This is a genomic window from Fictibacillus sp. 7GRE50 (assembly GCF_015903875.1).
GTDB classification, from domain to species: Bacteria; Bacillota; Bacilli; order Bacillales; family Fictibacillaceae; genus Fictibacillus; species Fictibacillus phosphorivorans.
The window spans coordinates 458,580-516,250 of sequence record NZ_JACZDW010000002.1 but is presented as its reverse complement, the minus strand read 5'-3'; the positions used below and the strand labels follow the sequence as shown (position 1 = coordinate 516,250).

60 protein-coding genes and 1 riboswitch (2 of these 61 cut by a window edge) are annotated in these 57,671 nt (G+C 39.3%); of the genes, 42 read left to right on the top strand and 18 right to left on the bottom strand.

What is annotated here, in order from left to right; translation table 11 throughout:
* On the top strand, positions 1-152 hold the final stretch of the coding sequence (locus IHV12_RS09805; protein ID WP_231620701.1) for a hypothetical protein. 478 nt of this gene lie to the left of the window's left edge; 152 of the gene's 630 nt are visible here — the last part of the coding sequence; its start codon lies beyond the left edge, outside the window; it ends in the stop codon at positions 150-152.
* 374 nt (positions 153-526) lie between these two features.
* Here the strand turns inward: IHV12_RS09805 and IHV12_RS09800 are convergent, their stop codons facing one another.
* On the bottom strand, positions 527-715 hold the full coding sequence (locus IHV12_RS09800; protein WP_197126987.1) for a hypothetical protein: 189 nt from the start codon (positions 713-715) through the stop codon (positions 527-529).
* Positions 716-916: 201 nt separating this feature from the next.
* Between IHV12_RS09800 and IHV12_RS09795 the strand changes: the two genes are divergently transcribed.
* The 3 genes from IHV12_RS09795 (at position 917) to IHV12_RS09785 (ending at position 4,445) form a co-directional block, all read left to right on the top strand.
* The gene (locus IHV12_RS09795) at positions 917-3,319 is read left to right on the top strand and encodes a penicillin acylase family protein (RefSeq protein WP_197190740.1); all 2,403 of its coding nucleotides are present in this window, start codon (positions 917-919) and stop codon (positions 3,317-3,319) included.
* 86 nt (positions 3,320-3,405) lie between these two features.
* Positions 3,406-3,696 (top strand): hypothetical protein, encoded by a 291-nt coding sequence (locus IHV12_RS09790; RefSeq protein ID WP_197128255.1) that lies wholly within the window; start codon positions 3,406-3,408, stop codon positions 3,694-3,696.
* 410 nt (positions 3,697-4,106) lie between these two features.
* Entirely contained in the window at positions 4,107-4,445 is a 339-nt protein-coding gene (locus IHV12_RS09785) for a VOC family protein (RefSeq protein WP_197126989.1), read from the top strand.
* A 71-nt stretch (positions 4,446-4,516) separates the two neighbouring features.
* On the opposite strand, the gene IHV12_RS09780 is transcribed toward IHV12_RS09785, so the two are convergent.
* On the bottom strand, positions 4,517-4,768 hold the full coding sequence (locus tag IHV12_RS09780) for a hypothetical protein (protein WP_197190739.1): 252 nt from the start codon (positions 4,766-4,768) through the stop codon (positions 4,517-4,519).
* Positions 4,769-4,965: 197 nt separating this feature from the next.
* On the opposite strand from IHV12_RS09780, the gene IHV12_RS09775 reads away from it, so the two are divergent.
* Positions 4,966-5,202, top strand: a complete 237-nt coding sequence (locus IHV12_RS09775) for an HPr family phosphocarrier protein (protein WP_197190738.1) — start codon at positions 4,966-4,968, stop codon at positions 5,200-5,202.
* A gap of 45 nt (positions 5,203-5,247) precedes the next feature.
* Here the strand turns inward: IHV12_RS09775 and IHV12_RS09770 are convergent, their stop codons facing one another.
* Positions 5,248-5,406: a hypothetical protein gene (locus IHV12_RS09770; protein WP_197126992.1), complete on the bottom strand. Its 159-nt coding sequence runs from the start codon at positions 5,404-5,406 to the stop codon at positions 5,248-5,250.
* A 171-nt stretch (positions 5,407-5,577) separates the two neighbouring features.
* On the opposite strand from IHV12_RS09770, the gene IHV12_RS09765 reads away from it, so the two are divergent.
* Positions 5,578-6,210, top strand: a complete 633-nt coding sequence (locus tag IHV12_RS09765) for a YitT family protein (RefSeq protein ID WP_231618098.1) — start codon at positions 5,578-5,580, stop codon at positions 6,208-6,210.
* 51 nt (positions 6,211-6,261) lie between these two features.
* On the opposite strand, the gene IHV12_RS09760 is transcribed toward IHV12_RS09765, so the two are convergent.
* Positions 6,262-6,435, bottom strand: coding sequence for a YjcZ family sporulation protein (locus IHV12_RS09760; protein WP_191753127.1), 174 nt, complete (start codon positions 6,433-6,435; stop codon positions 6,262-6,264).
* Positions 6,436-6,615: 180 nt separating this feature from the next.
* On the opposite strand from IHV12_RS09760, the gene IHV12_RS09755 reads away from it, so the two are divergent.
* Entirely contained in the window at positions 6,616-6,915 is a 300-nt protein-coding gene (locus IHV12_RS09755; RefSeq protein WP_231618099.1) for a hypothetical protein, read from the top strand.
* 318 nt (positions 6,916-7,233) lie between these two features.
* Complete coding sequence (locus tag IHV12_RS09750) at positions 7,234-7,404, top strand: aspartyl-phosphate phosphatase Spo0E family protein (protein ID WP_370568694.1); 171 nt, start codon at positions 7,234-7,236, stop codon at positions 7,402-7,404.
* Here the strand turns inward: IHV12_RS09750 and IHV12_RS09745 are convergent, their stop codons facing one another.
* A complete protein-coding gene (locus tag IHV12_RS09745) occupies positions 7,405-7,599 on the bottom strand; it encodes a hypothetical protein (protein ID WP_197126994.1) in 195 nt (64 codons plus the stop codon).
* Positions 7,600-7,755: 156 nt separating this feature from the next.
* Here IHV12_RS09745 and IHV12_RS09740 point away from each other — a divergent pair, with 156 nt between their 5' ends.
* From IHV12_RS09740 to IHV12_RS09710, 7 genes are all read left to right on the top strand, one after another.
* Positions 7,756-8,592, top strand: coding sequence for an aldo/keto reductase (locus IHV12_RS09740; RefSeq protein WP_197190737.1), 837 nt, complete (start codon positions 7,756-7,758; stop codon positions 8,590-8,592).
* Positions 8,593-8,907: 315 nt separating this feature from the next.
* Entirely contained in the window at positions 8,908-9,858 is a 951-nt protein-coding gene (locus IHV12_RS09735) for a ring-cleaving dioxygenase (protein WP_197190736.1), read from the top strand.
* Positions 9,855-10,463 (top strand): alpha/beta hydrolase, encoded by a 609-nt coding sequence (locus IHV12_RS09730; RefSeq protein ID WP_197126997.1) that lies wholly within the window; start codon positions 9,855-9,857, stop codon positions 10,461-10,463. The genes IHV12_RS09735 and IHV12_RS09730 overlap by 4 nt, the downstream gene beginning before the upstream one ends.
* Before the next feature lie 156 nt (positions 10,464-10,619).
* Positions 10,620-11,231, top strand: a complete 612-nt coding sequence (locus IHV12_RS09725) for a flavin reductase family protein (protein WP_197190735.1) — start codon at positions 10,620-10,622, stop codon at positions 11,229-11,231.
* Positions 11,232-11,878: 647 nt separating this feature from the next.
* On the top strand, positions 11,879-16,228 hold the full coding sequence (locus tag IHV12_RS09720) for a S8 family peptidase (RefSeq protein WP_197190734.1): 4,350 nt from the start codon (positions 11,879-11,881) through the stop codon (positions 16,226-16,228).
* A gap of 169 nt (positions 16,229-16,397) precedes the next feature.
* Complete coding sequence (locus IHV12_RS09715; protein WP_197127000.1) at positions 16,398-17,420, top strand: fatty acid desaturase; 1,023 nt, start codon at positions 16,398-16,400, stop codon at positions 17,418-17,420.
* A gap of 250 nt (positions 17,421-17,670) precedes the next feature.
* Entirely contained in the window at positions 17,671-18,150 is a 480-nt protein-coding gene (locus IHV12_RS09710) for a hypothetical protein (RefSeq protein WP_197127001.1), read from the top strand.
* A 42-nt stretch (positions 18,151-18,192) separates the two neighbouring features.
* Here the strand turns inward: IHV12_RS09710 and IHV12_RS09705 are convergent, their stop codons facing one another.
* Positions 18,193-18,426: an XRE family transcriptional regulator gene (locus tag IHV12_RS09705; protein ID WP_197190733.1), complete on the bottom strand. Its 234-nt coding sequence runs from the start codon at positions 18,424-18,426 to the stop codon at positions 18,193-18,195.
* Positions 18,427-18,692: 266 nt separating this feature from the next.
* Here IHV12_RS09705 and IHV12_RS09700 point away from each other — a divergent pair, with 266 nt between their 5' ends.
* Positions 18,693-19,118, top strand: coding sequence for a MarR family winged helix-turn-helix transcriptional regulator (locus tag IHV12_RS09700; protein ID WP_197190732.1), 426 nt, complete (start codon positions 18,693-18,695; stop codon positions 19,116-19,118).
* 71 nt (positions 19,119-19,189) lie between these two features.
* On the opposite strand, the gene IHV12_RS22870 is transcribed toward IHV12_RS09700, so the two are convergent.
* From IHV12_RS22870 to IHV12_RS09690, 3 genes are all read right to left on the bottom strand, one after another.
* On the bottom strand, positions 19,190-19,312 hold the full coding sequence (locus tag IHV12_RS22870; protein ID WP_255520062.1) for a hypothetical protein: 123 nt from the start codon (positions 19,310-19,312) through the stop codon (positions 19,190-19,192).
* 174 nt (positions 19,313-19,486) lie between these two features.
* The gene (locus tag IHV12_RS09695) at positions 19,487-20,275 is read right to left on the bottom strand and encodes a class I SAM-dependent methyltransferase (protein ID WP_197190731.1); all 789 of its coding nucleotides are present in this window, start codon (positions 20,273-20,275) and stop codon (positions 19,487-19,489) included.
* A gap of 109 nt (positions 20,276-20,384) precedes the next feature.
* Complete coding sequence (locus IHV12_RS09690; protein WP_197190730.1) at positions 20,385-21,179, bottom strand: FkbM family methyltransferase; 795 nt, start codon at positions 21,177-21,179, stop codon at positions 20,385-20,387.
* Positions 21,180-21,401: 222 nt separating this feature from the next.
* On the opposite strand from IHV12_RS09690, the gene IHV12_RS09685 reads away from it, so the two are divergent.
* Positions 21,402-22,103, top strand: a complete 702-nt coding sequence (locus tag IHV12_RS09685) for a vanadium-dependent haloperoxidase (protein ID WP_197190729.1) — start codon at positions 21,402-21,404, stop codon at positions 22,101-22,103.
* A 38-nt stretch (positions 22,104-22,141) separates the two neighbouring features.
* Here IHV12_RS09685 and IHV12_RS09680 read toward each other — a convergent pair whose 3' ends face one another.
* Both IHV12_RS09680 and IHV12_RS09675 read right to left on the bottom strand, forming a co-directional pair.
* Complete coding sequence (locus IHV12_RS09680) at positions 22,142-22,996, bottom strand: TIGR03943 family putative permease subunit (RefSeq protein WP_197190728.1); 855 nt, start codon at positions 22,994-22,996, stop codon at positions 22,142-22,144.
* 15 nt (positions 22,997-23,011) lie between these two features.
* Positions 23,012-23,923, bottom strand: a complete 912-nt coding sequence (locus tag IHV12_RS09675; RefSeq protein WP_197190727.1) for a permease — start codon at positions 23,921-23,923, stop codon at positions 23,012-23,014.
* A 206-nt stretch (positions 23,924-24,129) separates the two neighbouring features.
* On the opposite strand from IHV12_RS09675, the gene IHV12_RS09670 reads away from it, so the two are divergent.
* Positions 24,130-24,957 (top strand): VanW family protein, encoded by an 828-nt coding sequence (locus IHV12_RS09670; protein WP_197190726.1) that lies wholly within the window; start codon positions 24,130-24,132, stop codon positions 24,955-24,957.
* A 93-nt stretch (positions 24,958-25,050) separates the two neighbouring features.
* Here IHV12_RS09670 and IHV12_RS09665 read toward each other — a convergent pair whose 3' ends face one another.
* Positions 25,051-25,461 (bottom strand): hypothetical protein, encoded by a 411-nt coding sequence (locus tag IHV12_RS09665; RefSeq protein WP_197190725.1) that lies wholly within the window; start codon positions 25,459-25,461, stop codon positions 25,051-25,053.
* A 184-nt stretch (positions 25,462-25,645) separates the two neighbouring features.
* On the opposite strand from IHV12_RS09665, the gene corA reads away from it, so the two are divergent.
* The 13 genes from corA (at position 25,646) to IHV12_RS09600 (ending at position 39,171) form a co-directional block, all read left to right on the top strand.
* The gene (gene corA / locus IHV12_RS09660; RefSeq protein ID WP_197190724.1) at positions 25,646-26,599 is read left to right on the top strand and encodes a magnesium/cobalt transporter CorA; all 954 of its coding nucleotides are present in this window, start codon (positions 25,646-25,648) and stop codon (positions 26,597-26,599) included.
* 64 nt (positions 26,600-26,663) lie between these two features.
* Positions 26,664-27,095 (top strand): general stress protein, encoded by a 432-nt coding sequence (locus IHV12_RS09655; protein ID WP_197127012.1) that lies wholly within the window; start codon positions 26,664-26,666, stop codon positions 27,093-27,095.
* A 107-nt stretch (positions 27,096-27,202) separates the two neighbouring features.
* On the top strand, positions 27,203-27,724 hold the full coding sequence (locus IHV12_RS09650; RefSeq protein WP_197190723.1) for a hypothetical protein: 522 nt from the start codon (positions 27,203-27,205) through the stop codon (positions 27,722-27,724).
* Positions 27,725-27,809: 85 nt separating this feature from the next.
* A complete protein-coding gene (locus tag IHV12_RS09645) occupies positions 27,810-28,031 on the top strand; it encodes a hypothetical protein (protein ID WP_197127014.1) in 222 nt (73 codons plus the stop codon).
* A gap of 89 nt (positions 28,032-28,120) precedes the next feature.
* On the top strand, positions 28,121-28,768 hold the full coding sequence (locus IHV12_RS09640; protein ID WP_197127015.1) for a nitroreductase family protein: 648 nt from the start codon (positions 28,121-28,123) through the stop codon (positions 28,766-28,768).
* Between the two features lie 239 nt (positions 28,769-29,007).
* A complete protein-coding gene (locus IHV12_RS09635; RefSeq protein ID WP_197190722.1) occupies positions 29,008-30,117 on the top strand; it encodes a hypothetical protein in 1,110 nt (369 codons plus the stop codon).
* Positions 30,118-30,293: 176 nt separating this feature from the next.
* Positions 30,294-30,409, top strand: a riboswitch (SAM riboswitch).
* A gap of 184 nt (positions 30,410-30,593) precedes the next feature.
* Complete coding sequence (locus IHV12_RS09630) at positions 30,594-32,384, top strand: PLP-dependent aspartate aminotransferase family protein (protein WP_197190721.1); 1,791 nt, start codon at positions 30,594-30,596, stop codon at positions 32,382-32,384.
* Positions 32,385-32,542: 158 nt separating this feature from the next.
* Positions 32,543-33,532, top strand: a complete 990-nt coding sequence (locus tag IHV12_RS09625; protein ID WP_197127018.1) for an aliphatic sulfonate ABC transporter substrate-binding protein — start codon at positions 32,543-32,545, stop codon at positions 33,530-33,532.
* Between the two features lie 22 nt (positions 33,533-33,554).
* Positions 33,555-34,400, top strand: coding sequence for an ABC transporter permease (locus tag IHV12_RS09620; RefSeq protein WP_197127019.1), 846 nt, complete (start codon positions 33,555-33,557; stop codon positions 34,398-34,400).
* A gap of 15 nt (positions 34,401-34,415) precedes the next feature.
* A complete protein-coding gene (locus IHV12_RS09615; RefSeq protein WP_197190720.1) occupies positions 34,416-35,147 on the top strand; it encodes an ABC transporter ATP-binding protein in 732 nt (243 codons plus the stop codon).
* Positions 35,144-36,835, top strand: coding sequence for an acetate--CoA ligase (gene acsA, locus IHV12_RS09610; protein WP_197190719.1), 1,692 nt, complete (start codon positions 35,144-35,146; stop codon positions 36,833-36,835). The genes IHV12_RS09615 and acsA overlap by 4 nt, the downstream gene beginning before the upstream one ends.
* A complete protein-coding gene (gene metX / locus IHV12_RS09605) occupies positions 36,828-37,910 on the top strand; it encodes a homoserine O-acetyltransferase MetX (protein ID WP_197190718.1) in 1,083 nt (360 codons plus the stop codon). Before acsA ends, metX begins: the two co-directional genes overlap by 8 nt.
* Positions 37,897-39,171 carry a homoserine dehydrogenase gene (locus tag IHV12_RS09600; RefSeq protein ID WP_197190717.1) on the top strand — a complete coding sequence of 425 codons (1,275 nt, stop codon included), beginning with the start codon at positions 37,897-37,899 and terminating at the stop codon, positions 39,169-39,171. Before metX ends, IHV12_RS09600 begins: the two co-directional genes overlap by 14 nt.
* Positions 39,172-39,420: 249 nt before the next feature.
* On the opposite strand, the gene IHV12_RS09595 is transcribed toward IHV12_RS09600, so the two are convergent.
* Complete coding sequence (locus IHV12_RS09595; RefSeq protein ID WP_197190716.1) at positions 39,421-43,524, bottom strand: phosphodiester glycosidase family protein; 4,104 nt, start codon at positions 43,522-43,524, stop codon at positions 39,421-39,423.
* Between the two features lie 322 nt (positions 43,525-43,846).
* Entirely contained in the window at positions 43,847-43,963 is a 117-nt protein-coding gene (locus IHV12_RS09590) for a YjcZ family sporulation protein (protein ID WP_197127025.1), read from the bottom strand.
* A gap of 177 nt (positions 43,964-44,140) precedes the next feature.
* Here IHV12_RS09590 and IHV12_RS09585 point away from each other — a divergent pair, with 177 nt between their 5' ends.
* From IHV12_RS09585 to IHV12_RS09575, 3 genes are all read left to right on the top strand, one after another.
* Complete coding sequence (locus IHV12_RS09585) at positions 44,141-44,716, top strand: 2'-5' RNA ligase family protein (RefSeq protein WP_197190715.1); 576 nt, start codon at positions 44,141-44,143, stop codon at positions 44,714-44,716.
* A gap of 73 nt (positions 44,717-44,789) precedes the next feature.
* Positions 44,790-45,251 carry a large conductance mechanosensitive channel protein MscL gene (gene mscL / locus IHV12_RS09580; protein ID WP_197190714.1) on the top strand — a complete coding sequence of 154 codons (462 nt, stop codon included), beginning with the start codon at positions 44,790-44,792 and terminating at the stop codon, positions 45,249-45,251.
* Positions 45,252-45,344: 93 nt separating this feature from the next.
* Positions 45,345-47,636 (top strand): helicase C-terminal domain-containing protein, encoded by a 2,292-nt coding sequence (locus IHV12_RS09575; protein WP_197190713.1) that lies wholly within the window; start codon positions 45,345-45,347, stop codon positions 47,634-47,636.
* A 211-nt stretch (positions 47,637-47,847) separates the two neighbouring features.
* Here the strand turns inward: IHV12_RS09575 and IHV12_RS09570 are convergent, their stop codons facing one another.
* Entirely contained in the window at positions 47,848-48,543 is a 696-nt protein-coding gene (locus tag IHV12_RS09570) for a class I SAM-dependent methyltransferase (RefSeq protein ID WP_231620700.1), read from the bottom strand.
* 119 nt (positions 48,544-48,662) lie between these two features.
* On the opposite strand from IHV12_RS09570, the gene IHV12_RS09565 reads away from it, so the two are divergent.
* Entirely contained in the window at positions 48,663-49,184 is a 522-nt protein-coding gene (locus IHV12_RS09565; protein ID WP_231620699.1) for a GNAT family N-acetyltransferase, read from the top strand.
* Between the two features lie 115 nt (positions 49,185-49,299).
* On the opposite strand, the gene IHV12_RS09560 is transcribed toward IHV12_RS09565, so the two are convergent.
* Positions 49,300-49,941, bottom strand: coding sequence for a class I SAM-dependent methyltransferase (locus IHV12_RS09560; protein WP_197190711.1), 642 nt, complete (start codon positions 49,939-49,941; stop codon positions 49,300-49,302).
* 266 nt (positions 49,942-50,207) lie between these two features.
* Between IHV12_RS09560 and IHV12_RS09555 the strand changes: the two genes are divergently transcribed.
* Both IHV12_RS09555 and IHV12_RS09550 read left to right on the top strand, forming a co-directional pair.
* The gene (locus tag IHV12_RS09555) at positions 50,208-51,776 is read left to right on the top strand and encodes an AbgT family transporter (RefSeq protein WP_197190710.1); all 1,569 of its coding nucleotides are present in this window, start codon (positions 50,208-50,210) and stop codon (positions 51,774-51,776) included.
* Between the two features lie 22 nt (positions 51,777-51,798).
* Entirely contained in the window at positions 51,799-52,995 is a 1,197-nt protein-coding gene (locus IHV12_RS09550; RefSeq protein ID WP_197190709.1) for a M20 family metallopeptidase, read from the top strand.
* 57 nt (positions 52,996-53,052) lie between these two features.
* Here IHV12_RS09550 and IHV12_RS09545 read toward each other — a convergent pair whose 3' ends face one another.
* On the bottom strand, positions 53,053-53,334 hold the full coding sequence (locus IHV12_RS09545; protein WP_197127032.1) for a hypothetical protein: 282 nt from the start codon (positions 53,332-53,334) through the stop codon (positions 53,053-53,055).
* 203 nt (positions 53,335-53,537) lie between these two features.
* Here IHV12_RS09545 and IHV12_RS09540 point away from each other — a divergent pair, with 203 nt between their 5' ends.
* Positions 53,538-54,962, top strand: coding sequence for an FAD-binding oxidoreductase (locus tag IHV12_RS09540; protein ID WP_197190708.1), 1,425 nt, complete (start codon positions 53,538-53,540; stop codon positions 54,960-54,962).
* On the top strand, positions 54,959-55,534 hold the full coding sequence (locus IHV12_RS09535; RefSeq protein WP_197190707.1) for an MFS transporter: 576 nt from the start codon (positions 54,959-54,961) through the stop codon (positions 55,532-55,534). Before IHV12_RS09540 ends, IHV12_RS09535 begins: the two co-directional genes overlap by 4 nt.
* 238 nt (positions 55,535-55,772) lie before the next feature.
* Here IHV12_RS09535 and IHV12_RS09530 read toward each other — a convergent pair whose 3' ends face one another.
* Entirely contained in the window at positions 55,773-56,009 is a 237-nt protein-coding gene (locus IHV12_RS09530; protein ID WP_197190706.1) for a transporter suffix domain-containing protein, read from the bottom strand.
* Between the two features lie 205 nt (positions 56,010-56,214).
* On the opposite strand from IHV12_RS09530, the gene IHV12_RS09525 reads away from it, so the two are divergent.
* The 3 genes in view from IHV12_RS09525 to IHV12_RS09515 are tightly spaced (at most 54 nt apart) and all read left to right on the top strand, a layout consistent with a single transcriptional unit that may run on beyond the window.
* The gene (locus tag IHV12_RS09525) at positions 56,215-56,721 is read left to right on the top strand and encodes an NUDIX hydrolase (RefSeq protein ID WP_197127036.1); all 507 of its coding nucleotides are present in this window, start codon (positions 56,215-56,217) and stop codon (positions 56,719-56,721) included.
* Positions 56,722-57,123: an HIT family protein gene (locus IHV12_RS09520; protein WP_197127037.1), complete on the top strand. Its 402-nt coding sequence runs from the start codon at positions 56,722-56,724 to the stop codon at positions 57,121-57,123. It abuts the gene before it with no gap.
* Between the two features lie 54 nt (positions 57,124-57,177).
* Positions 57,178-57,671, top strand: the 5' portion of a protein-coding gene (locus tag IHV12_RS09515) for an aldo/keto reductase (protein WP_197127038.1). The gene runs 343 nt beyond the window's last position; 494 of the gene's 837 nt are visible here — the first part of the coding sequence; its start codon is at positions 57,178-57,180; its stop codon lies beyond the right edge, outside the window.

Sequence of the window (57,671 nt, the reverse complement as noted above, 5' to 3'; positions counted from 1 at the left end):
CGCCAGCAACTTATCTTATTACGATCGCAAAAGGGCTTAGTCAGATAGGTCTATCTTGCGGTGAAGCGGTAAAATATTTTGCTCAAACCCCTGGAATTGCAGGTCGAATGAAGGATGAAGAGATTGAAAATATCATTAAGACGTATTTTTAGCATGACAAAAGCTAGATAACTTGGCCAACCACCGCCTAATTTTCCGATTAAAGGGTTGAACATAGGCCAAGCGGTATACGTCTAATGGAACTTACTAGATTTAAAAATCGATGAGATAATAAAGTCCCCTATACATATAGAGGTGCTTCCTTTAGCGAAGCACCTCTTTTTTTTATGGCTCTTTTCAAAAGGTTGGCCTTTAGTTGTTTTTCGAAGGAGTTCATTTCCGTTCGGGACTGCTCGCTTTCCTTTGGGCAGACAAGCAATTCTGATGTAAAATTCCTTTTTGGATGCCAAGCTTAGAAACGCGCAGGTGGTAGGCGACACTACCACACATTTCAAAGCTTTAAGGCGTTAACACATTTTTTATTAACTTATGCATTCATTTTTATTTGCTTAATAGAGATGATTCCAGCAGGGCAGTTAAATTGTTCTGCGATTAATTTTTTCACTTGTTCGTGGAGATTGGCTTTGCTTGGATAGATATTAACAATCACGATGTTGCCTTCAGTAATTTTTTCCTCACCATGACTAAGTTGGAAATCCACTACAATTTTAGCCATCTTAATTCTCCTTATCTTTTATGTCATAAACTGCTTGTTGAAATATTCGACATTTTTCTGAGAATCCTGTCTTTATTTAGAGAAATTAGGCGAAAAGTATGGAGGTTTTTCAATCCATTTACTTTTATCAATTTTTTACAGGGGAAATCCGTCACATTATAGAATGTAATTAGGAAGATTGTAGTGGCAGGGGGTCTATAGGTGGAGAGTGCGCTTCAGAAAAAAAAGTCTGTTAAACGATTATCTTGGAAAAAAGGTTTACTTATCATCGGAATTGCTATCGTTGTCATATTAGCAGCAGCAGCAGGGACTGCCTATTTTTTGCTTCAAAAAAGTAAACCCATAATTAATGGATCAATTTCTCTAAACGGACTAGATGCAACGGTAGATGTTTACAGAGATAGAGACGGTGTTCCTCATATTGAAGCGACCTCAATGAAGGACCTATTTATGGCTCAGGGCTTTGTAACGGCTCAAGACAGGTTGTTTCAAATGGATTTGAGCAGAAGACAAGCATCGGGAATGCTCAGTGAGGTTATTGGGGAAAAGACACTTACCCGTGATAAGTTTTTTAGAACACTTGGTTTGAGAAGAGCAGCAGAAGCTTCTTATGATAAATACTCTCCAGAAATGAAACGATATCTCTCATGGTATGCAGATGGTGTGAACGCTTATATGAACCAAGCGAAGAAAGATAACACACTACCCATCGAATTTTTGCTCGTTGGATATGAGCCGGAGAGATGGACGCCGGTTGATTCGCTCGTGATCGGTAAATACATGGCTTTTGACCTTGGTGGACATTGGGAAGGTCAAGCCTTTCGATATTATCTAACGGAAACCTTCTCAAAAGAAAAAGCTCTGGACTTATTTCCAGGATATCCAGAAGATGCACCAACGATAATAGAAGATCTACAGACTGAAGGAATTGATTTTGAAAAAAGTTTCGCGGGATCGGTTATTCCAAACCATCATAATGGTAGTAATAACTGGGTAGTTGCGGGCAGTAAAACGAAATCTGGAAAACCGCTTCTTGCCAACGATCCACACCTTTCGCTTGGTACTCCTTCTATTTGGTATCAAGCTCATCTGAAAGCTCCGGATTATGAAGTTTCTGGTGTAATATTTGCGGGAATTCCAGGTATCATTGTGGGCCATAACAAAACGATCGCATGGGGTGTTACGAACGTAGGACCAGATGTTCAGGAACTATACGTAGAAAAGAGAAACCCGAAGAATGCTTATGAATTTCAATACTTAGCAAACTGGGAAAAAGCTGATGTGGTTAAAGAAAGAATTAAAGTTAAGGATAAAATGGATGTGGATCACGAGGTAGTTATCACGAGGCATGGACCTGTAATTTCAGAATTTGCACATCATGATAAACCAGGTACAGCCCTTTCATTAAAATGGACAGCTCTTCAACCTTCAAAGGAGCTCGAAGCTGTAATTATGATGAACCGCTCTAAAAATTGGAATCAGTTCGAAAAAGCACTGGAATCATTTCATACACCGGCGCAGAATTTTGTATTTGCTAGTACAGATGGAACGATTGCTTATAAAGCAAACGGTTTGATACCCATTCGTAAACAAGACTATACGTCAATTCCTGTTCCTGGATGGACCGACCAATATGAATGGGAAGGGTACATCCCGTGGGATGAACTGCCAACAAGCGTTAATCCTGAAAAAGGATATATTGCGACAGCCAACAATAAAGTCACTGCTGATTCGTATCCTTATCATATTTCAGATACATTTGCTCAACCATATAGACAACAACGGATCGTAGAAGTACTTGAAGGGAAAGAAAAACTTACGGCAAAAGACATGCAATCTCTGCAGTTCGATCAAAAAAACAAGCAAGCAGAAGAAATGCTACCTATTTTTTTGCAACAAGTTATGAAAAAGCCGCTGAACGATAAGGAACAAGATGTTTTAGCACTTCTGAAAAATTGGAATAGATCGGACAGCAAGGAAAGTGCAGCTCCATTAATCTTTCATATCTGGATGAGCCATTTTAGTGATGAGTTGTTTAAGGATGAAATCAGTGAAGAGATGCTTAAAATGTTTGACGGTAGAGAACAAGTAGTGGACGAACTGATAAGAAAAGCGAACTCTGGAGAACCCGGACCTTGGATCAATGAGAATGGTGGATTAGAAAAAGTCACCCAACGATCTTTTGAATCGATGATGACCTTTTCAACAGAAAAATTTGGTGAAGATTCATCAAAGTGGGAATGGGGAGATTTCCATACCTTAACATTTGAACACCCTCTTGCTGCAATTAAACCTTTAAATCTGTTATTTAATCCGGATAAACAAAGTATGGGTGGGAGTAGAGTGACAGTGGGTGTAGCCGGATGGGATCGTGAAACTGGAAGCATCACGCATGGTGGAGCTTGGCGCTCAGTGATTGATATGTCTGATACGTCAAGGTCGTATCACGTGGTCGGACCAGGTCAATCCGGTCATGTTCTGAGTCCATGGTACAGTGATCAAGTGGAAGATTGGGCCACTGGCAAGTATCACGAAACAGCATTAATTAAGAAAGAATGGCCAGAAAATCAACATCTCGTTTTGCGACCATTTGGAGAAAAATAAAAACCGATAGACTCTTGTCTCTGTCAAAATAACAGGTTGGACATATGGTGTAGAGAAGGCAAAAACAAGCTGGGAGGTTTACCCCATTGTCATACCAAACGTATCACCTGTGCCGTCGTTATATAGGCAGATCGGTATATATTGATTGTCATTGTGGCACACGATATCATGGTGTTCTTAAACACGTAGATGAGAGTAAAGCGTATATTCTACCGTATAGTTCAGAAGGTCAGGACGAGAGCAGCAACCGCTTCTTCTTTGCACCAGCATTAGTAGGACTAACACTTGGAACTATCGCAGGTCTAGCACTAGCACCTCGACCTTATCCAATCTATCCTGTCTATCCGCCATACCCATATCCGCCGTATCCGTATTAAGTTTTATAAGACTGAATTCATACTACACTTTGCGTGTAGATGGATCAGTCTTTTATTTTGTTAATCAGTGTGTTCTTTTATTAATGGTTGTTTTTTTAGATACATTGGTGCTTTACGAAAGAGTTGAGATCCCTATACATTTGCATGCTCTCTATGTTTCGTAAGAAGAGCTTCCTGCCAGTATATGCGCATTAGGAGTCTCATCATCTTTACCTTCAACCAACTTGCATAGTAGCAAAAGAAAACTTCCAAAAGCGGGAGACCTTTAGTAAAGAGCGTGATAAATAGTGCTTTTTTATAAAAGAGAGCAGGAAATGAAGAATAAGAGAGGGAATTTAACGAATACATAAAATTAAAATCGAATATAAATCTAGCACATGATCACGAATTTTTTACGAGGGGGTATTGGTATGAAGCTCGCGTTTTTGTTTCACCCAGTAAAAGATTTACATGAGTCGCAGCAATATTATGAAGGTCTAGGGATGACTGAAGCCTGGCGAGAAGGAAATCAAGTACTTGGAATGTCGATGAAAGATTGTGAAGTACAGCTGATGATAGAAGAAGATGAGCATGATCTTGGACCAGGCGGTGTGTTTTTAGTAGATAGTGTTGATGACTTTTATCATGAACATGAGGGTAAGCTGAATTTTGTTAAACTACCTTGTACAATTCCTCCGGGAAGGTATGCCATCTATCGAGATGCAACAGGAAATCCAATACGCATTATTGATTCTACGAATAAAGACTAAATAAGGGTGAATAAACACCATTCAACTTTGAATGGTGTTTTTATTTGCTATTTTTTTTTGCGGAATTTAGCCTAGTGATAAAAATCATCGTTTTCATTTAATGCGGGATCATGCAGATCGCCAACGAAATTTAACAAACTGTCACCTTCAAAATAAAAAGGCTCGGTATCTTCTAACCAGCTTCTATATTCCTGGAAATCTTGATCAAAGTCTCCCGAAAAGAAACGGTGAGCTACTTCGTTTGTTAAAGTATCTATGATCACGATCCCTCTGTAACTCTGGCGATCGGGTTCATCATAATCGCATGCTATGTAATAAGCCATAATCTTACTCCTTTTTAAGTCATACTCATAATGTTGCAATTTAGTTCTTTTTTCATACCATTATTTTTCAGTTTCTTCATAAATTAAATGCATAAGCCATAAAACTCTAACATGGGGTTAAAACGTTCTTTACATTTCGCTAGTAAAATAAAAAATGAAGAGGACTGAAAGAGGGTCATACAATGAAAACATATTTTATGGTACAAGAGAAAATCAGACCAACTTGGATTCATGAAATGGTCATTAAAGCGAATGAGTTTGAACAATGCCAGATCTTTTTTGAGTGCAATACGTTAAGAATCAATGCAAAAAGCCACCTTAGTATGAGTCTTTTAAATGGCATGCAAGGGGTGTGTTGTGTTTCTGCAACTGGAGAAGATAGCAGGGGTGCAGTTGATGCCTTACGCAGTCTTGGAACAGGTTCATTATCATAAAAATATATAAGACCATAAAAAAAGCAGTCATCCGACTGCTTTCTTTTATTTGCTCTTTTTTGGTTGAACAGTTGCTCGGTTTTCCTGAAATTTCTTTTGAATATAGACATCTCCAACTACTGATCGTGCTTGTTCAGCTTCTTTGTGCTCTTCGCGCGCTTTTTGCTCAAGCATCTCAATTTCTCTTTTGTTGTGTTGTGTCAATTTTCTTGTCCACCTTTCTGCTGCTTCCACATTTCGTGTTATTCCCGCAAAAGAGATGAACAGGGCCCTATTCCTCTAAAAAGGAGTAATCAATAAAAAGGTATGATTCGTATTTAACTTATATGTGTTTTATTTTTGAAACAGCTTGCATTTTAGGTGAAGAGGACTAATATGAAGGAAGGAATAAACAACGAAAGAGAAAGGGTTTTTGTTTTGCAGCGAATCATGTGGTTAACGTTTGGTGCTTTTTTGCAAGGACTAGCTATGGCAGCTTTTCTTTTTCCTCACCATATACCTTCTGGGGGTGTAGCGGGTATTGCTATATTAAATGATTATTTTTTCGATGTATCACTTGGTTTAACGTTATGGTCGATAAATTTTGGACTATTGCTGTTGGCAATAAAGAAACTCGGAAAGCAAACCGCATTATGGACCATCTATAGTGTGGCTGTCACATCCATCGTTGTGGATTGGCTGACTCCTCAGATCACCAACCCTTTAAACGGAACACTTGTAGATGTTGTGTACGGAGGTATTATCTTCGGAACAGGAGTGGGTATTCTCTTTCGATTCGGTGCATCTTCAGGTGGTATGGATATCGTTGCTTTAATTCTTTCTTATTGGACGGGTAAGAAGCCAGGAACCATTCTTTTTTGTATCAATAGTGTTGTATTGTTAGGTACATCGTTAATGTTAGGCATTGAGATTATAGTATTCGCTTTAATGTGCCAGTGGATCAGCACAAGGCTTATCGATTTTGTAAGAACGGTATCCCTTAAGAGAACAGCAAAACCATATATGTAAACAAAAGAGGTGCGGATACCATATCCGCACCTCTTTTTACTGCATATAAAATTAGCAGTCTTTGCCTTTATATGCCCACGAACAGCCAACAATAATGAGAAGGACAAATAGAACTACTATGATCGCAAAACTCTTGCCATAACCTCCGCCACCACAATAACTATATCCGCCACCATATACTGGTGCGTTTGCAAGTGAAGCATTTACCGGTGAATTTGCATACATTCTAAAAACTCCTCCTTATAAGTGTACTTTCGACTTCGATACAGTATATGTAAACTCCGGAAAGCGTGTATGGACAAATGATTAGATTTTAAGGAAATAGGCATATGTAATAATTGAAAAGAAAATGAGATGTTACGATATTATATAAATGGGGTAAATGTAAGCAAGGAGGCGTTATTCATGCAAACTACAACTCAAACTCAAATGAAAACAACGAGTAAATTATTGAAAACACAATCTTGGGCCCTGATCGGTCTTGGTACAGGAGCATTAGTGTGGCTGTCCTTTAAACCAAACCGTATTAAAACTAAAATGAAATTTAAAGATATGAAACGCAGAGTTCGACCAGATCACATTGATCGTACGCAGCTACCTATTAATAAAGCAGGTCATCCTGATCCAATGGATGTTGATGACAACAAGATGGTAGAAGAAGGAGCAATGTACTCTGTAAACTATTTCAATGACAAAAAAGGTTAAAAGGATGGGAAGTAGCCCATCCTTTTTTTTTGAGCCTGAAATAGTAGCCCTAAGCATCGATTCTATAATAAAACAATAAAAAACATACGATTCTTTATTAGTATTATTACTAGTTTCAAACTCAAGAAAGTCGACGAATGCGGCTGAATCTTGGATCATATTGAAGGATATCTTAGGTATTTCTGACGATATAGCATGAAAAAATTGTCCACTTTTGTAACATTACTTCTTCTTTTGGTGAATCTATTTTCAAGGATAAAAAAAGCGTTCATAATAAGCAAGAGGTATATAAAAATGACACAAGAGGAGCGGATTTTCGTGGAGAAAAAAGAATGGAATAACTCTCTTCTCATGGAATGTATAAAAGAAAAAAAAGAGAAGCTGGTAGAAGTTGCGGATCGCAATGGCTTAACCAGCAATGAAACGGTTAAGTGTAGTCAAGAGTTAGATGTTTTGCTGAATGTGTATCAAAGACAATTTTCTTTTTAATTATCGTTTATTGAAGATGAGTTCATCTGTTAGTTGATCGATACGAAGTAGAATCGCTTTTTTTGTTACTAAAGGATAGTTACAGTGAAACTCTGATAAAAGTTCACGTATCTCCTGAATCAGGGTAAATTCTTGTTCAGGCATAGATTTAGATGATTCGCTTTTGGTCTTAAAATGAATCAGATTGTCCTTCACACCAACACCCCATTTTCATATTGTGTTGGATACTACTTCCATAGAAGGATTTAAATCCCTTCTAAAAGTCGAAATGTTTCCTTTATACAGCAGAATGTGACAATATCTTTTTGAGGGAACAAAATTCAGCTCTAAAAATGGGAGGCTATTAAACAGATGACTACGATTAAATCATTGCAAGATACGACGGTCTTGAACAACGGAGTAGAGATGCCGTGGTTCGGACTTGGTGTATTTAAAGTTGAAGAAGGACAAGAAGTAATTGATTCTGTTAAATGGGCAATCGAAGCGGGCTATAAGAGTATTGATACAGCAGCCATCTACAAAAATGAAGAAGGTGTTGGACAAGCGTTAAAAGAAGCAGGTGTTCCTCGCGAAGAATTGTTCATCACGACTAAAGTATGGAATAAAGATCAGGGTTATGAGTCAACGCTCGCAGCGTTCGAAGAGAGCATGAGCAAACTTGGACTTGAGTATCTTGATCTATATCTCGTTCACTGGCCGGTAAAAGGAAAGTATAAAGAAACATGGCGTGCACTTGAAAAGCTTTACAAGGATGGAAAAGTAAAAGCGATTGGTGTGTCTAACTTCCAAGTGCATCACTTAGAAGACATCTTAGCTGATTGTGAGATCAAACCGATGGTGAACCAGGTAGAATACCATCCACGTTTGGCACAAAAAGAGCTTCTGTTGTTCTGTAAAGATAACAACATTCAACTCGAAGCATGGAGCCCACTCATGCAAGGGGAGCTGCTAGATGAGCCATCATTAGTCGAACTAGCAGAGAAATACGGAAAATCTGTAGCGCAAATCATCCTTCGTTGGGATGTTCAAAACGGCGTTGTAACGATTCCTAAATCTGTTAAACAACACCGCATCGTAGAAAATGCAGATATCTTTGATTTTGAATTATCGCTTGAAGATATGGCGAAGATTGATGCGTTAAATGAAGATCGACGCATCGGCCCAGACCCAGATAACTTCGACTTCTAATAAGGGGTCTGACCCCAAACAAATACAACAATTCACATTTTGTCCACGTGGAATCTACAGATTCCACGTGGATTTTTTTATTTCTGACATGGAAGAGTGGTGGCAATATACGAACTAAATGTTGTTCTTCCCACGTATTAAGGGTATAGGCTTAAATAAACTGTGGTACGTCCATAATGAGTAGGATTAAAAGAAATGATACATATTCTAAGTATCGAAAACAATCGAATATAGTTACTTGACAAAAGTAAGTGTTAAATCATATACTTAACTTACAAAAAATAAGTTACATGAAGTTGAAAGGATGTAAAGGATATGACGATGCGTACAGATGGAATTCACCATATAACTGCGATTGTTGGTAACCCTCAAGAAAATGTAGATTTTTATGCGGGTGTACTAGGGCTTAGACTTGTTAAAAAAACAGTAAACTTTGATGATCCAGGGACGTATCATCTCTATTTTGGAGATGAAGGAGGGAGCCCAGGAACCATCATGACGTTTTTCCCTTGGCCAGATGCTTATAGAGGTAGAGTTGGTTCGGGCCAAGTTGGAACTACATCTTTTGTTGTACCCGAAGGCTCTTTACCTTTTTGGGAAGAAAGACTCGTGAAGTTCGCCGTAGAGTATAAAAAGACAGTCCGTTTTAAAGAAGAATATCTAGAATTTCTCGATCCTCATGGATTGCGTCTAGAAATTGTTGCAAGACAAGAAGGCAAGAATAGCGAATGGTCATTTGGCGAGGTTACTCCTCAACATGCAATAAAAGGATTTGGTGGAGCAGTACTTCTGTCAGCAGCTCCACAGGCAACCGAACAAGTTCTTACAGAAGTGATGGGGTTAGAAAAAATAGGGCAAGACGGTGATTACATCCGGTTTCATGCGAAAAGTGACATTGGGAACGTAATTGATGTTAAACGATCGCCTGAAGCAAGAGGAGTGAGCGGAGTAGGTACAGTTCATCACATCGCCTGGCGAGCTTCTTCCTACGAAGAACATGAACTATGGCAGCAACATGTGAAACAAAAACAGTTTCAAGTAACCGAAATCATTGACCGACAATATTTTAACGCTATTTATTTCCGTGAAGAAGGCGGCATACTCTTTGAAATAGCAACTGATCCACCAGGGTTTACACGTGATGAACCAGAAGAAGAGTTAGGAAAGAAATTATTACTTCCACCATGGCTTGAGCCTCACCGTGAACAGATAGAGAATCACCTACTTCCGGCTGAAGCCAGAATTTTAAAGGAGGATAAACGATGATCCATCTATTTAATAAAGGAACAGATTTAAACAAGCCAGTACTTTTGTTATTACATGGTACAGGAGGAAATGAGAAGGACTTACTATCGTTAGCAGAAATGATCTCACCAGAATCCTCTGTACTGAGCGTAAGAGGAAATGTGTCTGAGAACGGTATGCCGAGATTTTTCCGCCGTCTATCAGAGGGTGTATTTGATGAAGAAGACCTAATCTTTCGTACAAAAGAGCTTTATGAGTTTATTGAAGAAGCAGCAGAAAAGTATGATTTTAATCGTGATCAAGTTGTGGCTGTTGGCTATTCAAACGGGGCTAACATTGCAGGAAGTTTAATTTTTCACTATGAAAAATCATTAAAAGGTGCTATCCTTCATCATCCGATGGTACCTAGACGCGGAATTGAGCTTCCCAACCTTGATGGACTTCCTGTTTTTATCGGGGCAGGAAAAAACGATCCAATCTGTCCGCCTCAAGAAACGGAAGAGTTGCACAAATTGTTGAACAACGCCGGCGCAAAAGTACATCTGAAATGGGATAACATGGGTCATCAGCTATCAAGAGCTGAGGTAGAAGAAGCGGCTGAATGGTTCAGCAAACATCTCTTATAAGTCATTTTTGTTAAAATTAAGTCAAAATATAAGACAAATAGATCATGATCGTTTATTTAGTGCTAAATGTCACAACTGAGTCATTCATAAGAACATATGGAATTCGACAAGTTCATGCTCATCGTATAAAAAACTGATTAAAGTGGGTGAAGATTCATGAAGTCCATCGATCCTCAAAATTTATCAATAAAAGAGAATTATAAGTTTCTAACCGGAAGTATTATTCCAAGACCGATTGCGTTCGTTACAACTCTTTCATCAGAAGGAGTGCTAAACGCTGCACCGTTCAGCTATTTTAATGCGTTAACTTCCGATCCTCCTTTAATCGCAATCTCTATTGGGAGGAAGGATGGTAAACGGAAGGATACGTCCCGAAATGCAGATGAGCTAGGTGAATTCGTGGTTCACATTCCAGACGAAACATATATAGAAGCTGTAAATATAACAGCTGCTAACTTAGAGCCAGATCAAAGCGAAGTTGAACTTGCGAATTTAACAAGGGTAAAATCGGTAAAAGTAGGTGTTCCTGGTATCGCTGAATCGAAAATACGTATGGAATGTGTTGTTGAACAGATCATTCCTCTAGGAGGCACACCCGACAGGCCATCTACTGATCTGTTAATCGGAAGAGTCGTTCATTATCATATTTCAGATGAACTTTATCACGATGGCAGAATTGATGCAGACAAGCTAAGGCCGGTTGGTAGATTAGCAGGAACGAATTACGTAAAGCTTGGAGAGATTTTTTCGTTAGAACGACCACAATAGTATTTAACCTTCCTCATAAAGAGGGAGGTTTTTTGTTTGTTTTCGAATGCTTTTACGAGATGAATATTGCCATAAAACGACATTTTATAAAAATCAAAGTTCAGATATTGTTACAAACTATTAAAATTTAAGTAATAGATTATAACTTTAATAGGTAAATATGCCGTTTTTTCCGACATAAGACCTGCATCCAAGAAAGGAAGAATGCCTCACTCATGAACTCGTAAATCTATCTAACTCAATGCAACTGTAAAAGCATAAAGAAAATATTGGAATTAATATAGTTTCTTTTTAACACAGATAAAGGGACTGAGTCCTCATTTTTCACTTACTTTATTTTATATTACAAAAATAAGTAGTTATGTACCGTGCCATAAGTTTTGCATACCAGAAAAAATAAGCAAAAAGAAAAAAATGACTAATCAAAAGTCACGGATTAGTAGAATAGCAGTCATACAAAGGATTTATTTTCCATTTACTAGTACTTTCTACGACAAAATATTACATAATCTTACATGACTGTTCCGTTAACCTTTATATAACAACAAAGAATTACTATATTTTCATAAAAATAACAGGAGGTGTGACAGAATTCTTGCTTAGGTTAGATCAACCAAAAAACAATAGACCAGGGAGGGAAAAGTTACATGAGTAAAAAACGAAGAAAAGTACGCTGGCTTTCCGTATTTTTAGCTTTTTTAATGATTGTTCCAATGATGTTCCCATCTCAAGCGAATGCTGCTACTACAAAAGGTAAGGCTTCTACTTCAGCGAAAGAGGCAGCATTAGACGGTAAGACGAGTAAGGTTGCAAAGAAACTGAACGAGCAATTCAGCAAGAAGGATAAAGTTACATTCCTCATTAAATTCAAAGAACAAGTAGATACGGCTGCAGTGGCGAAAAAAGCTGCTAAAGAAGCTAAATCTCAAAAACTCTCTTCTAAACAAACTAAACTTATGAAACGTTCAACGATCGTTTCAACACTTCGTGCAAACGCGCTAGAAACTCAACAGCACACGAAAAAATACTTAGAAAAACAAGAAAAAGCAGGTAAAGCTGAAAAAATCCAATCTTTTTATGTTGTTAACGGTATGGCCGTAACGGCGACAAAAGAAGTAATGGAAGAAATCGCAGCTTTCCCAGAAGTTGAAAAAGTGCTTCCAAACGAAACAAGACAGCTTATTCAACCTGTAAGTTCTGTAAAGCTTCCAGAAAAGCAACTTCCAAAATCATCACTACAGGTTCAACCGAAAAACGATACTTCTTCTATTGAATGGAATATCGAACGTGTCGGTGCTCCTGAAGTTTGGGGGATGGGTATCGATGGGGCTGGTACAGTTGTTGCCAATATCGACACAGGTGTTCAATGGAATCACCCTGCACTAAAAGAAAAATATCGCGGATTTGATCCTCAGAACCCTGATGCAGCTGATCATCAATTTAGCTGGTTTGATCCTGTCGGTGGACAAACGGCTCCATATGATGATGATGGGCATGGTACACATACGATGGGAACTATGGTAGGTGCTGAACCGAACGGAGGCAATCAGATCGGTGTTGCACCGGGAGCAAAATGGATCGCTGTTAAAGCGTTTTCCGCTTCAGGTGGAACGGATGCTGATCTACTTGAAGCCGGTGAGTGGATCTTAGCACCAAAAGATGCAGAAGGTAATCCACATCCTGAAAAAGCACCTGATGTTGTAAACAACTCATGGGGTGGCGGAGCAGGACTGGATGAATGGTATAGAGAGATGGTACAAGCTTGGCGTTCAGCTGAGATTTTCCCAGAATTCTCTGCAGGTAACACAACGATCTTTAACCCAGGTGGGCCAGGATCAGTTGCAAATCCTGCAAACTATCCAGAATCCTTTGCAACTGGTGCAACGGATATCAATAACACTTTAGCGAGCTTCTCACTGCAAGGACCTTCTCCATATGACGAAACAAAACCTGAGATCTCAGCTCCAGGAGTAAATATCCGTTCAGCGGTTCCGGGAAGTGCATATGAAGGTGGTTGGAATGGTACATCAATGGCCGGACCGCACGTTTCAGCAGTAGTTGCTTTATTGAAGCAAGCTGATTCGAGTCTGACTGTTGAAGAACTTGAAGAGATTTTATTAAATTCAGCAACTCCTCTTACAGATGCAACGTTCCCTGAGTCTCCTAACAATGGATATGGGCATGGACTTGTGAATGCATTTACAGCCGTATCTTCAGTAGTAACTGGATTAGGAAGAATCGAGGGAACCGTAACGAAAGAAGGAGAAGACAGTGAAGCTCCTTCCATCACACATGAAGGGCCAACTGAATCTTACAAAGAGATGCCATTAAATCTTGAAGCTGAAGTGTCAGATAACATTAGCGTTACTTCAGTTACATTGAGCTATCAGAACGAAGACGGAAGCTGGACAGATGTGGCTGCTGAACGTACAGGTGGAGATTATCAATCAGGTACGTACAGCGCTTCTATTCCAGGATCAGCATTAATGGGTGATTCCATTGTCTATAAATGGACAGCAATTGATTTTGGAGGAAGTTCCGTTTCAACTGATAATTATACAATAGCACTGCTACCTGGAATCTCTTCAGGATACAGTGAGGATTTTGAAGGAAATCCTACAGGCTGGACATCTTTTGGAGCAAATAACAGCTGGGAGCATGGTGTACCAACAAGCGGACCTGGTGCAGCATTCTCTGGTGAAAAGGTATATGCTTCAAGTCTTGCTGGAAACTATGCGAACAGTGCTAACATGACACTTGTTATGCCTCCTGTTGATCTTCCTGAAGGCAACACTTATCTTCAGTTCAAACAGTGGCACGATTTAGAGCGAAACTATGATTATGGACATGTATTCGTTTCAACAGATATGGAAAACTGGACACAAAAGCTTCGTGTAAACTCTACTTCCGGTGGTTGGATTGACGGGGAAGTAGATTTAAGTGAATATGCAGGACAACGCATTTACGTTGCGTTCAATGTAACTGCTGATAGTTCAGTCGTTAAAGCAGGCTGGTACCTAGATGATGTGAAGTTGCATGACCAACCGATCACACCAACGAAGAAAGCAAAACTTGGCGGATCACCAGCGGTTGAAAAAGCACCTATGTCACAAGCAAAACCAAAAGTAGATCCTTCTAAAATCAAGCCGATGAAACCTTCTTCTGAAAAAGAACCTTCAAAAGATGGTAATGGTGCTCCACTAGCTCTACCAATGAGAGCAGAAGTTAGTGTTCTTGAAACAGGACGTTCTGTTTATACGAATCCTCAAGATGGTTCGTACAGCTTAACACATGCGGCAGGAACGTACACGGTACAAGCTGAGGCGTATGGTTTCCGTTCGCAAACTCAATCAGTAACTCTTGAGGCTGACGGAACGGCACGTGCGAACTTTACACTAGAAGAAATTCCAAGAGGAACAGTCTCTGGTACGGTTACGAATGAAGTGACTGGAGAACCGATCTCAGGAGCTACTGTGATGCTCATGGAAGATGCTGCGATTGCACCTGTTCAAACGAATGAAGATGGTACGTATGAAATCTCTGCATACGAAGGCGAATACACGCTAAAAGTACTTGCACCTTCTTATTATGGAGAAGAAGTTTCTGTTACCATTTCTGGTGGCGATACAACGGATCAAGACATCGCGTTAAAACCTTTCATCGGTTACCCAGGTGAGATTGGGTATGACGATGGTACAGCTGAGAATGCTCGTGCATGGAATGCTGCAGGTAACGCTTGGGCAGTTAAGATGTCACTAGCAGATGGTAATGAAAAAGCAGCTGTAACTGGAGGACTATTCCGATTCTGGGATACTGAATGGCCAGTACCAGGTGGAACAGCATTCCAAGTAGCTGTATACGATGCGAGTGGACCAGATGGGACACCAGGTAAAAAGCTCGCTGGACCTTTTGATGCTACAGCATTACGTAATGGCGAGTGGACGCATGTTGACTTAAGTCAACATGGCATCATGGTAGAAGGGGACTTCTATATGGTGTACATCCAAAACTTTGCAAACCCTAACACACCAGGTCTTGCAACGGATGAAGATGGAGAGTGGTCAGGACGAAGCTTCCAAAGCTTGAGTGGGGCATGGTCTCAATCTCCAGAAGAAGAAGGTAACTATATGATCAGAGCGACTGTAAACTATGAAGTAACGGCACCATCCATTACTTCTCCAGTCGATGGATCGTTTACAAACGAAGAGAAAGTAACTGTAACAGGTAACGCTGCTCCAACCACTACAGTGGAAATCTACAGAGACGGAGAAGAAGTAGCTACTGCTGAAACGACAGACGAAGGTACGTTCTCTGCTGAAGTTATGTTAGAAGAGGGCGCTAATACGTTGACTGCCAAAGCAGTAACAGATAGTGGTTCAACAGATGAATCAGCTCCGGTAACTGTGACGCTGGATCAAACAAAGCCAAAAGTGAGTATCACATCACCGGCTGATGGTATGAAGACAAACCGTGAATCTGTAACCGTAAAAGGTACAGTTGATGAAACCAACCTTGATTGGGTTAAAGTTAACGGACAAAAAGCGCAAGTTGACGAAGATGGCAACTACAGTCACCGCATGCTTCTAAATGAAGGAGAAAATGTAATCAAAGTGGTTGCGCTTGATAAAGCTGGAAATCGCCACTCGAAGACTGTAACCGTTTATGCGAAGTTCGAAGCTCCAGTGGTTGAGAACTTGAAACCTGACACAGACAAAGAGCTGAAGAGCGGGGAGTCTGTGAAGATTGAATTTGACAGTGCACCAGGATTGGATGCAGTATTCGTTATCCATATGCCGCTTACAAATGCTGGTGGATTAGCAAATGCTACAGAGCTTCCGATGCGTGAAACGTCTGAAGGTCATTACGAAGGTTACTATACGGCAACTACAAATGTTAAGGCACCAGGTGCTGTAGTTGAAGTAATCGCTTCAGATGATTATGGCAACAAAACAAGTGAACGAGCATCAGGTAAGCTTTACATCAACGCGAAAAAATAAAAAAATAAAACTTTATTTTTCCGGCCTTCTCCCTTGTGAGAGGCCGGTTTTTACGTGGTTTTAGTACCAAGTCATATAATAAGTTCACAATTCGACAAATATAGGTGGGTGCTAAATTCAAAATATGTGATAAGATAGGGAAGATGTGAAGTTAAAGGAGACTGATTTAATGAGCGAACATTCGAAGTACGACATTCGTGAATGGAAGAAAAAATTAGCACCATTTGAGCGCCCGCGTATCTCAGCAAGTGTATGGCAGTTAGTTAATTCAGTAGGACCATTCTTGATTTTATGGGTTTTGGCTTATTTGAGTTTAAATATATCATTTTGGTTAACACTGCTTTGTGCAGTACCGGCAGCCGGCTTTTTAGTTCGAACATTTATCATTTTTCATGATTGCACACACTATTCTTTTTTCAAAAGCAGAAAAGCCAATCAGATCGTGGGTATTTTTACAGGTTTGTTTACGTTTTGTTCGTATGAACAGTGGAAGAATAGCCATGCAACACACCATGCCACGAACGGAAACCTTGAGAAACGTGGAGTTGGTGATGTATGGACAATGACGCTTCAAGAGTACGCAGAAGCTTCTTGGTTTAAACGGTTACAATACAGAACATACCGAAATCCGATCGTGCTCTTTTTGATCGGACCACTGTATATTTTCTTGATCGATTATCGATTTAATGCAAAGAATGCTTCAAAGAAAGAAAAAGTGCATGTTTGGTTAACGAATATCGCACTAGTAACGATCGTATTAGCTGTTGGATTTACGATCGGATGGAAAGCTTTCTTATTGGTTGAACTGCCGATCTTCTACATTGCTACTTTTTCAGGCGTATGGTTGTTTTATGTTCAGCATCAGTTTGAAGATGGTTATTTTGAACATAATGAAAAATGGAACTATGTTGAAGCAGCTCTTAAAGGAAGTTCGTTCTATAAGCTGCCAAAAGTATTACAATGGTTTACAGGGAACATCGGATTTCACCATGTGCACCATTTGAATTCTCGTGTGCCGAACTACCACTTGGAAAAAGCACACAAAAGTGATCCGAGACTACAAGATGTACCAACCCTCACGCTTCTTACTAGCTTAAAATCATTAACGTTTAAGCTATGGTGTGAACAGTCTAAGAAGTTTATCGGAAATCGTGATATTCGTAATTTCATTCGAAAAAATAGAGCAGCATAAAAACACTCAAGAGTCACTCCTCGCTACGTTAAAAAACGTGCGGAGAGTGACTTTTTTTACTTGAGGCTAGGCTGTAATCATAGCTCTCCTAGGGTAGTTGATTGCCATTCTAGGCACATACTCGTAACATTTCAAACAAATCCAGGTAATCTTCAAAAACAAATCAGACAATCATCTATAGGCACCTTTTACACACTTACTTTCATACTATACATACATGATGACTCCATTAGAAAGAAGGAGATATGAGATGAAGTTGAATGTTCAATATATTCATCTAACTAAAATTAAGCCGAATCATGCGATTAACTTAACAGATCATGTGAAGATGCTTAAAAATAGAATGTGGGATTCTATGCATATGCTTGTAGTCAAGAAAGATAAGAAGAATCGATTCAGTATTATTTGCGGAAATGACCGTTTTGAATATTTAACGAAGCACACAAAAAATAAATACGCGCTATGTATCATTGATGAACAACCTAGAAAAACAGAAATAAAGAATTTCTTACAGAGCTTAAGAGGTATGGGTAGGAAGGAACAAGATAAGAAATTATGCAAGAGGGTGAGTCCAGCCGCGCTTTCGATCATAAAGTGTTTCCTAAAAGAGAATCCGGGTTTTCATGAACTGTCATTTAGTCAACGATTAAAAGTACTCTTGCTTGCTTTTCGTTACAAAAGAACAGTAATAGGATCTATGAAGACAAAAGTAGAACATTTATTGGAGTAACATAAAAAAACAAGCACCTCATTTTAGTCTGAGGTGCTTGTATTAGTTCATATCCCATAAATCACTGAGTTTAGTTGTAGGTTCAACCTTTTTTACCGCATATAATATCTTTCGTATACATATCATTCTTGGATTTTTATTTGGATTGTAGGCGAGCTCTTCTATCGTTTGTCTTTCGATACCAGAAGTTCGGGTCAACCAATCAGTATCTTTATTATGCTGTTCGAGCCACATACCTAATTTGCTGCGTTTCTGCTCCACTCTGTACATATTCACTGATACCCCCAAACAATTTATTCACACATTTTATCTCTATAATTATGGGGTACCCGTATAGAATGGTAACTAAACCTAAATACTTGCATATGAATGAGTCTTTTTTACCAAAAACTTTTTTGAATCTACATAATGCGTCAAAAATAACACCATTTTCGGAAATGTAATTAGGTTAAAATACCTATTTAACATAAATGGATATTTCTTTAAAATTATTTAAATTTTCAGAAGTATGCCTTATAGTGAAATCAAGGTGGTGTTTATTTATGGAGGATGTCAGGGATCTACTGCAGAATTTGAGTAGAAAATATGAAACGTTGCAAAAGAACAGCTGTCGTTTAGTAGAAGAAAATCTAACATTAGCACATAGTCATATCCTTTATGAAATTAGCAAACACTCAAAGCCTACCATGCAACAGATTGCAGATAACGTTGGTGTTGATATTACGACATTCAGCAGGCAAGTGCAGTCTTTAGTAAAAATAGGTCTTGTGGAAAAAAGAGTGAATCCTAGTGACAGAAGAATTTTTTTCCTTGTATTAACAGAAAAAGGCGTGCATACGTTATCACATTTGAATATGATTTTAAGCACACGTCTAAATCAAAATATTGAAGGACTCTCTGAATTTGAAAAAAACACGATCATGCAAGCTCTAAAAATATTAACGAAAGCACTAAATTCACATAAATAAGAAAGAGTATCTGCTAAATCAGATACTCTTGTTTAATAAAGGATTATATGATGGCGATATCTTTATCTTTTTTAATGTTTGTCTTTCCTTGCTGAAAGAAGAAAATGGACAAGCAGCTGTTGAAGATGCTGATCTTGTATGTTTTTCTTTGTGAAATGACGTTTCACAAGATGACGGATGATCACTTCACTCATTTTCTTTTCCTCCCTTCTAGGTTTTCTCCATAATTCTCTCTCAATCGATAAATACCCTCTTTATTGTCGAAACAATAGTACAGCTTTCCTAGGAATGAATCGAACAAAGTGAAAACAGGACATTTGAAGGGGGATCTAAATGAATTATTCAATTGATAATACTTTATTATAAAACTATACGTCTTTCTTTTTGGCTAGAAATAATGCAACTGCATGTTTTTTAGAGATGATCCCTGAACCTTCCTCCAAAATTGCTTTCTCTATTTCTTGATAGAGGAGTTCTTTTTGTTCTGGAGGCAACAGTTGGTGACCAGAATGTGTATCTAATAGCCCTACATATTCTTTGGCGGTATAGGTTTGGTTCCACGTATAAGTATGTGTGCTTAAATCTTTAAAAGCACCTGACTGCAGCGTAAGTTCGTTTCGCTTCTCAGTAAATTCTGCTAGTGTAGGAGCACTGCTGTCTTCTAAATGAGGAGCAAATAAATCATAAGCTTTACGTATTGATTGGTAGACAGGTTCAAAAGAAGGAATGTGAACAAACCAAAAGAGCGCTAATACCCCATTAACTTTTAAAAGAGAAGCTGCTTTTCGATACCCAGTCTCTTGAGGAATAAAGTGAAAAGCTGTTCCAGAATAAACTAGGTCAAATTTGGCGTTTTCTGGATGATTCCAGTCTTCAAAACTAGAGTGAATCACGTGAAGAGTTGGAGACGATGAAAACTTTTTTCGAGTCAGCTCAACTAGGTTTTGTCCATGTTCAATACATGTGATTTTTGAGATGCCTTGTTTTACAAAACCTTCTGTAGCTTTTCCCGTTCCACTTCCTACCTCCAAAGAATTATGATCTGCATGAAGGTTTGCATACCGTATAATATCTGCGAAAAGCTTTGTTGGATAAGTCGGCCGGTATTTCTCATATGAATTGGCAACAAAGTTAAACGATTGTTTAAGCGAAGTCATCAAACATCAGCTCCCCATATTTTAAGGAAAATGATACCAAAAGAAACGTCGGCTGAATAGAGGGGATAAATAAAAAAAAGGTGCGCATTAGCCAACACCTAAACAGTTATTAAATTTTAAAGGCAGTAGTTGTGAAAAGTAGTTCTATTGGATCATCATCCATTAAAAGGGCTTGAAGTAATTTTGATTTTTCAATCCTTTCTGAGGATGACGTATAAATATAATCATACATATCTAAGCTTTGAATCAGTTTTTTTACTTTCTTTAGATAGGCTTTTTGTAGTTTCTTTTCTGAAGTGTCAGGACATCTCTTTCTCATCGAGCTTTTTAAAAATTCAGGATGAAGAGATAGGTAAAGGGGTGGCTTGTACCGTTTTAAATATTTCCGCATAGAGGGTATGAGTAGATATTCACCGCCTTCAATATCCATTTTGATGAGTGACAGATTGGTAATCTGATAATCCGACAGCAAGTCTTTTAGGGTACTTACTGAAACAGATTGAAAATCATCTGACAATGATCGAACGAGACTTGAACTAGAATCACCAAATCGTGTTCTTTTATATAAGTTCATCGTTCCTGACTTATAGGATAGGGCTTTGTTGATAGGCGTGATTTTTTGTTTGAGTTCTGGGTTTAACGTAATATTTGTTTTCAATGCTTCATAGGCTACTGAATCTGGTTCAACACCAAATGAATGTTTTGCTTTACTTGATGCATACAGTATAGTTGGTCCGATCCAAGAGCCGATATCTAAATAATTTTGATCAGGATGTAAGAAATGATCCAAGACTTCAAATGTAAAGTCCTCCCAATGATTGGGGAACACAGTGTGCCAAAAGTATGCAAACTGTTTATCGTCAGACACATTAAAGGATACATCTTTTTTTGTAACGTTCTTCAAATCATCCACCAACTTCCATTTAAAAAAGCTGTCACAAGCTGTAAGAGCTTGGCCAACTATACAACATTATATGTTTATACGACACTTAAGGAACTTGATTTACTCTTAATCTCTTTAATTGCAAAAAAATGTTTGTATAACCACTGTTTAAACAATTACCTTGTTCTAAAATTTTTGTCCATTGACATAACATGAGGTAATACATGAAACAGGGGGGATGAAATGAGAAGTTATTTGAGGTGGTCAAAAATACCTTATCCGGGCGAGAGCAATCCCCCGACTCCTGTAACCCCAGAAGCAGGTAATTGGCCGATGTTTTTCATCGCTCGAGAAGGTGATGCGTTTTTGGACCCTTTTCGAAACCAGATCACATGGAAAATCAAAGATCCTAATACAATTAATTGGGCCAATGAACTTCAAATTGTGCAACAGATGATGCAGCAGATAACGCCAGATCAGATACGCATTGCACAAATGTGGGCTGCTGGAGAAGTGAATAAACAGATTATTCCAATCGTATTTCAAATGATGGAAACATATGGGGTGGCTTCAACAAAAGCGGCCAGATTTTTAGCATTTTATCAAGCGGCAATCAATGATGCTTTCGTAATTACGTGGCATTTTAAATATCTTTGGGATGTAGCACGTCCTTGTCAATATGACCCAAACTTAAGAACGGTGTTAATGACTCCAAGGTTTCCGGGTTATCCCTCTGCACATGCTGTAATGGCTGGAGTTTCAGAACCTATACTAAGCTATTATTTTCCACAAGAAAGAAATCGCATCCACCTGCTCATGGAAGAGTGTGCGATGTCTAGATTATATGCAGGCGTTCATTTTAAAGTAGATAATGATGAAGGATTATCACTTGGAAGACAGCTCGGAGATATCGTAGTGAATTTAATACGATCGCAAAATATATAATGAAAGAATAAAAACCGGACGTAGATGTCCGGTTTTTCTCAGTATCCTCGATATACATATTCTTCATTTGGTTTCTCGATTTCCTTCCAGTCCTTCACTTTTACATAAGGGATATCGGCTTTAAATGGTTGATAATATTGGGTTTCTATACTTCCCTCAATCTCGATCCATTTGTCATTAGGAAATGTTGTACCTTTTGGAAATTCCACCATCATGCCAAAAACGCCAGAATCGGCAATACAGTGAATGATTCCAAAACGTAGAAGAAAAAGTTCGTTTGATTTAGCAGCTTCGTCTTCTGCATTGTAAGTAAACCCTTTAAACTGAACATCCTTCCCGAGAAAAATACCAGGTTTATAATAGATACTCTCCATGCCTTTTAGATAGTTCTTATCGTTCAGCACAACCTGATTTCCTTTAGTAAAGGGCTTCAGTTCTTTATCCATGATTGAATTATAGCTTTCTTTTCCATAATAAACACTTGTATCAGGCTTTAGAAACTGATGCTCACCAAAGTCCCCTTCGTTCTCAAGGCCTTTAAAGTGGAACCCTTTTGTTTTTACGGTTTCAGAGTCAAGAGAAGCGATAGGAAAGAATAACCCGGAAATGATCGGGAAAATGAGTATGCTGTTCACAGTTACATTCTTTAGACGGGAAGGTTTCTTATGATGATCATGACCACAATCAGGGGTGCATGAATCATCGTGTGCATGTTCATCATCATCACTTTTCCCATAAATGTAGAACTGAACGAGCGTAAGAAAGCCAAGAATAAATATGGCTGAGAATGAAATATACGAATACTTCATGTTAATGTACTTGCTTATATCACCTGTTGCATGCAGATGCATGAACAAAAAGGTGAATCCGATCAAAATCAAGATTCGAATCATGGATGTGCACCTCCCTTATAGAAATAGAGATCCGAGTAGAACAAGGATCGTAATATATACAACAAGGCTAACCACTAGTTTTTTCTTAAATGCAGCTAGCATCATCAGGACGTTCTTCACATCAAGCATCGGACCATAAACAAGAAACGCAACGATGGAACCGATGGTAAACGTGCTTTGAAATGAAGACGCGATGAAAGCATCAGCCTCTGAACATAGAGAGAGTATAAACGCTAGTCCCATCATCACAAGAGAAGATGATACTTCACCTTGCCCGATTTCAAGAAGTGTCGATGTTTTCACGTACGTTTGCATACTCGCTGCAATCAATGCACCGATCACTAAATACTTTCCGACAGAGAAGAACTCTTCTACAGCATGTACGAACGTACCTTTCAATTTGTTATAAAAAGAACCTTTTGTTGCTGTAACTGTTGCTGCCATTTCGTCGTTAAACGGTAGACGGGAAACAGCACCTATTTCATTCTTTAGTACTTTTACATTTTTAAATTGAACGGCGAGAATAAAACCTAATAAGACAGCAACAATCATGGCCAGTCCACCTCTGTAGATCATGACATCCCATCTGTTGCCGAATGCAACATACGTCGAGAATAATACGATGGGGTTGATGATCGGACCGGTAAGCATAAAAGGTATAGCCGCAAAAACAGGAACACCTTTTTCGATCAGCTTTCTTGTGATTGGAACGATTCCACACTCACATGCGGGAAAAATCGCACCTAGAACAGCTCCAAACAAAACAGCACCTATCTTATTTTTGGGCATGATGCGTGCCACCATCTCCTCAGTGACAAACATCTGTATGACACCTGCAATGAGAACACCAATAAGAACGAATGGAAGTGCTTCGATGAGGATGCTTATAAACACGGTATTCATCTGTAAAAACGATTTGTCGAGCATCCGATAATTCCTCCAAATCAATAAACTACCTATCATCATAAAATATAAACTTTATGAAGTAAATTTTTATTAAGTAATATCCACACTATAACGCAAAATCCACAGGAAAATAAATGGTAAATGAAGAATTAGAAGATAATGGGAAATGGGGTCTGACCCCAAACAATTTATTTCCCATAATGAGATTGAGCAAAAGGAGTAAATAAATGAACCATTTTGACCTGCGCCCGAAGCGGCGTTCGGCTTTTCGAATCTCGCTAGGAAAAAAATATTATATGTTTAAAAGGTATATAGAATGGATTACCGATGAAAAGACTTATGCCAAAACAAGGAAGAGCGAACAGCTACCATTTGTTCATTTTTCGCATCAGACTATTCTTCTTCGCAAATTAAAAGATGTAGACATGTGGTATCAGCATAACAAAGTTAAAAACCTGAGGATTGCTATCAAACAGTTAAACGGAACCGTGATCCAGCCTGGGGAGACTTTTTCTTATTGGAAAAGCATAGGAACGACAACACGCTCGAAAGGGTACGTAGATGGTATGGTTTTGTTTTACGGAAAGTTTAAGAAGGGAACCGGGGGAGGGCTTTGTCAGCTGTCGAACTTAATTTATTGGATGACGTTGCATACTCCGCTCTCTGTAACAGAGCGACATCGTCACAGCTATGATGTGTTTCCAGATTCGAAACGCACCCAGCCGTTTGGAAGCGGAGCGACTTGTGCTTATAACTACCTAGACCTTCAAATTAAGAACACGACTAATCAGCTATACCAGCTTCACTTATATTTAACCGATACTCATCTCGTAGGAGAATGGCGGACAGACCAAGAACCTTTGCTATCGTATCAAGTGTATGAAAAAGAACATTGGATCACACCGGCTTACTGGGGTGGATATTTAAGGCATAACTCCATTCATCGCAAAGTTTTTAACCGTCAAAGAAAAGAGATCGATGATGAATATGTAACAGAGAATCATGCCATCATGATGTATGAACCATTACTAGAAACTAGTCAAAAAGAAGCGTAGTAAAAACCCTTGGCCGTTTTAAGGCTAAGGGATTTTTAAAGCATACAGAAATACTGTTTATTGCTAATAATTTTTTAAATCGATCTATTTCTTCTAATGTTGAACAGGGTTAAGGTCAAAGATAGTTTCTGTTTCGTTAGCATATGGGTTCCAGCCACCATCAATATGTAGTTCTTTATTATTTTTTTCAAATCTCAACATAAACCCTCCCCAGCCTTCTATAGAAGCTTGTTTAAAAACGAGCTTCCAGCCATGACTAGGTAGAGAGTCTCTATAAAATTCATAGATATCATACCAATGGTTACCCTTCATCAAGTAATGATGTTCTTGAAATTCTAATCCTTCATAAAGAGGAAGGTCGTTGCGCTGCTCGGGAACTATTGAAACCGATGAGTAACGATCTTTCTTCACCACATATTGATAAATCGTGACACTTGAAAATACCAACAAAACGAAAACAAAAGATATCACGATCCTCTTTTTCAACACGATCGCTCCTTTCATACATAACTATAATAAGGAAAAATACAGCTTGTTTATTAACCATTTAGTCGACCGTTTTTTTATTGTCAAAATAAAAAGCATAGCTTATTGTATATAAATGCCGCATTCCTATTTAAATGTTTCAAATCACTGATAAAAGTTAAAGAAATTAGGGAAATGATAATAAGAGAAAGAAGGTGTAATCATGGTCCGAACAATCGCTATCATCGATCATAAAGTAATCATTAATCCGCCGTTTAGACAAATCAATGAAATGAAGCCTGATTGGTTCTGGGTGGATTTTGACTGTCCGACATCAGGTGAAACCAATTTATTGCGCACTTTTTTTGACTTCCATCCTCTTGCTGTTGAGGACTGTGTGAATGCCTTGCAACGACCAAAGGTTGAATTTTATGAAGATCACCTGTTTTATGTGGTGCACGCTCTTGACAAAAAGACACTCGAAGCAACTGAGGTTGATATTTTCACAACGAAAAACTGTGTTGTCACTTTTCATAAAACAAACGTACCAGAGATTGATTTTGTGTGGAATTATTTAAGTAGACTAGAGAGTGTTCCGCCTGAACTAGGTAAAAATGAACTCGTTCACAAGCTTATGGATAAACTGGTAGATATGTATTTTCCTATCATGCATGAATTAGAAGAACGAGTAATTTCTATTGAAAGCAATGAAGATGACGAAGCACCTAAAATCATTAACCAGATCTTTGATATAAGAGGAGACCTATTAACATTAAGAAAAACAGTTGTACCTATGCGTGAGTTGCTGTATCGTATGCTCGAGTCAAAACGAGTAGGTTTAGATGCGGATGAAAGATCCTATTTTCATGATATATACGATCATCTATTGCGTTTGACAGATATGATGACATCAGCCAGAGAGATGACATCAGATATACGTGATAATTACATCTCTCTTAACTCTTACCGTATGAATAATATTATGAAAACATTAACTGTAATCACAACTATTTTCATGCCGTTAACATTTATTGCAGGTCTGTATGGAATGAACTTTGTAAACATGCCAGAGCTGCAAACAAAGAATGGCTACTTCTATGTACTAGGTTTCATGGTCTTATTAGGGGGAATTATGTCCATTTGGTTTAAGAAAAAAGGTTGGTTCGAGCAGGATTGAGTTTCGTTTAAAAAATGCTTAACAGGGGAACCTACTTGTAAAGAACCGTTTGGAGGGAAACCAAATGAAAAAAGATATTATCGGTACATATTTAAAAGAAGAAGAAGCGGTTGGCGCAATCAAAGCTCTCGTCGAAAAAGGATATCATCCATCTGATATTTCAATCGTTGCGAAAGATGATGAGATGGTTGATCATGTTGCCGACGAAACACATGTAAACGAAAGAAAAATTACTGAAGATGATGCAGATAGTGCAACATATGGTACGATTGCTGGTTTTCTAACCGGTATTGGCGGAGGGATTGCAGTCCCTGGCCTCGGAGTACCAGGTATCGGACCACTTCTTGCAGCTGGACCTTTTGCTTCCATGTTTGATCATGATGAAGCGGATATGAAGGAAATTCTTCAAAACATGGACGTTGCTGAAAGTGATGCGGAAAGTTATATGCAAGATTTACAAGATGGTAAGATCTTAGTTATGGTTGAACGAAAATAAAACCACGATTTAAAGGGCACCTTCAGAAGGTGTCTTTTTTATTGTTTTGAAACTTTTTCCAGTACTTAATCGTATTTATATATATAAGATATGTGGGGTGTTAAAACATGGAGCTCTTCTTAAATGTGTTTTTTGGAATCTTAATCGTGATAGGAATCATTGCAGCCGTTTATTACCTTTTGAAAAATGTGAAAGACAAAAAAAGAGCTGTTCCGGTCTATGGACTTTCTTATAGTGGAGAGTATACACAGAAAAACTTTTGGACGCATGAGATTATGATTGTGGTCATCATCACACAAGGATTCGGTCTGTTGAAACTTTCGATGCCTGTTAATGTTTTAATGATTTGTTTACTGGTGTTCCTAACACTGCTTTATTTTACTCAAATATGGCGCGGTGCAATCGGCAAGAAAGGCGTTGTATCGGCAACAAAATTTTATGATTGGAATCAGATTGATTCAGTGGATTGGATCACGGGACTTCAAGCTGAAAACCCAGGGTATCCAAGCTGGGGTTTAGTTCGCTTTCATACGGGTGAAAGATATGTAGAATTTGTAATCAAGAAAAAAGCTGAGGATGAAGTGCGTTCGTTTGTTGAAGAGCGTATGAATCTTGCAAAAGCTAATTAGTTATGCAAATTTGTTTTAAAGAATAAAGGTATTCTATCTTTTCCTAAGAATATGTTAAATGTAAAAGGGAAAAGGTGGTTTTACCATGAAGCCATATGTGAAAGCAGGTTTAATTACCGCCGGGTTAATCGTTCTGATCAGTACCTATCTGCTAGGAATGTATGTTGAGAAGTTAAATGTTCAAAAAGAGTCACTTAATATGGATCCTATCCATATTGTAAGTGTATTATTAGGAGCTTCACTCATTTTAATCGGATTAAGAATAAAAACTAAAAAAGAAATTGAACCAGAGAACAGTGCAAAATAGGCACTGTTTTTTTACGTATTTTGTAGAGAGTTCCAATCTTTTGTATAATACATTTAGAATATCTAATACATGTGCCAGAGGAGACAATCATGAAATACGAAGATTTTAAAGAAATCGTGCACGGCAGAAGAAGTGTCCGAAAGTTTACGGATGAAGCAGTTGCTGAAGTAGACATTCATGAAATCATGGATTGCGCCCGCTATGCGCCGAGCGACACGAACTCACAAACGTGGGAATTTATCGTGATCCGAAACAAAGATAAAGTAAAGAAAATTGAAGAGATGACGTGGGATGCTATTCATAAATTGGCTGCAAGAGCTGAAGAGAACGGCAAAACGAAGGAAGCGAAATTGCTGACGCGCTCTTTCGGCCCTTATGCAACGGCGTTCTCTGGAGCACCTGTGCTGATTATCTGTTTAGCCACTCCTTACGAATCTAAGTTTCGTGAAAAAATATTTGATCCGATCGAACTTGCCGAAGAATCAGTCTGGGAAGAAGAAGGAATCAAGAGCAGCTGCTTGGCGATTCAAAACTTGATGCTCGCAGCCCATGCGCGCGGACTAGGGACTTGCCCGATGACTGGTCCCGTATTGCTTGCGCAAGATGCGATTCGAGACTTTTTAGAAATTCCGTCTAAGAAACAGATCAACATGGTTATTTCACTAGGACATCCACAAGATCAACCGAAAAAACTCGCAAGAAAAGCTGTAGAAGAAATCGTCACATATGTAGATTGATGACAATTGGTTCTGTAAAATTCTTAAAAAGCTCGTCCAGCGGCTGACAAGCACACTGGACGAGCGCCATATGAAAAGCGCAAGGATCACCGCTTTGAAATGCCCCCTTGAACCCCTCTCATACCCCTCTATAAGACTTCAGACCTACAATTAATCTTAAGAAAAAAGGATTTTTTTCGACATATACCGAATATATGTTTCATGTAACGTATTTTCAATTATAGAAAGAGGAACTTCTTATGAAAGAGACATTTGACTTGATTGATTATGCACTGCAAAAAAGTGGATTAGAGGAACTTAAAGATCCGACTCAGGTTCAGTATTTAGGTGAAGGGGCTTGGCATCTTGCTTATCTTGTTCAGCTACGCACTGGAGATGCTGTGGTTGTTCGTTTTCCGAAAACAGAGGCGTATGGAAAGAACGTTGAGTTTGATGAAGAAACCATGCACTCAGAATATGCAGCGACTAGAGCATACTATGAGCTAGCAAACCAAGTTAAACCAGGAATCTGCCCTGCCTTTTTCAATTATCATGTAGAAAAAGGCAGAACGTTTACCGTGGAATCTTATGCGGGAAAAGCAATCAAGCTAGATCAACTAACGGTTGTAGAAGCGTTTCATATTGGAGCGGAAGTTGGTGAGTTCTTTCGCAAGATGAATACTGCACATCATGGCTTAAAAGGGTTTGGTTATCTCTCATGGAACGGTAAACATATTGCAGGCAAATTTCAATCAGATGTTTCAGAATCTATGAAAGAAGAAAACAATGAATACATAGATGATTTCAAGAAATTTATAGAAACGTATGAGGGGGCCATTTCTTCATCAGCTTTAGTAGACCTACAAGCTTGCATGGAGGATAGAGAGATTACGGATCATACGGTTGTACTTACTAATCAAGATACATCTCCAGAGAATATATTGCTGCATTCAGATGGCACTGTCTGTTTGATTGATCCTGTACCAATCTTATATAGCGGAGATTCGCTTGCTGGGAATTTTCTTAATAATTATCGGACGTTGTTTCCAACATTTTTTAATGCACCGCGTTATGCACGACATGAATTTGATCGCTTTGAAGACCGTTTGAAAAGAATAGCTGACGGATTTTTAGAAGGTTATTCTAACGGAGATCTAGATGTAAAGCGTCGAGTGAAACAAGAAGAGTTTATTCAACTTACGGATCTAACTGTAACTCATTGGCAACTACTTCAGATTGATGAATTATCGTCCGAACAGAAAATTCGTTACGGAGAAAGAGAAGCCATTGCCAATCGAATAGCGGAACTTGTAAAAAAAATCGAAGAGTTTCAATGGTTTGATGAAAAAAGTGGAACAAAGTTAGCATAACCGGCATAGCATGGGCATAATCTTAATTCAAAGCTGACAGTTGAACACTCATTCATTTGTATAACTTTTATGATTTTTCAAAAAACGGTTGACTTTCTAAAACATCTTACTCTATAATCCTATTCAAGAACAAAGTAAACATCAGCACGTTAATGTGTTAAACATAATTTGAATATCTCTTATCCAGAGAGGCGGAGGGACTAGGCCCGATGAAGCCCGGCAACCAACAAACCACATTTGGTTTGGAAAGGTGCCAATTCCTACAGATCTTTTTTGATCTGAAAGATAAGAGGAGGACCAAAACCCTCTTCTTAGGAAGGGGGTTTTTCTTTTTCCCCTTATCATACTTCAAGCACAAACATCACTTAGTCACTTATTTCATTTTAAAAATTGAATATAGCAAAAGGGAAAAGCATTAATCTTTATCCCTAGTTTTCCTATAGATTTTATTTGAATAATGAGAAGGAGCGATTATAATGACAAAATCTTTTGACGGATACGATATTGAAACATTGCTATTACATGGGGGCCAAGCGCCTGACCCAACGACAGGATCACGAGCGGTACCTGTCTATCAAACTACTTCCTATGTTTTTTCTGATACAGACCATGCGCAAAGCCTTTTCGCGCTTGATGAGCCAGGAAACATCTACAGCCGAATCGGAAATCCAACTGTTGATGTTTTTGAGAAAAGAGTTGCACTTCTAGAAGATGGTGTTGCAGCTGTAGCTACTTCTTCTGGTATGTCAGCTATCGCGCTTGCCATCTTAAACATCGCACACGCAGGAGACGAAATTATTGCAGCTACGAATCTATACGGAGGTACTTACAACCTATTTTCTACTACTCTTCCGAAATACGGAATCAACGTAAAGTTTGTTGATGCAGAGGATCCAGAGAACTTCCGAAACGCGGTTACTCCAAACACGAAAGCATTTTTTGCTGAAACGATCGGGAACCCCAGTCTTAACGTATTAGATATTGAGGCAGTGGCAGATATTGCGCATGAAAACGATGTACCTCTAATTATCGATAATACATTTGCAACACCATATGTCACAAAGCCAATAAGCTTTGGAGCGGACATCGTAATCCACTCAGCTACAAAATGGATCGGCGGACATGGAACCGCAATTGGCGGTGTTGTAGTGGATGGAGGACGCTTTAATTGGAATTCAGATAAATACCCAGGATTCACTGAGCCAGATAACAGCTATAACGGATTAAGATACGCGAATGATTTTGGAACATTGGCTTTCGCGACTAAATTACGCGTTCAGCTTTTACGAGATTTCGGAGCTTGTTTAAGTCCACACAATGCATTTCTCCTTCTACAAGGTTTAGAAACACTGCATCTACGAGTGGAAAAACATGCGAAGAACGCACAAGAAGTAGCGGAGCATCTGGAAAAACATCCAGCAGTAGATTGGGTTTCATATCCTGGTCTTTCTTCGCACAGAAGTCATGAGCTTGCGAAAAAATATTTAAGCAACGGTTTTGGTTCGATCGTAAACTTTGGAATTAAAGGCGGGCGTGATGCAGGACGTAAGGTCATTAACAACATCACATTATGGTCACATGTTGCAAATGTTGGTGATGCAAAATCATTGATTATCCACCCTGCTTCTACCACTCATCAACAGCTGAGCGGAGACGAATTAGTAGCAACAGGCGTAACAGAAGAACTAATTCGGTTGTCGATCGGACTTGAATCCGTAAAAGATCTTACGAATGATCTTGATCGTGCGATACAAACGGCTACAGGAATCGGAGCGGATAAAACAGAAATCACGATTAATGACGAAGGTGTCATTCGTTGGGCATTGCAATCATCACTTTATAGAGCAGTTGAGAATGGACAGGAAATTCAACGACCTAAGACGCTAGCGATCGTGGGACTCAGTTCCAATCCTGCAAGACCTAGCCATCGATTAGCTAGAAAGATGCAGCGACTTGGCTATAAGATCGTTCCTGTTAATCCAAGAGAAACCGAAGTGCTTGATGAAAAAGCGTATCCAGATTTAAAATCCATTCCGTTTCCGATAGATGTTGTTCAAGTATTTAGAAGTCCAGAAGCAGCGATCGAGCTCGCAAAAGAAGCAGCGGTCACACAACCAAAAGTGTTCTGGCTGCAAGAAGGTGTCATCTCACCAGAGGCTGCAAAAATCGCGAAAGAAGCTGGTATTGATGTGGTGCATAACAGATGCACGTATAAAGAAGCACAACGACTAAGAGGTACCATTTCAACGTATGCGTGTGAACTTTAAAAATAGAGATAGCCGATTCATTTTTAGGTTTTGCTTTAATGATTCTTTGCTTGTTGATTGTAGTGCAAGGTGTGAGACTCCTGGAACGGGAGTCAACGACTTTCAAGAGTAACTCAAAAAATAGCCATACAAAAAGAGAGAAACGTGGAGGGAAATACATGATGAAGATTTGGCAAAAAGCAGCACTGGCTTTAAGCATAGCAGGCGCTTTAGTGTTAGCGGGCTGTTCCAGCAGTGCTAAAGAAGGTGAGAAGCCGGAGAAGATTAGACTTGATTATGCCTTTTACTCTCCAACAAGTCTAGCACTCAAAAAGTTTGGCTGGGCAGAAGAGACATTCAAAAAAGATGGCATTGAAGTGGAATGGGTTCAGAGTCAGGGAAGTAATAAAGCGCTCGAATTTTTGAATTCAGATAGCGTTGATTTTGGATCGACAGCTGGTGCCGCAGCTTTAATCGCAAAAGACAAGGGTGCTCCGATCGAGTCAGTCTATATCTATTCTCAGCCAGAATGGACAGCACTTGTCGCGGCAGATGGATCAAAGATTAAAGATGTAAAGGATCTGAAAGGTAAAAAGATAGCGGCGACGTTTGGTACAGACCCGCACATCTTTCTACTCCGAGCACTTGCAGATGCCGGCCTTTCTGCAAAGGATGTACAAATCGTAAATTTACAACATGCAGATGGTGCGAATGCTCTATTAAAAGGGCAAGTGGATGCTTGGGCTGGATTAGATCCACATATGGCGAGAGCAGAAATCGAATCCGGTGCTCAATATATTTACCGCAATCCAGATTTTAATACGTATGGCACGTTAAACGTACGCTCTGAGTTTGCAAAGAACCACCCGAAACAAGTAGAACAAGTCATTGAACTTTACGAAAAAGCAAGGAAATGGACGATTGAGAATCCAGAGGAAGCAACAAAACTTTTATCTGAAGAAGCGGGGATTAAAGAAGATGTCGCAAAAAAACAACTGCAACGAAACAACTTCGAGGAACCTGTTCCAGGATCACAGCACGAAAAAGCTATATCGGCTGCAGGCGAAGTTCTCCAAACAGAAGAGATTGTCAAAAAAGATACTAACATCGAAGATCTTGTAAAGAAATTAATCAATCCGAAGTTCGCAGAAAAAGTAATCAAACAATAAGGAGAGAGAGGAGGAAGTGTCGATGATTTCTGAAACACATAAGTGGAAAGTAGCACAGAGAGCTTCCCCTCAAAAGCTCTCATCATCTAAAGGCATATTCCAATTAGGTAGAGGAATTCTTATTGGTTCTATCTTGCCTATCATTTTATTAGTTGGGTGGGAAATAGCAGCTAGAATGGGACTACTAGCTGCGCACCTGCTGCCTGCACCAACCATTATTTTAGAGAAAATAATTAGCATGTATCAAGATGGCTCCCTGTTTGGTCACATCTCTATTACACTGACCCGGGTATTCTTAGGGTTTGCGATTGGAACGGTAGCGGCGGTCGTGATCGGTGCGATTGTTGGTTATGCAAAAACAGCAGAAAGACTTTTAGATCCGTTGTTTCAAGCGATTCGTTCTATCCCTTCTCTTGCCTGGGTACCACTCTTTATTCTTTGGATGGGGATTGGCGAACCTTCTAAGATTTCTTTAATCGCAGTAGGTGTATTCTTCCCTGTCTATTTAAATATTGTGGCAGGGATCCAAGGGGTGGATCGTAAGCTCATCGAGGTAGGAAGAATTTATAAGTTAACACCTTATCAGCTAACGAAACGCATTATTCTGCCTGCTGCATTGCCGTCATTCATCACAGGTATGCGCAGCGGCTTAGGTTTAGGGTGGATGTTTGTAGTAGCCGCAGAGCTTATGGGTGCAAGTGAAGGATTAGGCTATCTGCTTGTGGTAGGTCAGAACACGTACTCACCTGATACGGTAATTGCGAGCATCTTGCTATTTGCAATCTTAGGAAAGATAACGGATGCCGTACTAAAATGGATCGAACGCCGTTCGTTAAAATGGCAAGATAGTATAACCAATCAAGGATAGAAGGAGGGGAAACAAATGCTGAATGTGAATCGTTTAAAACGTACGTTTAATCATGACACAGCTGGGTTTCAAGATATTAATTTTTCTGTACAGGAAGGGGAAATCATTGGAATTCTAGGAACGAGTGGCTGTGGGAAAAGTACATTGCTTCGCGTGCTATCAGGACTTGATAAACAATATGAAGGGACGATTTCGATAGAGAATGGATCGAACAACCAGATCGGTATGATGTTTCAAGAACCTCGCCTTCTTCCATGGTTGTCTGTAAAGAAAAACATTTCATTCGGTTTGGAAAAAGAAAAAAGGAATACGGATAAATATAAAACGTATCTGGATCTAGTAGGATTAACGGATTTTGAGAACCATTACCCGAAAGACTTATCAGGGGGGATGGCACAGCGGACAGCAATAGCAAGAGCGCTTATCACTGAGCCTGAGATTCTATTATTAGACGAACCATTCAGTGCGTTAGATGCTTTTACAAAAATGCAGCTTCAAGATCTTTTATTATCCATATGGCAAAAAAAGAAAACGACGATGATTTTAGTAACTCACGATATTGATGAAGCACTTTATTTATGTGATCGAATCTTTATCTTAAAAGGGCAGCCAGGTGAAGTGTATAGCGAAGTTTCAGTGGAAAAACAAAAACCGAGAACCCGCGGAGACGCTTACCTCTCTAAACAAAAAGCACACATCTTAAATTTACTAAACGTTGAAAAGAAAGCAGCAGGTGAACAGAAATGACAAAACTAGCCACCATTCATCCAGTCGAAGGAAATCATAATATTTCAGAAGACCAAAGGGATACAGCATTTTCTTGGGAAACTTTTATTAAAGAATTCAATAGGCGAAGTGATGGTAAGACGAATATGGCGTATGAATGTGTAGACCGTCATGTTGAAGAAGGAAGAGGTGAGAAAACAGCTCTTCACTATATTGACGACTCACAGGATATTAAAATTCGTTATAACGAGTTAAAGAAAACGACTGATCAATGGGCGGCGGTTTTGAAAAAGCATGGTGTAAAGAAAGGAGATTTTGTATTCGTATTCTTGCCAAAACACCATCATTGTCATATCGCAATGTTAGCTGCTATTAAGTTAGGTGCGATCGTGGGTCCGTTATTTGAAGCATTCATGTCAGATGCTGTAAGAGACCGAATCAATGATTGTAAAGGAACGTTCTTAATTACAGATGAAGAGTTGTATAAGCGAGTACCAAGAGAAGATATTCCGAGTCTTCATACGGTTTTTTTAACAGATGCTGAAGGAGAAAACGGAGAAATCTCGCTTCCAAAAGAATTGAAGAATGTAGAGAACACTGAGAGTCAGATTGAGTGGGTAGATCCTGAACATGGTTTAAACATCCACTACACATCCGGTTCTACTGGAAAACCTAAAGGAATCATCCATGCTCATCGAGCGATGGTTCAGCAATATCTTACAGGCAGATGGGTGTTAGATATTCAAGAAGATGATGTGTATTGGTGCACGGCTCATCCTGGATGGGTGACAGGAACAGTGTATGGCGTTTTTGCACCATTATTAAACGGAGCCACCATTGTTGTTCACGGTGGGCGATTTAAAGCAGAAACCTGGTATGAAACCTTACAAAAAACAGGTGTCACAGTATGGTATAGTGCACCAACTGCGTTCCGCATGTTGATGGCAAAAGGAAATCAGCTTCCAGAACACTATGACCTTTCAAAGCTTCGTCATATTTTGAGTGTAGGCGAGCCATTAAATCCAGAGGTAATCTTTTGGGGTAAGAACGTACTTGGTAAACGAATTCATGATACATGGTGGATGACTGAAACTGGTGCGCAGCTTATCGTGAACCTTCCAACAGAGCCGATCAAGCCAGGTTCGATGGGAAAAGCTTTTCCTGGAATAACAGCAACTGTATTGGATGAAGAGGGAAAAGAATTGCCTCCGTACGCTGTAGGACATTTAGCGATCAAGGCCCCATGGCCAGCAATCATGAGAGAGGTTTGGCAGAACCCTGAAAAATATAATTCTTATTTTAGCTGGGGTGAATGGTATGTTTCTGGAGATCTAGCCATAAAAGACGAAGATGATTATATCTTTTTCCAAGGACGTTCAGATGACATGATTAATTCTTCAGGAGAACGAATCGGACCATTTGAAGTTGAAAGCAAGCTGATTGAACACAAAGCAGTGGCCGAAGCTGGAGTAATAGGCAAGCCTGACCCTATTCGCGGAGAAATCGTGAAAGCCTTCATCGTGTTAAAAGATGGATTTAGCGAGAGTAAAGAGCTTTTGGAAGAAATCCGAATCTTTGTTAGAGGTGAGTTAGCTGCACATGCTGCACCTCGTGAAATTGAAATCGTGGAAGAGCTCCCTAAAACAAAGATCAGCGGAAAAATATTGCGAAGAGAGCTGAAAGCCCGTGAGTTACAAAAACTTGCTTGAGACCACGAGAAAGATAGGGAAGATAAGAATCGGTGACTTTGCTTTAGAGTCAGGTAAGATAATCCTAAATGCAGAACTAGCTTTTGAAAAAACGGGAAACCCAAAAGGTCCAGTTGTCTTACTTTGCCACGCGTTAACTGGAAATCAGTATGCATTTGGTGAAGAGGAAGATCCAGGATGGTGGCGTGGATTAATTGGTCCTGATCATTATATCGACACAAACCAATTTCAAGTCATCACATTTAATGTGCTCGGAGGATGCAGCGGTTCTACAGGTCCAGCAAGTACAAATCCTGAAACCGGAGAAATCTATGGAAAGTCATTTCCTTTTGTAACGGTAAGAGATATGGTTCGCGCACAGCGACAGGCACTTAGCATTTTAGGAATTCCAAGACTTCTAGCCGTCATGGGGGGATCTCTTGGCGGTATGCAGGCACTTGAATGGGCAGTGCAGTTTCCATACTTTTTAGAAAAAGTATTTATCTTTGCGGCAACTCCCTTCTTAAGTGATTATGGAGTTGCCTATAATAGACTCGCTCTTCACGCGATAGAAAGTGATCCTGTTTATAAGAGCGGCAATTATAAAGGCGATGATAAATTGACAGGTTTGGAGATCGCACGTATGGCGGGCTTATTAACGTACCGCCAGCCTAAATTATTTAACGAGAGATTCAATAGAGAGATCAAAGAAAAAGATGATGAAGGTAAACCGTTCTTTCAAGTAGATTCTTATCTTACGTATCAGGGGGAAAAGTTGACGAAAAGATTCGATGTGGATAGTTATGTTTCACTTCTATACGCTATGAACGCTTTTGATATTGGGGATAAGCTCGGTGGCTGGGAGCGGGCAGCATCACAAATTCAAGCTGAAGTTCATGCTTTTGGTTATGAAGGGGATCTTCTATATCCACCTGAAGTGATTGAGAATTTTGTTAAACATACTAGATTCGGAACCTACTATTCTATAGAAACAGACTTCGGTCATGATGGATTTTTAGTTGAATTTGAAAAGTGGGGACCACATGTGAGGGAAGCATTGAGACAAGAAGGGAGGCTGCAATATGGCACCTATTAAAGCGGCGCTGCTAGGTTTTGGAACAGTTGGCCAAGGTGTATATGAAGCGCTGAAAACACATAAAGAACAGCTTCAAGCCGTGCTCGGTCAAGAAGTTGTGATCGAAGGAATCTTAGTAAAAGATGGATCGAAAAAACGTGAAGTGGATGATCATGTTTTAATTACTACTGACTTTAATGAAATCCTCAATATTGAAGGATTAGAGGTCGTGTTTGAAGCAATAGTGGGAGAAGAGCCTGGTTTTACTTACTTAAGCCGCGCTCTTGATAAAGGTTGTCATGTAATTACAGCTAACAAAGTCATGTTTGCGAGACATGGGAGAACATTGCTTGATAAGGCGGAAACACTGAAACGCTTTGTGGGATTTGAAGCGACAACTGCCGGGGGAACTCCGATTATTCGCAGCATCTCGCAGCTTCTTCAAGTAAATGAGATCCATACAGTTGAAGCTATATTAAACGGTACATCCAACTACATTTTAACGAATATGAGGGAAAAAGGTCTTCCCTTTCATGATGTGTTAAAGTCTGCCCAAGAACTTGGGTATGCAGAAGCTGACCCGGCAAGTGATATAGAAGGTTATGATGCTTTTTATAAGTTAATGATTCTTAGCGAGTTGTCGTTTGGTGAGACGCCGAAATGGGAGGACGTAGAACGAAAAGGAATAACAGAAGTAACTGCTGAGCAAATCTCTGTGTTTAAAGACTGGGGATATAAGGTGAAGCATTTGGCGCGGATCCGCCGTGACAGCGACCAATTCATTTCATCTGTAAAACCCGTGTTGGTCGATGCTGATCATCCATTGTACGGAGTGGAAGATGTTCAAAATGCTATTATGGTGGACACGAGCCTAGCAGGAAAAGTTACGATCCAAGGAGCTGGTGCAGGAAAACTTCCAACAGCAAGCGCCATGGTGGAAGACTTGACTTATGTGCTTCAGCCTCGATCTTTATTAAGAAAGAAAAATTCAGCTACTATTGCTGAAGAAGTAAGTAGTGAAGATACAAATACGACGCTTATTGGAGAATATGTTGTCATTGGCTCTTCTGTAGGATTTCATGGAACAGATGAAGTAGAGATCTTAAAGCAAGAAGTAGAAGGTGATCTTGTTTATTTGTTGGTCGAGTGTCAGGTAAGTACAGCCCTTTTGTTAGAGGAAAATCCGGACCTTGTTGTTTATGAAGTAGCAGGAAAGGTGAGGAAGACAGAGGGAAGGGCTGAGCAAAAAGATTCGCTGCTAAAGAAAGTGATCAATTTATAGAATGAGAGAAGTTTGCTTCATCAAGTGTATTAGACGAACATTGCAGAGTGGCTCCTGCAATGTTTTTTAGTGTGTGGGTTTTGTAATGCCGCTAGCATAAAAGTCTGTGAGCGAGCATAAAAGTCTGTGACCGAGCATAAACCTCCGTGAACGAGCAAAAAGCACAAATCATACACAAAAATTAAATAAGCTGGATGAAAGGTCATCGAACAACTGCTTTCAACCAGCTTATTTTCTTATTTACTCCTATTACTCTTCACTATAATCCTCGTTTATTACCGTGAACTCATCAATCAACTCTCCATCAGAAGAAATAGTCGTAAATGTAATTTTGTCTTTGTTTACTTTTGCACGCATGGATACAGCGATGTTGTCCATATTTACAAACTCGAATTTTTCATCTGCTACAGCGTCATAATGTTTGTTGCCTGTTGTTCCAGCTACGACATAGACGGTTCCGTTTTCATCTTCATTTCCATCTTTCAATTTCTTTGTCCGGCCATAACTATGGTCGTGACCCGAGAAAACAAGGTCGATACCAAGTTCGTCAGCTACAGGAGGTATCTTTTCTTTCATGATCTCGTTACCGCCGAACGGGTTTGTATAATATGGGGGTTTGTGAGTCACAAGAATTTTCCAAGGTTTATCAGAACCTTTCATATCCTGTTTTAACCACTTAAGTTGTTGGTTCAGTACCTTTGCATCAGATGTGTATCCGAGTACAGCAATATACAAGTTATTATAATCTACTGAATATGTTCCGCCTTTATCAACATTTGGTCCGTTATTTGGTAGATTGAAGATGGATTTTGCTAGAGACGCATCAGCATCTCCCATGTACTCGTGATTTCCAAGGGCAGTGACTAAATCAGTAGAACGAATCTTGTCATAACTGCTCAATACAGCTAACGAATCATCCCATTGATGAAATTTGGAAGATTCATCAATTAGATCGCCAACATGAACCATGAACGATAGATTTTCTTTGTCTAGATCTCCTAATATCTTGTTGAAATGAGACAGATCAGAGGGTGATTGCGTATCGCCTAGGACTGCAAACTCAAAGCTCTGTTTTCGCTTTAAAGTAGTAAATTCCATGAACTCTGACCAGTGCTCACCATCACCAACACGGTAAATATAAGTGGTACCTTGTTTTAGTTTCTGCAGCTTCACCTCATTTACACGGATTATTCCATTCTTAGTTAGGTCTAGTTCTCCAGAAAAGACTTGATCACTTCCCCTTGCTTTTTGAGTCTTTAGTGTAGAACTGCCTTTACGTTCAAAGTCTTTCTTTTTAGCGTATTGAACAATTGCTGATTGTTTTCCAGCATGAGGACTAGACATCCAGGTTAAGCCTTTCGTTTTATAAGGATTGCCAGTCGGAGTCGAGATAATATTCTTGAATTCAGTTTCAGTCGCAAGCGCTGGGTATGTTTGTGTATTGACCTTAAAGGAATATTTACCATCTTTTACTGCATATAACGTGATTTTCTTCACTTCATCTGAGAAAGAATCAACCATTATCTTTCCTTTACGATCAGTTTTCCCTAAGGAGACAGGATCTTGCTCACTAATATGCGCAAACAATTCAGCATTTACAACGGGCTCTTTGTTACTATCATTTACAAAAAGCTTTGTTGGTTCTCCAATTAATATTGGATCATGTGTCAAGCTGATTGCAGATTTAACAGGAATACGAACGGGCTTGATCGAAAAACTTGAAATGAAATTCTCTGCTTTTGGCTGACTATAAACTAGGTTTCCATTAATTATTTCATATTTTAGTTCGCTGTCTTCTTTTGTAGAAGCAGGAATATCTATCTGAATCGTTGCAGCATCTGCAGTTTCAGAAGTCTCACCACTATTGATTAGATTGAGAGTTAAGATACCAGTCTGTGAGTCGAAGTTTGTTGTGCTCGACTGAAAAGCTTCTGAAAATATTACATCTTCAACTGGAAATTCTTTATCCATCTGCATTTGAATAACAGCAGAAGTAATATCATCGAGCTGTGTCATTTTTACCTTGAGATTAAAGGGATCGCCTAAATAAGCTTCTTCTCGTGACTTGACTAGTACAACCTTTGCGGATCCAGTATTTACTGAAAAATAACTGGTATGAACAGCTTGGTTTCCAAATTTATCAGGAACGATCAACGTTACTTTATGTGTTCCATCAGCCCAACGATACCCACTTAATGAGATGGAACCATCCATGTCATAAGAAAAGTGACCTTCTGCATCTTCATAATTCTTACCATCTACGATCATACGGATCTTGTCCCAATCAATGCCTGTTTTAAACAAATCATCTTCATATTCGTTTACTCTTGCCGTAATGGTTACTTCATCTGTTGTGAAATTCTTGTCGTCCGTACTAACAGATTGAATGACAGGAGGGTAGAGGTCATCTACCTTTTCACCGTATACGGCACGTATGTTATCCACATAGATGGAACCTTTTGTCATTGGACCGGTAATACCGGATTTTGTAGACATCAAACGAATCGTTTGTGTTCCTGATAACTTGAACGGTCCTGTAAATGAGGAGGGAATATCAGCTTCGATGTATTTCCAACCTGTCCAGTCGATTCCGGGATCTTCACTTGTCAGATTTATCGTCTGATTCTTACCGTTGCCATCCACGATCATCATTCTCAACCAATAGCCTTGTGCTTCAGGAGTTCCGTACACCCACATGCCTATACTTGAAGGAATACCGTCGATAGGAGTATGTGCTCCAGGTCCAGCATAAACACCGAGCGTCGTCCCTGTTTGAGCACTTGAAAAATCAAAATCAAGTTTGAGCGACTGGTTGTCAAAACGAACTGGGTCTGGGAATTCAGAAAGTGCTAGCGTTCCATTTTCTCCACGACCGGCAGTGGATGTTTTCCAACTGCCTAATGTATCCTCAAAATTATGAAGAACGATAGGAAGCTGTCCAACCGCTACATTTATCTGTGCTTCAAGAGAGGTTCCGTTTAGTCGAGCCGTGATTGTTCCTTTTACGTTTTGATCTCCAGTATGAAGTATGCCTCTTTCATCAATAGTTCCCATACCATCAGGGATCTCAAATGTAATGTCTTGCGTGTTCCATCTTACATTCCTTTTTTCGAAACTGGTGATGAGATTAATCTCTGCTTGGCTGTTTTTAGCAACTGTCAATTCAGAAGATGTAAAGTGCATTTCGTTAGGTGTTTCAATCTCAATAATACTCTTGCCAACTTCATGACCATCATGCTTTAAAAGAACGTGAAACTGTCCAGTTTTTCCACTCGATACAAAAATACCTTCATTATTGATGGTTCCATAAGAAGGTTCAGACACTTCCCACGTTAAACCTGAATTTGGGAGTGGGGCAGATGCTTTAGACTTGTCCATTCCTTTTGCGTCAAAATGAATCGTTGAGCCAGGAGTGAACGATATGTCGTATGGATCGATGTGCGCGGAATGGAAGACACGATCAGAAGGCTCTTTTGTAACAACAAGCCAAGAGTTGGCAACACTTCTTTCATTTCTGTCAGAAGGCTGATTGTCTACTTCTAATACATCATCACCTCGTTTACGAGTCGTAAAAGTAGAGGAGCCGCCTCCGTCGAGGTTAAGAGCGTGAACAGCACCATGATCAAGCATTAATTGAGCTAGATCTTTCATGGAAATACCTGCTGAATAAGGTTCTTGTCTCCCGTCGATGACAACAAAGAAAACATCACCGTCTTCTTTAATGCCAACTGCAGTTCGAGGCTCTTTATCCTGACCTGTTTGAGGAGTTTGATAGATTTGACTATTCCTAACGAGGATGGCGTTACCGCCGAGAGCCTCTTGAAGGTCTGTTTTAATCGATTCATAATCTGAGGGGTTACCGATAACAGCACTACCATCCTTCTTTATGCCGAAAAAGTTCCACGATCGTCCGCTTGTCCCTTTTATTGAGCGCCCTTCTTTATAAACAACGCCATGAGGTTCACCTGTTGCCATGTTATAAAAATCAGCGTTTACGGCTGCAACCACTTGGTGGTTTTCTCCATTGGCCGCGTTCGCTTGTGCTCTCACAGGCTGTAAGCCAAATGAATCTCCATCATTAGGCGTCCCGGCTTCAATGGAAACGTTTGGATTATGTACATCGACTTCTACTACGTAACTCTCAATCTTCTTTCCTTCTTTGCTTTCAAAGCTGTAATGCTTTTCTTCTACACCAGGTGCGAGGTTTGCCCGGTACTCATTAATGGGGGTTTGTACAACTTCAGAAACGAGATCGAACTCACCTAAAGCAGAGGTGCTAATGGGTGTTAATGTACTGCTCACGAGACTCAGGGCAAGGGCAGAGGTTAATAGATTTTTCCAATTAATTTTCATCTTTTCCTCCTGTAAACATTATTTTGATACAAGGGTTTTGGTGTACAGGTTTACAATAATGGAAAAATATTAATTTAATGTTAGTATTTTGTAATATGTGTTTATAGTTATACTAGAAAACTAAAGTAGTTGTTACAATAGGGCAAAAGTTCTCTTGTAGCCATACATATAAAGACCTGCACTCAGACGAGCGCAGGTCTTTTCTCTCTCTAGGTTCTCTCTCTCTGTTATCATACGAGGGGTTGTTAAAGCAAAAGGTTTTCATGCAATTGATCACATCGGGTGAATCAAGGACTCATTTCCTCTAAAGGAAATGAACTGATTAGCACCAGCCGTGTCCGCCGCCGTAACCACCGCACCAACAACACCCAACGATGATTAACAAGATAAATAGAACTACGATTAAAGCGAAGCTGTTTCCGTAAGACTTATATCCCATTTAACCCACCTCCTTCTTTACAATGACAGAATATTAGAGGTACAAGTTAAAGGTTTGGGCGGAATTAGCCCATTTTTTCGGGACAAGAGCGGAATCCTTATTTTATAAAGTAATGCATTTACCAAAATGTGGTTTCATGTATAATTACACTAAAACCTACCAAGATTATTGACTTTTATGAACAAAACCATATTTGGAGCTGATAACATGTACGGTGTAATTGCTTATTTAAACAGTGAAACTGAAACAAAGATAAATGAACTTAGGGATGGACTAATAAAAGAAGGAATCGTTGGTCATGGTATGCGGCCACATGTAACTCTTGGTACACATCCAGAAGTAGATATTGAATCGTTTAAGATATCTTTTCAAAATTATTTTAAAGACCTTGCTGCTGTACCTCTATTCTTCCCATCTCTAGCCATTTTCTTAAACAGCGGAACACTATATGCAGCACCGACTAAAAACAGTGTGCTGACAGATTTTCATCAGCGTTATCATGACCACTTTAAAAAAGAGATAAACCAACAATCTTTATATATCCCAACTCATTGGGTGCCGCATTGCACACTCGTAATGGACTTATCACATGAAGACTTAATTAAAGCGTTTGATTATTCAGCAAGGAACCTAGAGCCTTTTCCTGCTACGATTGATAGTGTCGCACTTATACAACTAACGTATGAAGCTGATATATGCATTGATGTGAAGGATATTCTGACTGTGAAATTAAAAAAAGAAGACGTGAATTGATATCGGATGACGTTTGAAAGTTGATGCTGTATGGTTATACATATACTAGTCATACAGAAAGGAATTATCGTACATGTGGAACGAATTTAAAACATTTATCATGCGTGGCAACGTGATCGATCTCGCCATCGGCGTAATTATCGGGGCAGCGTTCAGCAAGATCGTCACTTCACTTGTTGATGATGTCATCATGCCTCCGATTGGTCTGTTACTTGGAAAAGTAGATTTCAGCAACCTCTACATAAATTTAGGAAAAGGTGACTATGCCACATTAGCAGATGCGCAAAAGGCGGGAGCCGCTACACTTAATTATGGATTGTTCATTAACACGCTGATCAACTTCTGTATCATTGCATTGGTTATATTTCTGGTAGTAAAGCAGATAAATCGTCTTAAGAGAAAAGAAGAAGTAAAAGCGCCAGATACAAAAGAATGCAAATATTGTTTATCTACAATTCCGCTGAGAGCCGTTAAATGCCAAAGCTGTACGGCAGATTTAAACGATGATGCTGTAGTGAGACAGTCCTCTGAATAAGGGGGCTGTCTTTTATTGTAGGAAAAGTTTATAGAAGCAGTTGTGCTACAATTATTACATAAAAACAAGTGAAAACTAGAGGTAGGTGAAACCATGCCTGAAGCGGTTAAAATCTCTGTACGGTCCTTAGTCGAATATGTATACCGTTCCGGAAGTATTGAATCCGGATTTAAATCAACCTCATCCTTAATAGAAGGAACGAAGGCACATCAAACCATACAAAAAACGTATGAAGAGACCGATAAGGCAGAAGTATTTCTGCAAACGAGCTATCTTCATAAAAACCTTGAATATTGGATAGAAGGCAGATGTGACGGTCTTCTTTTGCGTAATGATATAGTCACGATCGATGAGATCAAATCAACTGCTCGAAATTTAAGTGAGATTACAAGAGATTCCTACCTCGTTCACTGGGCTCAAGCAAAGGTGTATGCCTACATATACATGGAAAGAGAAAATATTAACAAAGTTACGGTCCAGCTGACCTATGTACATATTGATTCTAGTGAGCAGAAGAAATTTCAGGAAGATGTTACATTTACTGAGCTAGAGAATTTCATGTCTCAACTAATAAAAACGTATGCACCATTCGCTGAATTGCGTCTCGAAAATCAGCAAAAAAGGAACAACAGTATACGAGAGCTAGCTTTTCCATTTCCATCATACCGGAATGGTCAACGTAACTTTGCTGGTGCTATCTATAAAACGATTATGGATAAAAAAACTCTATTTGCGAATGCTCCGACTGGTACAGGAAAAACCATTTCGACTCTTTTTCCAGCCGTCAAAGCGATCGGAGAAGAAAAAGCAGAAAAGATTTTTTATTTAACAGCTAAAACACTCAATCGAAAAAACGCAGAAGAAGCACTTTTGTTAATGAAAGAAAAGGGATTGTTTCTGCAAAGCACGACCATAACGGCTAAAGACAAAGTTTGCTTTAAAGAAGAAACTCGGTGCGAACCCTCGTATTGTGAGTTTGCCGATGGATATTTTGACAGGATAAATGGAGCAGTACTTGATATCTTGAAAAATGAGACCGTGATGGATCGAGCAGTAATCTCAGATTATGCACAGAAACACAAAGTTTGTCCGTTTGAATTCTCTGTTGATCTTGCGTATGCTTCAGACAGCGTAATCTGTGATTATAATTATGTATTTGATCCTAGAGTCTCGTTCAAACGTTTGTTTGAAGAACAAAAAAAGCGGACGGTTCTGCTTATGGATGAGGCGCACAATCTAGTGGACAGAGCTCGCGGAATGTATTCTGCAGAGATTATGAAATCGTCATTTTTACAACTTGCGCGTAATTATAAGGGAAAACATGACGGGGTCTGGAATACGGCAAAAGCCGTTAACCAGGAACTTCTTTTGATAAAAAAAGAACATGAAGATAAAGATGTTGCTGTCATAGAATTGCAGGAAAAACTACTTGAGAGTTTAGAAGCTTTCTTAATACAGGCAGAGCAGCTATTAGCCAGTGGTGATAACAGCGAACAACTATTAGAGACTTTTTTTGAAGCGCTGCAATGGGTCAAGATTTCACAATTTTACGATGAACGTTTCGTTACGTTCATCTCGACGTTTAAAAGTGAGGTCAAAGTTCGGCTATTTTGTATGGATCCTTCACAGCTGCTTTTTCAGACTGGTAAGAAATATGGTTCACGCATATATTTTTCAGCAACACTCTCACCACTATCGTATTTTCAAGAAATGCTCGGAGGAGAGAAAGACGATTACATCATTCGGATGCCGTCTCCTTATGAAAAAGAGCAGCTGGATGTATTCGTGCAGCCTCTGTCTACCCGCTTTAGAGATCGGGAAAAAACGATAGATCCAATTGTGGGTATGATCAAAGACTTGGTCGTGAACAGACCAGGCAACTATCTTGTTTTCTTTCCATCCTATCGGTATATGACAGATATATATGAACGAATGTTAGAAGTCGATCCAGACTTTTCGCTCATCGTTCAACATCCTGCTATGAAGGAAGAAGAGCGAGAGACATTTTTAGCTCATTATGACTCTGTAGGTGAGAAATCCCTTGTCGGGCTCGCTGTCATGGGTGGCATCTTTTCTGAAGGAATTGATTTAAAAGGAGATAAACTTACTGGTGCTGTAATCATTGGTGTTGGATTGCCTCAAGTAGGATTAGAGCGTGATACGATGAAGGATTATTTTCAGCGTGCAGGCAAGAATGGTTACGACTTCGCGTACGTGTATCCTGGAATGAATAAAGTTCTGCAGGCAGGAGGGCGTGTTATCCGATCAGAAGAAGATCAGGGAACGCTCGTTTTAGTAGATGATCGCTTTCTAACAAGGAAGTATGTAGAGATGCTGCCAGAAGAGTGGCGCGATTTTGTGGTGTTGGATCGGTCGTTTATGTAAAGTTGTGTTTTGTGAGTTTGTCGAAAAGCCTATAAAACATTTTGAAGGCCTATAAAGTAATTTGATGGCCTAGAAATAGATTTGAAGGACCATAAAATTGGCTGATGGCCTATAAAATGAAAACTAGGGCCTAGAAACGAGTCACGATAACTATCACACACTTCCTAAGCCATTAAAAAACACTTGGAGACGGAACTCCAAGTGTTTTTATTTATTTCCTAAACAACCCTGCATTTAAAAATGGCAAACCGAATGTATCTGCTGGCTGCGTTATTTCCTTCATTTTGCGTAATTCAACCTCTTCGAATTCAAAGAAGACCTCCCGCATCCGCTCAAACGTGTACCCTAATCCTCCTTGCATCGAGCGATCTTTGTACACGTCCATGTCAGGTATATCTAATCCCATGCCCACAGCATCAAAGCACGTTATAGCAAAATGTCCGCCTTCTTTTAAACAGTTGTTTAAAAGGTTCAAATAACTGACACGACGATGGGGAGGCACATGATGGAAGCAGCCGGAATCATAGATGAGATCATACTCTTTGTGTGGTAGGTTAATCTCAAAGATATTTCCTTGTATAAATTTCACTTCAACGCCTTTTTCAACAGCACGTTCACGAGCCCAATCTAGTCCTTCGCTTGAGAGGTCTACAGCATCTACTTCAAACCCGAGTTGAGCTAAGAAGATTGCATTTCGACCAGGCCCACATCCAAGTTCTAACACGCGGCCAGGCTGAATCATGCCACGTTCCACGTAGTTCACAAGATTTTCATCTGGAGCGTCAATGAAAAAAGGAATCCTTTTATTTCGATCTTCATAAAAAGAGTTCCAGAACGCGCCTTCATCACGTAAAAGAGAATCTAGCATGTTAAAAACATGTTCATTTTTTGTAATCAAATTTGTCAAATGATCTTCCGCCTTTCTCATTCAAAATGAGCATCTGACTGACTGAGCTGTCTACCTCTATTTTACCAAAAAATAGGCTATAATAGAGGTGTTTAAGATAAATAAAGTGAGGTGAAACAATGGATAAAATAGCGGTTACAGAAGGTTTAATTCTTATGAAAGCTGGTCCAGAAGACGTGAAAGGAATAGCCAGAGTTTGCTCAGAAGGATGGCGTGCAACATATGGATACTTAGAAGATGAAGCGTATGTGAACAGAGTCATCGAAGAATATTATAACGAGAAAAGAATTGAAAAAGAAGTGACCGAGTTCACCGAAGGTTGGCACGGATATTTCGTAGTAAAAGAGGATGGGGAAGTAGTAGGTGCAATCGGCGGTGGAACGATTGGTGAAGAAACAGGTGAGATCTTTGTGTTGTATATGGATCCGAACAAGCGAAACAGGGGAATTGGAACGAAACTGTTAAACTATTACACAGACTATCAGAAGAATTTAGGTATTAAAGAACAATGGCTAACTGCGCAAAAAGATAACGTAAAAGCGATTCCTTTTTATGAAGCAAAAGGGTTTGTAAAACAGTCAGAAAAGAGGAGTGAAGGAAGCGGAAAACACCTGTCTATTCGATATATGCGAGAAATTTAAGAGCCCCTCAAGCAGAGGAGCTTTTTTTGAACAGATTTTTAAGCTAGCACTCTTTTCCTATCTTGAGCTTCAAACAATTTAAGCAAGCAAATAATCTCTTAAAACAACGCTGTAATTAGTCTACGATTGCTTTCTTACGTAAAAGCAAGGATTGAAAGTTCATACCTATACCTCGTCCAGCTTCTGTTACAACGTGAAAATCTTGTACGTCGAAAAGAGGAGCAACCACATCAAGTAAATCTTCATCGGTATAAAAGGAGAAGAATCGCTTTGGAATATATGAATCTTCTTGCCACACTCCCTCAGAATCTTTACCGCCGTAAACGCCCATGTAGAATAAACCATCCTCTGATAATACGGTATGAATGTTTTTAAGAACAGCAGGCAGGCTTACCTTTGGAACGTGAAGAAGCGTATTCATCGCCCATACCGCATCAAAAGATTCATCATCAAATTGTAGTTTGTAATAATCCATTACTTCTGCTTTTAAACCTTTTGCACGGCACGTTTCTACCATGTTAGGAGAGAGATCGATACATGTTACATCCAAGTGATGTTGAGATAAGTATTTTCCATGCTGACCTGATCCAGCTCCAAGATCAAGAACAGTATGTTGGTCATTTTTCGGACTAGATGTAAGAGCGGCAACAAAGGCATTTAATTCGTCAATTTTCCAATTCTGAATCTCTGATCGATCACGTGAATCAGCTTGCTCGTTATAGCTTGCTTTCAGACTTTCTTTTAATAAAAGATCCATGATGTTCTCTCCCTTATCCTTATCTGAAAATCAATTCTCTAAGCAACAATGTATTTATTATAGCGAAAGGTAAGAGTTAGGTAAATTTCAAAATGAAAGAATATTCTGCAAAGGAAAGCCCTTACATCCCTCCCAGTCCTTACACAATCTATTGTCTAGTAAAAAAGTAGTGTTCTATATGACCCCTTGAAACCGAATGATAGAGACGGTAGAATGTGAAGAAATTTATATTTTTTCTGAAAATTCATAACAAAGGGAGGATATCCATGTCACGTTCAGCGCTGAAAGCAGTACCTTCACCAAATACACCAGATCCTGAGAACAGCAAAAAAAATATCTTTAATCGACTGTTGGACTGGGTAGAGAAAAACGGAAATAAGCTTCCGGATGTTCTTACTTTGTTTGTCATCATTACGGCTGTTATCTTGCTAGGTTCATTCATAGCTGGAGTAGCTGGATGGAGTGCAGTGAATCCAGCTAATAATGAAAAAATTACAGCAGTCAACCTTCTGAACGAAGATGGAATCATAAGGATGCTGAGTGAGCTAGTTAGTAACTTTGTGAATTTCCCGCCGCTGGGCCTTGTGCTCGTCGTTATGCTAGGAGTAGGGCTGGCGGAATCAACAGGTTTGATCTCAGCTTTCATGCGAAGGGTTGTATTAGCCTCACCAAAAGCACTCATCTTACCGATCATCATTTTTATAGGAATCGTAGGAAATGCAGCCGCTGATGCCGCTTTAATCGTACTCCCGCCTGTAGCAGCAATGGTGTTTCTCACTCTTGGACGTCATCCGATCGCTGGACTTGCAGCAGCGTATGCAGCAGTTGCTGGTGGATTTAGTGCAAATATCATCATTAGTATGCTCGATGTAATGCTTGCTGGTTTCACAGAGTCAGCAGCACATCTTCAAGATAAATCGTATACAGCAAATCCTGCTATGAATTACTACTTCATGCTGGCCTCAACTTTTGTGCTAGTACCTGTTGCTGTTTGGGTAACGACAAAGATTGTAGAACCAAGACTAGGGGATTACCAAATTCCTGATGATCTTGAAGTGAAGAAACAAGCCTTAACTTCTGAAGAGAGAAGAGGCTTAAAGTGGGCAACGATCTCCCTATTCATCTATACAACGATCATTCTACTGGTAACGGTTCCCGAAGGTGCTATGCTTCGCCATCCGAAAACTGGAGAACTGATCGATTCTCCGTTTATGGATTCATTGGTTCCGATCATGCTTCTATTTTTCTTGATTCCAGCAATGGCTTATGGATTTGGATCTAAGGTCTTAAAAAACGATAAAGACGTAGCCGAACATTTAACAAAAGCGATGAGCGGCATGGGGTACTATATCGTACTTGCTTTTATTGCAGCTCAGATGATTGCTTATTTTAGCTGGAGCAATTTAGGTTCGATCATTGCAATAACAGGTGCAGACTTTCTAAAAGAATCAGGGTTTACGGGACTTCCGTTATTGCTCACATTTATCCTTTTTACAGCTCTTGTAAACTTACTCATAGCTAGTTCTTCAGCAAAATGGGCCATTTTAGGACCTGTATTTGTCCCGATGTTTATGGCTTTAGGTTATAGTCCAGCTTTTACCCAGATGGCATATCGAATTGGTGACTCGATCACCAATACGATAACTCCGATGCTTGCATACTTTGCCATCTTGCTAACTTTTGCGAAAAAGTTTGATAAAAATATGGGAATGGGAACTTTGATTTCCTCATTACTTCCTTATACGATCGCTTATACGATTTTTTGGTGTGTTTTATTTGCTGTCTGGTATGTGCTAGGACTTCCATTAGGTCCTGGCGAATATATAAAAATGTAGATTATAAGAGGAGTGAGCAGGAATGGAACAATTATTTAGCCGTTTGGCAAACTATCAAGATGAAATGGTGGAGATTCGGCGACATCTTCACCAAAATCCTGAACTGTCATTTGAAGAAGTCGAAACACCAGCCTTTATCGCTTCGTATCATGAGAAATTAGGATTAGATGTGCGCACGGGAGTCGGTGGGCGAGGAGTAGTCGCTACATTAAAAGGTGGAAAACCAGGAAAGACAGTTGCACTTCGAGCAGATTTTGATGCACTTCCGATTCAAGAAGAAAATGAATCTCCATACAAATCCAAAGTGCCTGGTGTTATGCATGCTTGTGGACATGACGGCCACACAGCGTCATTACTAGTACTCGCAAAAGTTTTAGCGGAACTTAAGAACGAAGTTGAAGGAACAATCGTGTTCATTCATCAGCATGCTGAGGAACTCGCTCCAGGTGGAGCTATTGCAATGATTGAAGATGGCTGTCTAGATGGTGTGGATGTTATCTACGGAACACATCTTTGGGCAACGATGCCAACAGGAACAATTGGTTATCGAACAGGGCCAGTTATGGCAGCAGCCGATTCGTTCACAATAAAAGTACAAGGTAAAGGTGGCCATGGCGCTCAGCCTCATAAAACAAGAGACAGCATCGTTATTGGTGCACAACTTGTTTCAAATCTTCAACAAATTGTGAGCCGCCGAGTTAATCCATTGGACGCTGCAGTCGTTTCAGTAGGTGCTTTTGAAGCAAAAAATGCATTTAATGTGATCGCGGATACGGCAAAATTAACAGGAACGGTCCGTACATTTAAGGAAGATGTTCGAGTTGCCATCGAGCAGGAGATCGATCGCATCGCAAAAGGAACGTGTATCGCATCTGATGCTTCCTATGAATATGTATTTAAACGAGGATATCCGGCTGTTGTTAACCATAAAGGCGACACGGAGTTCATAGTGGATGTAGCGAGAAAAGTTCCAGGTGTTATGGAACTCGAAGAAATCGAACCGCAAATGGGTGGGGAAGATTATTCATATTACTTAGAAAGAGTTCCGGGCACGTTCTTTTTTACAGGCGCTCTTGACGAAGCGTGGGAAGAAGTATATCCGCACCATCACCCAAAATTTAAGATTAATGAAGATGCTTTATTAATAGCAGCAAATTTACTCGGGGCTGCAACACTTACTTATCTAAAACAAAAGGCTTTAACAAAAGTTTTGAGCTAACTAATAAAAGCATGAAAAAGCTCCCTTACGAGAGGGAGCTTTTTTTATATTCAAGAATTATTCCCAACAGCTGTCAGGAGCGCTTCCGGATCCACCTGTTCCATTTTCACCGGAATCATTTCCATTAGATTGCTTGCACTTCTTAGAAGATTTCTTAGACTTTACAGCAGGACCCTTTTTAGACTTCTTGCGTTTAAGACCATCACCTAAAAGAGAGCGTAACGCTTCAACAGTACCAGCTTCAGCACCGTTTTCAGCGGTTACTTCAGCTTCAGTCTCTGTGCCGTTTGCATCTAAAGAATTAAAAGCTTCCAAAAGTTCTTTTCTTTTTTTACCCAATCGTATCACCCCCACTATTACTATATGAAATGCGTAAAAGAGTGCTTGTACGAATCACCATTTTTAAGATGAAGAAGCGTCTAAATTCTTTCGCTATTGAAAAATCTACAGTTGATTTTCGAAAAAAATTGTTGCCAACCACTTAAGTATCATTTTATAATAAATGTGTAAAATTACACTTTTTTTTATAGTGGGGTGATGTTATGAAAGGAAAGTATCTTTTAATTATGATTTCTTTATATGGAATTGCTTTTTACACAAGCACCTCCATCCATTCACACCAACAACAAACAGTGGTAGTAGAAGATGCGGGAAAACTTTTACCGACAAAAATGAAAGAGGTTAAGAGCTCCCATTCTACAAAAGAACTCCAAAAGTGGGTCAAACAAGAAAAGACGATTTCAATCGCTGGGATGCAGCATAGTCAGGGAGGTCATACTGTCTATCCATATGGAACACTTCTCGACATGAAGAGATACAACGAGATATTGAATTTCAACCCTAAAGAAAAAACGATAACGGTTCAAAGTGGCGTGACCTGGGCAGATATTCAAAAGAAGATTAATCCGTACGGTCTATCTATTCAAGTCATGCAGTCGCAAAATATTTTTACGGTTGGAGGTGCTCTAAGTGTAAATGTTCATGGACGTGATATAAGGTATGGCTCTCTAATCGATACGGTAAATTCATTTCGCTTACTTAAGCCAGATGGAGAAATCATTTCTGTGAGCCGTGAAGAGAATAGTGAATACTTCTCATACGTGATAGGTGGTTATGGTCTTTTTGGAGTCATACTCGATGTCACACTTCATTTGGCTGAGGATGAACTGTATCAACATCGCATATCCACGATGGATTACAAAGAATACGAAGACCACTTTAAGGAAAAGGTTAAGAATGATGAGCATGTAAAGATGCATCTTGCTCGTTTATCTGTTGCTCCTAAGACCTTTTTAAAAGAAATGTATGTAACAGACTATGTATTGGCAGAAAATCAAAGGAAGTTAAATAGATATTCAAAGTTAAATGAAGAAGAAACCGTGGTGCTACCAAAGTTTATGTTAGGGTTGTCTCGTTATAGTGAATGGGGAAAAGATGTATTTTGGGAGACGCAGAAGAAACACTTTCAAAATAGTAATGGCAGATATCAATCGAGAAATAACGTAATGAGATCAGACAGTACGTTTATGGAATATGAAAATGCCAATCGAACAGAAGTATTGCAAGAGTACTTTGTTCCTGTTGAGCAGTTTGCTTCATATATAGATGATCTAAGAAAGGTGTTAGAAAAAGAGGATCTGAACCTGTTGAACATCACGATCCGATACGTTGAGCATGACGAGGATGCTGTATTGTCCTATGCAAAGGATGATATGTTTGCTCTTGTGTTATTGATTAATCAAGGCAGATCTGAAAAAGAGATAAAGAAAACAGAGAAGGTCATTCAGAAGATGATCGACGTAACGTTAGATCACGATGGAAGCTATTACTTACCTTACTATTCATATCCGACAGAAAAACAACTGAAACGATCATACCCGCGTATCGATGAGTTCTTTGAGAAAAAACGCGAGCTCGATCCTAAAGAACGGTTCAAAAATCTTTTCTACGAGGTGTACTCACAATGAATTATCGTACATTTGTAACGATTCAAAGCCTTTTAATGACAGCAAGCTCAATGGTTTTTCCCTTCTATCTGCTCCTCATCCGTAACATCGGTGACAGCTACTCGCAGTTCGGATTGGCATACGGTCTTTTTGCTCTGACTGGAGCACTTGTTCATCCGATAATTGGCAGGCTTTCTGATCAATTTGGTGACCGTACCTTTATTCTTTTACATACATGGGGTATGGCTGGGATGATGTTGATTGTTCCTATCATTGAAACAGTCACTGCTCTTTACTTGGTGCAGATCGTAATGGGGATATTAGGTGCTGTACAAAAAACATCGGAGAAAACCGTTCTAGCAAGGCAATCAGAGGGTGTACAGACGGGGACAAAGATTGGAAGCTATCATTTATGGACAAGTGTATGGGGGGCGATTGCTGTGATGCTGACAGGTTATCTGATAGACTTCTTAACGATAGGAAGCTTGTTCTATATTGCATCATTTCTTTACATGATCGCTGGCGGACTGCTTTTAAAGTCAGTCACCACTACATCCAAAATTCAAGAAAAAAGCCCGTACAGCTCTAGCTGACGGGCTTTACGTATACATCTGATAGAGAAGCCAAGTAATAACAAAACATTGGATGGCAAGGACTAGAATCTTTTTTCCAGGATGCTTTACGCCGTTACCTAATATTCTAGTAAAAATAGTTTCAAAGGATATAACAACCAAGAATGTAAAAATAAAGCCTAGAATAAGTTCTTCCATTTTTCCACCTATTTTATTGAGTCTGCAGTTTGAATCAGTTCATCATTCGACGTCAAATCATTTAAGATAGATCGTCGTCTTTCTTCTCTCTTCTCCAATACTTTTTAATAAAGTTTTTCACAATATCTTTTCCAGCTAATAGCGCACCTAGCCAAAAGAATACTTCTCCACCGATAAATAATCCACTAACAATGGCAGTTTTAAGACCGGCACCGAATGATAAGAACGGTATGACCGGTATTAGAATCCACAAAACAAACGAAAGTATAATAAAAATAATTCCGATTTTCTTTTTCAAAGTAATCTCCTCCGTACCTAATTACAAGTAATACGAAAAAAACGAGATAAAGTTCCCATCTCATTATTCTACCAAATTATTAGAAAATATTCCCACTAGCTATTTAATTATTAACTGGGTGACATTTCCAATAAGCTCATAGTTGAAAATGTTTCCAAGTTTGGATAATGTTAAGAGGAAACTGATGTAAAAGGGTGGGGTAATTTTGAAAAAGGAACTTGTATATCAGAGCAGAGATAAAGATGTTGAAGTGTTCGAGGATGAATTTGGAAGTATTACGTTAAAAGAAATACCTTATGAAGCAGCCGTAATGGTCGCGTTAGAGAACGATTCTCTCATATTGATCAGCCAATATCGACCGGCCGTAGATCAAGTTATTATCCAACTTCCAGGTGGTGGAATGAACGAAAATGAAGATCCGATGGAAGCTGCAAAAAGAGAGTTGCTTGAGGAGACGGGTATCGTGTGTGGAGAAACGGTTTTCTTAGGGAGTATACAGCCTAGTGCTTGTTTGAGTAATACGGTTACGCATGTATATTTTACTAAAGATATTGTGGAATACAAATCTCAAATGCTAGAGAAAAAGGAAGCAACGATTCAAGCGTTTCATATCCCTATAGAGCGAGCATTCCGAAATATTGAACAAGGGATCTGGAAAGATAGTGAACTTGCACATGGCTTATTATTGGCAAGGCTGAAAGGGTGGATCTAGGTGAGTTGTTTAGGATGTGAATTAGCGAATAGAGTATTACCTATACATACGGTTTATGAAAATGAGTGGGTGCAATGTTTTCTCGATATTGATCCCTTTAATGAGGGGCACACGCTGATTCTTCCTAAAAGACATGTTAAGGAATTAACAGAGCTGACGAATGAAGAAACGAATGCTGTAATGGAAGCTGCAAAATACATATCAAAAAAGCTAGAGAACTGTTTTAACCCTGATGGGATTACGATTAACCAAAATGGGGGTAAGTTTAGTGATCTTACTCATTTTCATATGCATGTGATTCCGAGATATGAAAATGATGGATTTACCTGGAGCGAATCTACGATCATAGATAATGCTCATGAACGTTTAGAAGAAACAGCAGATAAACTTCAAAAAGTTTAATATTTTTTACTTTTATATAAATTGTGCCACAATGTGTACAAGGAGGGATTCAATATGCCAAGCAGTATTCATGATCGTGCAGTTCTACATAATGGTGTTCAAATGCCATGGATTGGATTAGGAGTCTACAAAGCTGAAGATGGTGATGAAGTCATCCAGTCCATAAAATGGGCGATTGATTCAGGTTATAGAAGCATTGATACGGCGAGTCTTTATGACAATGAAGCTGGTGTAGGTCAGGCGATTGCTGAATCAAACGTTCCAAGAGAAGAACTTTTTGTTACAACAAAAGTTTGGAACACCGACCAAGGCTATGAAAAAACCTTATCAGCATTTGATGAAAGTTTAGAGAGACTAGGGCTAGACTATGTAGATCTATACCTTATTCACTGGCCGGTGCCAGGAAAGTATAAAGAAACATGGAAAGCTCTTGAAAAAATTTATAATGAGGGACGAGCTAAAGCGATTGGTGTCAGCAACTTCAAACAGCACCATCTTGAAGATTTGATGAGTGAAGCAGAGATCAAGCCGATGGTGAACCAAGTGGA

Bases quoted from the DNA above. Each gene is read 5' to 3' on its own strand.
- IHV12_RS09800 (WP_197126987.1), bottom strand. From the start codon at position 715: ATGGCTAAAATTGTAGTGGATTTCCAACTTAGTCATGGTGAGGAAAAA.
- IHV12_RS09785 (WP_197126989.1), top strand. From the start codon at position 4,107: ATGAAGCTCGCGTTTTTGTTTCACCCAGTAAAAGATTTACATGAGTCG.
- IHV12_RS09780 (WP_197190739.1), bottom strand. From the start codon at position 4,768: ATGGCTTATTACATAGCATGCGATTATGATGAACCCGATCGCCAGAGT.
- IHV12_RS09775 (WP_197190738.1), top strand. From the start codon at position 4,966: ATGGTACAAGAGAAAATCAGACCAACTTGGATTCATGAAATGGTCATT.
- IHV12_RS09765 (WP_231618098.1), top strand. From the start codon at position 5,578: ATGAAGGAAGGAATAAACAACGAAAGAGAAAGGGTTTTTGTTTTGCAG.
- IHV12_RS09760 (WP_191753127.1), bottom strand. From the start codon at position 6,435: ATGTATGCAAATTCACCGGTAAATGCTTCACTTGCAAACGCACCAGTA.
- IHV12_RS09755 (WP_231618099.1), top strand. From the start codon at position 6,616: ATGCAAACTACAACTCAAACTCAAATGAAAACAACGAGTAAATTATTG.
- IHV12_RS09740 (WP_197190737.1), top strand. From the start codon at position 7,756: ATGACTACGATTAAATCATTGCAAGATACGACGGTCTTGAACAACGGA.
- IHV12_RS09735 (WP_197190736.1), top strand. From the start codon at position 8,908: ATGACGATGCGTACAGATGGAATTCACCATATAACTGCGATTGTTGGT.
- IHV12_RS09730 (WP_197126997.1), top strand. From the start codon at position 9,855: ATGATCCATCTATTTAATAAAGGAACAGATTTAAACAAGCCAGTACTT.
- IHV12_RS09725 (WP_197190735.1), top strand. From the start codon at position 10,620: ATGAAGTCCATCGATCCTCAAAATTTATCAATAAAAGAGAATTATAAG.
- IHV12_RS09720 (WP_197190734.1), top strand. From the start codon at position 11,879: ATGAGTAAAAAACGAAGAAAAGTACGCTGGCTTTCCGTATTTTTAGCT.
- IHV12_RS09715 (WP_197127000.1), top strand. From the start codon at position 16,398: ATGAGCGAACATTCGAAGTACGACATTCGTGAATGGAAGAAAAAATTA.
- IHV12_RS09710 (WP_197127001.1), top strand. From the start codon at position 17,671: ATGAAGTTGAATGTTCAATATATTCATCTAACTAAAATTAAGCCGAAT.
- IHV12_RS09700 (WP_197190732.1), top strand. From the start codon at position 18,693: ATGGAGGATGTCAGGGATCTACTGCAGAATTTGAGTAGAAAATATGAA.
- IHV12_RS22870 (WP_255520062.1), bottom strand. From the start codon at position 19,312: ATGAGTGAAGTGATCATCCGTCATCTTGTGAAACGTCATTTCACAAAG.
- IHV12_RS09695 (WP_197190731.1), bottom strand. From the start codon at position 20,275: ATGACTTCGCTTAAACAATCGTTTAACTTTGTTGCCAATTCATATGAG.
- IHV12_RS09685 (WP_197190729.1), top strand. From the start codon at position 21,402: ATGAGAAGTTATTTGAGGTGGTCAAAAATACCTTATCCGGGCGAGAGC.
- IHV12_RS09680 (WP_197190728.1), bottom strand. From the start codon at position 22,996: ATGATTCGAATCTTGATTTTGATCGGATTCACCTTTTTGTTCATGCAT.
- IHV12_RS09675 (WP_197190727.1), bottom strand. From the start codon at position 23,923: ATGCTCGACAAATCGTTTTTACAGATGAATACCGTGTTTATAAGCATC.
- IHV12_RS09670 (WP_197190726.1), top strand. From the start codon at position 24,130: ATGAACCATTTTGACCTGCGCCCGAAGCGGCGTTCGGCTTTTCGAATC.
- IHV12_RS09665 (WP_197190725.1), bottom strand. From the start codon at position 25,461: ATGAAAGGAGCGATCGTGTTGAAAAAGAGGATCGTGATATCTTTTGTT.
- corA (WP_197190724.1), top strand. From the start codon at position 25,646: ATGGTCCGAACAATCGCTATCATCGATCATAAAGTAATCATTAATCCG.
- IHV12_RS09655 (WP_197127012.1), top strand. From the start codon at position 26,664: ATGAAAAAAGATATTATCGGTACATATTTAAAAGAAGAAGAAGCGGTT.
- IHV12_RS09650 (WP_197190723.1), top strand. From the start codon at position 27,203: ATGGAGCTCTTCTTAAATGTGTTTTTTGGAATCTTAATCGTGATAGGA.
- IHV12_RS09645 (WP_197127014.1), top strand. From the start codon at position 27,810: ATGAAGCCATATGTGAAAGCAGGTTTAATTACCGCCGGGTTAATCGTT.
- IHV12_RS09640 (WP_197127015.1), top strand. From the start codon at position 28,121: ATGAAATACGAAGATTTTAAAGAAATCGTGCACGGCAGAAGAAGTGTC.
- IHV12_RS09635 (WP_197190722.1), top strand. From the start codon at position 29,008: ATGAAAGAGACATTTGACTTGATTGATTATGCACTGCAAAAAAGTGGA.
- IHV12_RS09630 (WP_197190721.1), top strand. From the start codon at position 30,594: ATGACAAAATCTTTTGACGGATACGATATTGAAACATTGCTATTACAT.
- IHV12_RS09625 (WP_197127018.1), top strand. From the start codon at position 32,543: ATGATGAAGATTTGGCAAAAAGCAGCACTGGCTTTAAGCATAGCAGGC.
- IHV12_RS09620 (WP_197127019.1), top strand. From the start codon at position 33,555: ATGATTTCTGAAACACATAAGTGGAAAGTAGCACAGAGAGCTTCCCCT.
- IHV12_RS09615 (WP_197190720.1), top strand. From the start codon at position 34,416: ATGCTGAATGTGAATCGTTTAAAACGTACGTTTAATCATGACACAGCT.
- acsA (WP_197190719.1), top strand. From the start codon at position 35,144: ATGACAAAACTAGCCACCATTCATCCAGTCGAAGGAAATCATAATATT.
- IHV12_RS09600 (WP_197190717.1), top strand. From the start codon at position 37,897: ATGGCACCTATTAAAGCGGCGCTGCTAGGTTTTGGAACAGTTGGCCAA.
- IHV12_RS09595 (WP_197190716.1), bottom strand. From the start codon at position 43,524: ATGAAAATTAATTGGAAAAATCTATTAACCTCTGCCCTTGCCCTGAGT.
- IHV12_RS09590 (WP_197127025.1), bottom strand. From the start codon at position 43,963: ATGGGATATAAGTCTTACGGAAACAGCTTCGCTTTAATCGTAGTTCTA.
- IHV12_RS09585 (WP_197190715.1), top strand. From the start codon at position 44,141: ATGAACAAAACCATATTTGGAGCTGATAACATGTACGGTGTAATTGCT.
- mscL (WP_197190714.1), top strand. From the start codon at position 44,790: ATGTGGAACGAATTTAAAACATTTATCATGCGTGGCAACGTGATCGAT.
- IHV12_RS09575 (WP_197190713.1), top strand. From the start codon at position 45,345: ATGCCTGAAGCGGTTAAAATCTCTGTACGGTCCTTAGTCGAATATGTA.
- IHV12_RS09565 (WP_231620699.1), top strand. From the start codon at position 48,663: ATGGATAAAATAGCGGTTACAGAAGGTTTAATTCTTATGAAAGCTGGT.
- IHV12_RS09560 (WP_197190711.1), bottom strand. From the start codon at position 49,941: ATGGATCTTTTATTAAAAGAAAGTCTGAAAGCAAGCTATAACGAGCAA.
- IHV12_RS09555 (WP_197190710.1), top strand. From the start codon at position 50,208: ATGTCACGTTCAGCGCTGAAAGCAGTACCTTCACCAAATACACCAGAT.
- IHV12_RS09550 (WP_197190709.1), top strand. From the start codon at position 51,799: ATGGAACAATTATTTAGCCGTTTGGCAAACTATCAAGATGAAATGGTG.
- IHV12_RS09540 (WP_197190708.1), top strand. From the start codon at position 53,538: ATGAAAGGAAAGTATCTTTTAATTATGATTTCTTTATATGGAATTGCT.
- IHV12_RS09535 (WP_197190707.1), top strand. From the start codon at position 54,959: ATGAATTATCGTACATTTGTAACGATTCAAAGCCTTTTAATGACAGCA.